The sequence below is a fragment of the Pseudomonas sp. SDO5215_S409 genome, from assembly GCF_054071325.1.
The window spans coordinates 1-54,858 of record NZ_JBSVWN010000029.1 but is presented as its reverse complement, the minus strand read 5'-3'; the positions used below and the strand labels follow the sequence as shown (position 1 = coordinate 54,858).

Annotated in this window: 60 protein-coding genes and 2 tRNA genes (1 of these 62 only partly in view); 39 read left to right on the top strand and 23 right to left on the bottom strand. The window is 63.0% G+C overall.

The window, feature by feature from the left end; translation table 11 throughout:
• On the top strand, positions 1 to 305 hold the final stretch of the coding sequence (locus ACW9H9_RS16370) for an acyltransferase (RefSeq protein WP_457344263.1). Its footprint begins 592 nt before the window's first position; the window shows 305 of its 897 coding nt (coding positions 593–897); its start codon lies beyond the left edge, outside the window; it ends in the stop codon at positions 303 to 305.
• Positions 306 to 382: 77 nt separating this feature from the next.
• Here the strand turns inward: ACW9H9_RS16370 and cysN are convergent, their stop codons facing one another.
• From cysN to ACW9H9_RS16355, 3 genes are all read right to left on the bottom strand, one after another.
• The gene (gene cysN / locus ACW9H9_RS16365) at positions 383 to 2,281 is read right to left on the bottom strand and encodes a sulfate adenylyltransferase subunit CysN (protein WP_457344262.1); all 1,899 of its coding nucleotides are present in this window, start codon (positions 2,279 to 2,281) and stop codon (positions 383 to 385) included.
• A gap of 9 nt (positions 2,282 to 2,290) precedes the next feature.
• Positions 2,291 to 3,208 (bottom strand): sulfate adenylyltransferase subunit CysD, encoded by a 918-nt coding sequence (gene cysD, locus ACW9H9_RS16360; RefSeq protein ID WP_457344261.1) that lies wholly within the window; start codon positions 3,206 to 3,208, stop codon positions 2,291 to 2,293.
• Between the two features lie 148 nt (positions 3,209 to 3,356).
• Positions 3,357 to 4,115, bottom strand: a complete 759-nt coding sequence (locus ACW9H9_RS16355; RefSeq protein ID WP_457344260.1) for a Nif3-like dinuclear metal center hexameric protein — start codon at positions 4,113 to 4,115, stop codon at positions 3,357 to 3,359.
• Positions 4,116 to 4,219: 104 nt separating this feature from the next.
• Here ACW9H9_RS16355 and algW point away from each other — a divergent pair, with 104 nt between their 5' ends.
• The 3 genes from algW (at position 4,220) to ACW9H9_RS16340 (ending at position 8,329) form a co-directional block, all read left to right on the top strand.
• Complete coding sequence (gene algW / locus ACW9H9_RS16350) at positions 4,220 to 5,374, top strand: Do family serine endopeptidase AlgW (RefSeq protein ID WP_457344259.1); 1,155 nt, start codon at positions 4,220 to 4,222, stop codon at positions 5,372 to 5,374.
• A 111-nt stretch (positions 5,375 to 5,485) separates the two neighbouring features.
• On the top strand, positions 5,486 to 7,597 hold the full coding sequence (locus ACW9H9_RS16345) for a TonB-dependent siderophore receptor (RefSeq protein WP_457344258.1): 2,112 nt from the start codon (positions 5,486 to 5,488) through the stop codon (positions 7,595 to 7,597).
• Positions 7,598 to 7,609: 12 nt separating this feature from the next.
• Positions 7,610 to 8,329: a DUF4198 domain-containing protein gene (locus tag ACW9H9_RS16340; protein ID WP_457344257.1), complete on the top strand. Its 720-nt coding sequence runs from the start codon at positions 7,610 to 7,612 to the stop codon at positions 8,327 to 8,329.
• Between the two features lie 21 nt (positions 8,330 to 8,350).
• On the opposite strand, the gene hemH is transcribed toward ACW9H9_RS16340, so the two are convergent.
• Positions 8,351 to 9,376, bottom strand: a complete 1,026-nt coding sequence (gene hemH, locus ACW9H9_RS16335) for a ferrochelatase (RefSeq protein WP_457344256.1) — start codon at positions 9,374 to 9,376, stop codon at positions 8,351 to 8,353.
• Positions 9,377 to 9,390: 14 nt separating this feature from the next.
• A complete protein-coding gene (locus tag ACW9H9_RS16330) occupies positions 9,391 to 10,290 on the bottom strand; it encodes a TIGR01777 family oxidoreductase (protein ID WP_457344255.1) in 900 nt (299 codons plus the stop codon).
• 211 nt (positions 10,291 to 10,501) lie between these two features.
• On the opposite strand from ACW9H9_RS16330, the gene ACW9H9_RS16325 reads away from it, so the two are divergent.
• From ACW9H9_RS16325 to ACW9H9_RS16270, 12 genes are all read left to right on the top strand, one after another.
• Positions 10,502 to 11,488 carry an NAD(P)/FAD-dependent oxidoreductase gene (locus ACW9H9_RS16325; RefSeq protein ID WP_457344254.1) on the top strand — a complete coding sequence of 329 codons (987 nt, stop codon included), beginning with the start codon at positions 10,502 to 10,504 and terminating at the stop codon, positions 11,486 to 11,488.
• A complete protein-coding gene (locus ACW9H9_RS16320) occupies positions 11,485 to 11,700 on the top strand; it encodes a TIGR02450 family Trp-rich protein (protein ID WP_457344252.1) in 216 nt (71 codons plus the stop codon). Before ACW9H9_RS16325 ends, ACW9H9_RS16320 begins: the two co-directional genes overlap by 4 nt.
• Positions 11,701 to 11,811: 111 nt before the next feature.
• Positions 11,812 to 12,783, top strand: a complete 972-nt coding sequence (locus tag ACW9H9_RS16315; RefSeq protein ID WP_457344251.1) for a YbgA family protein — start codon at positions 11,812 to 11,814, stop codon at positions 12,781 to 12,783.
• A gap of 3 nt (positions 12,784 to 12,786) precedes the next feature.
• Positions 12,787 to 13,722, top strand: coding sequence for a MerR family transcriptional regulator (locus tag ACW9H9_RS16310; RefSeq protein ID WP_457344250.1), 936 nt, complete (start codon positions 12,787 to 12,789; stop codon positions 13,720 to 13,722).
• Positions 13,723 to 15,168, top strand: coding sequence for a deoxyribodipyrimidine photo-lyase (phrB, locus tag ACW9H9_RS16305; protein ID WP_457344249.1), 1,446 nt, complete (start codon positions 13,723 to 13,725; stop codon positions 15,166 to 15,168).
• Positions 15,161 to 15,583, top strand: a complete 423-nt coding sequence (locus ACW9H9_RS16300) for a nuclear transport factor 2 family protein (RefSeq protein ID WP_457344248.1) — start codon at positions 15,161 to 15,163, stop codon at positions 15,581 to 15,583. The genes phrB and ACW9H9_RS16300 overlap by 8 nt, the downstream gene beginning before the upstream one ends.
• A complete protein-coding gene (locus tag ACW9H9_RS16295; RefSeq protein WP_457344247.1) occupies positions 15,580 to 16,362 on the top strand; it encodes an SDR family NAD(P)-dependent oxidoreductase in 783 nt (260 codons plus the stop codon). The genes ACW9H9_RS16300 and ACW9H9_RS16295 overlap by 4 nt, the downstream gene beginning before the upstream one ends.
• On the top strand, positions 16,359 to 17,606 hold the full coding sequence (locus tag ACW9H9_RS16290) for an NAD(P)/FAD-dependent oxidoreductase (protein WP_457344246.1): 1,248 nt from the start codon (positions 16,359 to 16,361) through the stop codon (positions 17,604 to 17,606). Before ACW9H9_RS16295 ends, ACW9H9_RS16290 begins: the two co-directional genes overlap by 4 nt.
• Entirely contained in the window at positions 17,603 to 18,406 is an 804-nt protein-coding gene (locus ACW9H9_RS16285) for a DUF1365 domain-containing protein (RefSeq protein ID WP_457344245.1), read from the top strand. Before ACW9H9_RS16290 ends, ACW9H9_RS16285 begins: the two co-directional genes overlap by 4 nt.
• The gene (locus tag ACW9H9_RS16280) at positions 18,393 to 19,664 is read left to right on the top strand and encodes a class I SAM-dependent methyltransferase (protein WP_457344244.1); all 1,272 of its coding nucleotides are present in this window, start codon (positions 18,393 to 18,395) and stop codon (positions 19,662 to 19,664) included. Before ACW9H9_RS16285 ends, ACW9H9_RS16280 begins: the two co-directional genes overlap by 14 nt.
• Positions 19,657 to 20,145, top strand: a complete 489-nt coding sequence (locus ACW9H9_RS16275; protein ID WP_457344243.1) for a DUF2878 domain-containing protein — start codon at positions 19,657 to 19,659, stop codon at positions 20,143 to 20,145. The genes ACW9H9_RS16280 and ACW9H9_RS16275 overlap by 8 nt, the downstream gene beginning before the upstream one ends.
• A gap of 54 nt (positions 20,146 to 20,199) precedes the next feature.
• Positions 20,200 to 20,505: a YkgJ family cysteine cluster protein gene (locus tag ACW9H9_RS16270; RefSeq protein WP_457344242.1), complete on the top strand. Its 306-nt coding sequence runs from the start codon at positions 20,200 to 20,202 to the stop codon at positions 20,503 to 20,505.
• Between the two features lie 44 nt (positions 20,506 to 20,549).
• Here the strand turns inward: ACW9H9_RS16270 and ACW9H9_RS16265 are convergent, their stop codons facing one another.
• The 6 genes from ACW9H9_RS16265 to hemA form a co-directional block, all read right to left on the bottom strand.
• On the bottom strand, positions 20,550 to 21,068 hold the full coding sequence (locus ACW9H9_RS16265) for an acyloxyacyl hydrolase (protein ID WP_457344241.1): 519 nt from the start codon (positions 21,066 to 21,068) through the stop codon (positions 20,550 to 20,552).
• 101 nt (positions 21,069 to 21,169) lie between these two features.
• Positions 21,170 to 21,964 (bottom strand): glutamate racemase, encoded by a 795-nt coding sequence (gene murI / locus ACW9H9_RS16260; protein WP_457344240.1) that lies wholly within the window; start codon positions 21,962 to 21,964, stop codon positions 21,170 to 21,172.
• A complete protein-coding gene (locus ACW9H9_RS16255; protein ID WP_457344239.1) occupies positions 21,957 to 22,712 on the bottom strand; it encodes a molybdopterin-synthase adenylyltransferase MoeB in 756 nt (251 codons plus the stop codon). Before ACW9H9_RS16255 ends, murI begins: the two co-directional genes overlap by 8 nt.
• The gene (gene prmC / locus ACW9H9_RS16250) at positions 22,706 to 23,536 is read right to left on the bottom strand and encodes a peptide chain release factor N(5)-glutamine methyltransferase (RefSeq protein ID WP_457344238.1); all 831 of its coding nucleotides are present in this window, start codon (positions 23,534 to 23,536) and stop codon (positions 22,706 to 22,708) included. The genes ACW9H9_RS16255 and prmC overlap by 7 nt, the downstream gene beginning before the upstream one ends.
• Positions 23,537 to 24,619 (bottom strand): peptide chain release factor 1, encoded by a 1,083-nt coding sequence (prfA, locus tag ACW9H9_RS16245; protein ID WP_457344237.1) that lies wholly within the window; start codon positions 24,617 to 24,619, stop codon positions 23,537 to 23,539.
• Positions 24,616 to 25,902, bottom strand: coding sequence for a glutamyl-tRNA reductase (gene hemA, locus ACW9H9_RS16240; protein ID WP_457344236.1), 1,287 nt, complete (start codon positions 25,900 to 25,902; stop codon positions 24,616 to 24,618). The genes prfA and hemA overlap by 4 nt, the downstream gene beginning before the upstream one ends.
• A 183-nt stretch (positions 25,903 to 26,085) precedes the next feature.
• Between hemA and ACW9H9_RS16235 the strand changes: the two genes are divergently transcribed.
• The 19 genes from ACW9H9_RS16235 to ACW9H9_RS16145 all read left to right on the top strand — a co-directional run bounded on the left by ACW9H9_RS16235 (position 26,086) and on the right by ACW9H9_RS16145 (position 40,234).
• Positions 26,086 to 27,810 (top strand): tetratricopeptide repeat protein, encoded by a 1,725-nt coding sequence (locus ACW9H9_RS16235; RefSeq protein ID WP_457344235.1) that lies wholly within the window; start codon positions 26,086 to 26,088, stop codon positions 27,808 to 27,810.
• Between the two features lie 4 nt (positions 27,811 to 27,814).
• Positions 27,815 to 28,432, top strand: a complete 618-nt coding sequence (gene lolB, locus ACW9H9_RS16230; RefSeq protein WP_457344234.1) for a lipoprotein insertase outer membrane protein LolB — start codon at positions 27,815 to 27,817, stop codon at positions 28,430 to 28,432.
• Between the two features lies 1 nt (position 28,433).
• Positions 28,434 to 29,285: a 4-(cytidine 5'-diphospho)-2-C-methyl-D-erythritol kinase gene (gene ispE, locus ACW9H9_RS16225; RefSeq protein WP_457344233.1), complete on the top strand. Its 852-nt coding sequence runs from the start codon at positions 28,434 to 28,436 to the stop codon at positions 29,283 to 29,285.
• Positions 29,286 to 29,321: 36 nt separating this feature from the next.
• Positions 29,322 to 29,396: transfer RNA gene (locus ACW9H9_RS16220), tRNA-Gln, on the top strand.
• Between the two features lie 46 nt (positions 29,397 to 29,442).
• Positions 29,443 to 30,384 carry a ribose-phosphate pyrophosphokinase gene (locus tag ACW9H9_RS16215; protein ID WP_457344232.1) on the top strand — a complete coding sequence of 314 codons (942 nt, stop codon included), beginning with the start codon at positions 29,443 to 29,445 and terminating at the stop codon, positions 30,382 to 30,384.
• 137 nt (positions 30,385 to 30,521) lie between these two features.
• The gene (locus ACW9H9_RS16210; RefSeq protein ID WP_457344231.1) at positions 30,522 to 31,115 is read left to right on the top strand and encodes a 50S ribosomal protein L25/general stress protein Ctc; all 594 of its coding nucleotides are present in this window, start codon (positions 30,522 to 30,524) and stop codon (positions 31,113 to 31,115) included.
• 165 nt (positions 31,116 to 31,280) lie between these two features.
• Positions 31,281 to 31,865, top strand: a complete 585-nt coding sequence (gene pth / locus ACW9H9_RS16205) for an aminoacyl-tRNA hydrolase (protein WP_457344230.1) — start codon at positions 31,281 to 31,283, stop codon at positions 31,863 to 31,865.
• Positions 31,866 to 31,887: 22 nt separating this feature from the next.
• Entirely contained in the window at positions 31,888 to 32,988 is a 1,101-nt protein-coding gene (gene ychF / locus ACW9H9_RS16200) for a redox-regulated ATPase YchF (protein ID WP_457344229.1), read from the top strand.
• Positions 32,989 to 33,320: 332 nt separating this feature from the next.
• Positions 33,321 to 34,244: a sigma 54-interacting transcriptional regulator gene (locus tag ACW9H9_RS16195; protein ID WP_457344228.1), complete on the top strand. Its 924-nt coding sequence runs from the start codon at positions 33,321 to 33,323 to the stop codon at positions 34,242 to 34,244.
• Between the two features lie 155 nt (positions 34,245 to 34,399).
• A complete protein-coding gene (locus ACW9H9_RS16190; RefSeq protein WP_457344227.1) occupies positions 34,400 to 34,573 on the top strand; it encodes a hypothetical protein in 174 nt (57 codons plus the stop codon).
• Positions 34,574 to 34,645: 72 nt separating this feature from the next.
• Complete coding sequence (locus ACW9H9_RS16185) at positions 34,646 to 34,996, top strand: hypothetical protein (protein ID WP_457344225.1); 351 nt, start codon at positions 34,646 to 34,648, stop codon at positions 34,994 to 34,996.
• 7 nt (positions 34,997 to 35,003) lie between these two features.
• On the top strand, positions 35,004 to 35,759 hold the full coding sequence (gene sctJ, locus ACW9H9_RS16180; protein WP_457344224.1) for a type III secretion system inner membrane ring lipoprotein SctJ: 756 nt from the start codon (positions 35,004 to 35,006) through the stop codon (positions 35,757 to 35,759).
• On the top strand, positions 35,756 to 36,301 hold the full coding sequence (locus tag ACW9H9_RS16175; RefSeq protein ID WP_457344223.1) for a type III secretion protein: 546 nt from the start codon (positions 35,756 to 35,758) through the stop codon (positions 36,299 to 36,301). Before sctJ ends, ACW9H9_RS16175 begins: the two co-directional genes overlap by 4 nt.
• Entirely contained in the window at positions 36,279 to 36,869 is a 591-nt protein-coding gene (sctL, locus tag ACW9H9_RS16170) for a type III secretion system stator protein SctL (protein ID WP_457344222.1), read from the top strand. The genes ACW9H9_RS16175 and sctL overlap by 23 nt, the downstream gene beginning before the upstream one ends.
• A gap of 70 nt (positions 36,870 to 36,939) precedes the next feature.
• Positions 36,940 to 37,158, top strand: coding sequence for a hypothetical protein (locus ACW9H9_RS16165; RefSeq protein ID WP_457344221.1), 219 nt, complete (start codon positions 36,940 to 36,942; stop codon positions 37,156 to 37,158).
• Positions 37,145 to 37,552 (top strand): type III secretion protein, encoded by a 408-nt coding sequence (locus ACW9H9_RS16160; RefSeq protein ID WP_457344220.1) that lies wholly within the window; start codon positions 37,145 to 37,147, stop codon positions 37,550 to 37,552. The genes ACW9H9_RS16165 and ACW9H9_RS16160 overlap by 14 nt, the downstream gene beginning before the upstream one ends.
• Before the next feature lie 14 nt (positions 37,553 to 37,566).
• Complete coding sequence (gene sctC / locus ACW9H9_RS16155) at positions 37,567 to 39,696, top strand: type III secretion system outer membrane ring subunit SctC (protein ID WP_457344219.1); 2,130 nt, start codon at positions 37,567 to 37,569, stop codon at positions 39,694 to 39,696.
• The gene (gene hrpT / locus ACW9H9_RS16150; protein ID WP_457344218.1) at positions 39,693 to 39,896 is read left to right on the top strand and encodes an HrpT family type III secretion system protein; all 204 of its coding nucleotides are present in this window, start codon (positions 39,693 to 39,695) and stop codon (positions 39,894 to 39,896) included. Before sctC ends, hrpT begins: the two co-directional genes overlap by 4 nt.
• Positions 39,893 to 40,234 (top strand): transcriptional regulator, encoded by a 342-nt coding sequence (locus ACW9H9_RS16145; protein WP_457344217.1) that lies wholly within the window; start codon positions 39,893 to 39,895, stop codon positions 40,232 to 40,234. The genes hrpT and ACW9H9_RS16145 overlap by 4 nt, the downstream gene beginning before the upstream one ends.
• Before the next feature lie 3 nt (positions 40,235 to 40,237).
• On the opposite strand, the gene sctU is transcribed toward ACW9H9_RS16145, so the two are convergent.
• The 11 genes from sctU to ACW9H9_RS16090 are packed head-to-tail and all read right to left on the bottom strand — an operon-like array spanning position 40,238 to position 50,318.
• Positions 40,238 to 41,335: a type III secretion system export apparatus subunit SctU gene (gene sctU, locus ACW9H9_RS16140; protein ID WP_457344216.1), complete on the bottom strand. Its 1,098-nt coding sequence runs from the start codon at positions 41,333 to 41,335 to the stop codon at positions 40,238 to 40,240.
• Entirely contained in the window at positions 41,332 to 42,123 is a 792-nt protein-coding gene (sctT, locus tag ACW9H9_RS16135; protein ID WP_457344215.1) for a type III secretion system export apparatus subunit SctT, read from the bottom strand. Before sctT ends, sctU begins: the two co-directional genes overlap by 4 nt.
• 9 nt (positions 42,124 to 42,132) lie before the next feature.
• Positions 42,133 to 42,393: a type III secretion system export apparatus subunit SctS gene (gene sctS / locus ACW9H9_RS16130; RefSeq protein ID WP_457344214.1), complete on the bottom strand. Its 261-nt coding sequence runs from the start codon at positions 42,391 to 42,393 to the stop codon at positions 42,133 to 42,135.
• 7 nt (positions 42,394 to 42,400) lie between these two features.
• Positions 42,401 to 43,054: a type III secretion system export apparatus subunit SctR gene (sctR, locus tag ACW9H9_RS16125; protein WP_457344213.1), complete on the bottom strand. Its 654-nt coding sequence runs from the start codon at positions 43,052 to 43,054 to the stop codon at positions 42,401 to 42,403.
• Positions 43,051 to 44,076, bottom strand: a complete 1,026-nt coding sequence (locus tag ACW9H9_RS16120) for a FliM/FliN family flagellar motor switch protein (RefSeq protein WP_457344212.1) — start codon at positions 44,074 to 44,076, stop codon at positions 43,051 to 43,053. Before ACW9H9_RS16120 ends, sctR begins: the two co-directional genes overlap by 4 nt.
• Complete coding sequence (locus ACW9H9_RS16115) at positions 44,073 to 44,501, bottom strand: type III secretion system HrpP C-terminal domain-containing protein (RefSeq protein WP_457344211.1); 429 nt, start codon at positions 44,499 to 44,501, stop codon at positions 44,073 to 44,075. Before ACW9H9_RS16115 ends, ACW9H9_RS16120 begins: the two co-directional genes overlap by 4 nt.
• Complete coding sequence (gene sctO / locus ACW9H9_RS16110) at positions 44,498 to 44,911, bottom strand: type III secretion system stalk subunit SctO (RefSeq protein WP_457344210.1); 414 nt, start codon at positions 44,909 to 44,911, stop codon at positions 44,498 to 44,500. Before sctO ends, ACW9H9_RS16115 begins: the two co-directional genes overlap by 4 nt.
• Entirely contained in the window at positions 44,898 to 46,256 is a 1,359-nt protein-coding gene (locus ACW9H9_RS16105; RefSeq protein ID WP_457344209.1) for a FliI/YscN family ATPase, read from the bottom strand. Before ACW9H9_RS16105 ends, sctO begins: the two co-directional genes overlap by 14 nt.
• A complete protein-coding gene (locus tag ACW9H9_RS16100; protein ID WP_457344208.1) occupies positions 46,253 to 47,128 on the bottom strand; it encodes an FHA domain-containing protein in 876 nt (291 codons plus the stop codon). The genes ACW9H9_RS16105 and ACW9H9_RS16100 overlap by 4 nt, the downstream gene beginning before the upstream one ends.
• Positions 47,128 to 49,215 (bottom strand): type III secretion system export apparatus subunit SctV, encoded by a 2,088-nt coding sequence (sctV, locus tag ACW9H9_RS16095; protein WP_457344207.1) that lies wholly within the window; start codon positions 49,213 to 49,215, stop codon positions 47,128 to 47,130. Before sctV ends, ACW9H9_RS16100 begins: the two co-directional genes overlap by 1 nt.
• Entirely contained in the window at positions 49,212 to 50,318 is a 1,107-nt protein-coding gene (locus ACW9H9_RS16090; protein WP_457344206.1) for a TyeA family type III secretion system gatekeeper subunit, read from the bottom strand. Before ACW9H9_RS16090 ends, sctV begins: the two co-directional genes overlap by 4 nt.
• A 266-nt stretch (positions 50,319 to 50,584) precedes the next feature.
• On the opposite strand from ACW9H9_RS16090, the gene ACW9H9_RS16085 reads away from it, so the two are divergent.
• Complete coding sequence (locus ACW9H9_RS16085) at positions 50,585 to 51,136, top strand: RNA polymerase sigma factor (RefSeq protein WP_457344205.1); 552 nt, start codon at positions 50,585 to 50,587, stop codon at positions 51,134 to 51,136.
• 36 nt (positions 51,137 to 51,172) lie between these two features.
• Here ACW9H9_RS16085 and ACW9H9_RS16080 read toward each other — a convergent pair whose 3' ends face one another.
• A complete protein-coding gene (locus ACW9H9_RS16080) occupies positions 51,173 to 52,360 on the bottom strand; it encodes an MFS transporter (RefSeq protein ID WP_457344203.1) in 1,188 nt (395 codons plus the stop codon).
• A 400-nt stretch (positions 52,361 to 52,760) separates the two neighbouring features.
• Between ACW9H9_RS16080 and ACW9H9_RS16075 the strand changes: the two genes are divergently transcribed.
• The 3 genes from ACW9H9_RS16075 (at position 52,761) to ACW9H9_RS16065 (ending at position 54,606) form a co-directional block, all read left to right on the top strand.
• Positions 52,761 to 52,997, top strand: a complete 237-nt coding sequence (locus ACW9H9_RS16075) for a DUF6124 family protein (protein WP_457344202.1) — start codon at positions 52,761 to 52,763, stop codon at positions 52,995 to 52,997.
• Between the two features lie 132 nt (positions 52,998 to 53,129).
• Positions 53,130 to 53,206 (top strand) — tRNA-Met (locus ACW9H9_RS16070).
• Between the two features lie 158 nt (positions 53,207 to 53,364).
• Positions 53,365 to 54,606 carry a tyrosine-type recombinase/integrase gene (locus ACW9H9_RS16065; protein ID WP_457344284.1) on the top strand — a complete coding sequence of 414 codons (1,242 nt, stop codon included), beginning with the start codon at positions 53,365 to 53,367 and terminating at the stop codon, positions 54,604 to 54,606.
• The last annotated feature ends 252 nt before the right edge of the window (positions 54,607 to 54,858 follow it).

Below are 54,858 nucleotides of genomic sequence, written 5' to 3'. Positions count from 1 at the left end.
TGCTCAAACCCAAGGCCGGCGGGATCGCATTTGTGCTCGATGCCATGGGCGAACAGCTCAAGTCCCTGGTGAATGTGACCCTTCACTACCCCGCCGGGCGCCCCGGGTATTGGGATTTGCTTTGCGGGAACATGAAGGAAGTAGTGGTGCACTGCGAAGAGGTGCAGATCCCGCCGCAGTTTATCGGCAAGAACTATGAACAGGACGGGGAATACCGGCTGGCGTTTCAAGGCTGGATCAACCGGCTGTGGGAACAGAAGGATGAGCGGCTGAACACGCTGCACACCCGCTACCCGAAAGCGTGACGCAGAGCAGGGGAACGCTCAACAAAAAGCCCGCCACCGAGTGATCGGTGGCGGGCTTTTAGCAGACGGCTTGCCGCTTAGAGCTTGCCGCGGTTCCTGAGCAATTCCAGCACCTGCTTGACGCTCTCGTCCACCGACAACGCCTGGGTGTCGATGACCAGGTCAGCGTTCAACGGCACGTCATACGGGAACGACTCGCCGGGGATGTTATCCCCACCCGCCGCGTACAGGCCCTGCGGGTCGCGCTCGGCACACACCAGCGGCGATGCCTGCACGTACACGGTCAGCAGGCGGTCATTACCGATCAACGCCTTGGCCTGTTCACGGCCTTCGGCGTCCGGCGCCACAAACGCCGCCAGCGTCAACAGGCCCGCTTCGTTGAACTGACGCGCCACGTGGGCGGCACGCCGCCAGTTTTCGGTGCGCCCGGCACGGTCCTGCGGCAAGCCCTTGTTCAGGTCATGACGCAGGTTCTGGCCATCGAGTACAAACACCGCACGGCCCATGTCGAACAGCTTGCGCTCCACCGCGTAAGCCAACGTGCTCTTGCCCGCGCCCGACAGGCCGCTGAACAACACGGTGGCCGGTTGCTGGCCGAAACGCTGGGCGCGCTCGTCGGTGGCCACGTGGGCCAGCTTGCCGTGCTGCGCGGCGCTGCCCTGGCCAACCGGCGGCGCGATGATCATGCCCGCCGCCACGGTGCCGTTGGTCAGGCGGTCGATGACGATAAATGCGCCGGTGGTGCGGTTGCTCTCATAACCGTCCAGCGCAATCGCCGCATCGAGGCTGACCTTGACCCGACCGATCTCGTTCAGTTGCAAGGCACTCGCGGCGCCCTGCTCCAGGGTGTTCACGTCCACCCGGTGCACGATGCTGGTGATGGACCCCGGCACATAGCTGGTGGCGCGCTTGATGTCGTATTTCTTGCCCGGCAGCATCGGCTCTTCGGCCATCCACACCAGCATGGCGTCAAAGGCGTCGGTCACTTGCGGCACGTTGTCGGCATGCACCAACAAGTCGCCACGGGAGATATCGATCTCGTCTTCCATGGTCAGGGTCACGGCCTGGCCGGGGCCTGCGTGTTCCAGCTCACCTTCAAAGGTCACGATGGACTTCACGCGGCTGCTCTTGCCCGACGGCAGCACCACGACTTCATCGCCCTTGTGCACCACACCGCTGGCCAGGGTGCCCGCAAACCCACGGAAGTTCAGGTTCGGGCGGTTGACGTACTGCACCGGGAAACGCAGATCGGTGTAGTTGCGGTCGTTGGCGATCTCGACGGTTTCGAGGATTTCCATCAGCGACTGCCCGGTGTACCAAGGCGAACGCTCGCTCTTGTTCACCACGTTGTCACCCTTGAGCGCCGACATCGGCACAAAGGCCAAGGTGCTCGGCTTGAACGCGATGCCGTCGGCAAACTTCAGGTAATCGGCCTTGATCGACTCGAACACGCTTTGGTCAAAGCCATTGATGTCCATCTTGTTGATGGCCACCACGATGTGCTTGATGCCCAGCAAGGACGCGATGTAGCTGTGGCGACGGGTCTGGGTCTGCACGCCGTAGCGGGCGTCGATCAGGATGATCGCCAGGTCACAGGTAGACGCACCGGTGGCCATGTTGCGGGTGTACTGCTCATGGCCCGGGGTGTCGGCGATGATGAATTTGCGCTTGGCGGTGGAGAAATAGCGGTAGGCCACATCGATAGTGATGCCCTGCTCCCGCTCGGCCTGCAGGCCGTCGACCAGCAACGCCAGGTCGATGTCGTCACCGGTGGTGCCGACTTTTTTCGAGTCACGGGTGATGGCTTCCAGGTGATCTTCGTAGATCATCTTGGAGTCGTGCAGCAGGCGCCCGATCAGGGTGCTTTTGCCGTCGTCGACGTTGCCGCAGGTCAGGAAGCGCAACATTTCCTTGCGCTCGTGCTGGCCCAGGTAGGCGAGGATGTCCTCGCTGATCAAATCAGATACGTGCGACATGACAACCCCTTAGAAATAACCCTGACGTTTTTTATCTTCCATCGAGCCTGCGCCATCGTGGTCGATGACACGGCCCTGGCGCTCGGAAGTTCGCGTCAGGAGCATTTCCTGAATGATGTCCGTCAGCGTCTCGGCTTCGGACTCCACCGCGCCCGTCAACGGGTAGCAGCCAAGGGTACGGAAACGGACTTTCTTTTTGACGATTCGGGCTTTGTCTTCGTCAGACAAATGCTCAAGGATGCGCTCGTCGTCGATCATGATCAGCGTGCCGTTCTTCTCGATCACTTCACGCTCGGCGGCGAAGTACAACGGTACGATCGGGATGCCTTCCAGGTAGATGTACTGCCAGATATCCAGCTCGGTCCAGTTGGACAGCGGGAACACGCGGATCGACTCGCCTTTGTTCACGTTGCCGTTGTAGACGTTCCACAGCTCCGGGCGCTGGTTTTTCGGGTCCCAGCGGTGCTTGCTGTCGCGGAACGAGTACACGCGCTCCTTGGCGCGGGATTTCTCTTCATCGCGACGGGCGCCACCAAAGGCTGCGTCGAAACCATGTTTGTCCAGGGCCTGCTTGAGGCCTTCGGTCTTCATGATGTCGGTGTGCTTGGCACTGCCGTGGGTGAAGGGGTTGATACCTTGCGCCACGCCGTCAGGGTTGACGTGAGTGATGAGATCCAGGCCCAGTTCTTCGACCATTTTGTCGCGGAACCGGTACATCTCCTGGAATTTCCAGCGGGTGTCGACGTGCATCACCGGGAACGGCAGCTTGCCGGGAAAAAAGGCCTTGCGTGCCAGGTGCAGCATCACGGCGGAGTCTTTACCGATCGAGTAAAGCATCACCGGGTTATCGAACTCGGCGGCGACCTCGCGGATGATGTGGATGCTTTCCGCCTCCAGCTGTTTGAGATGCGTCAGTTTGTCGACCATGGTTACTCACGGAAAAACGATCTTATGGACGGCCAGCGGGCCGTGTTCGAGCGGGGCATGCTAGCACAGCGCCTAATTCTATTAGAGGGCGCGGCCTAGATCGAAACGGTATATGAATATGCCCCCGGGTTTGGCTCCCCAGCCTTGCCTAGATGGGGTTGGGGCAGTCGATAAACAGGTGTTCCAGCGCAAAGCGCCGGGCCAGGTAGTCGCCCAGTGCCTGCACGCCGTAGCGCTCGGTGGCGTGGTGGCCGGCAGCGATAAAGCTGATGTCGTTTTCCCGGGCGCTGTGGAAGGTCTGTTCCGACGCTTCGCCGCTCAGATACAGGTCAACGCCCGCTGCAATCGCCTGGTCGATGTACCCCTGCCCGCCGCCGGTGCACCAGCCCACGCGGCGGATCATCTCGCTGCCTTCTATCAATAAGGGCTCGCGGCCCATGACGTCCTGCACGCGGCGGGCAAAATCGCGCGGCGACAGGGGCTCGGCCAGGGAGCCCACCAGGCCGACCACCTTGAGGTTGTCCGGGTCCAGCGGGCCTTCGACGGTGATGTCCAGTTGACGGGCCAGTTGCACGTTATTGCCGACCTCGGGGTGCAGGTCCAGCGGCAGGTGGTAGGCCAGCAGGCTGATGTCGTGCTTGAGCAGGGTTTTCAGACGGCGCTGCTTCATGCCGGTGATGCACGGGCTCTCGCCTTTCCAGAAATAACCGTGGTGCACCAGCACCAGGTCGGCGTCGGCTTCGATGGCCGCGTCCAGCAAGGCCTGGCTTGCGGTCACGCCGCTGATGATGCGTGACACCTGCGGCCGGCCCTCGACTTGCAGGCCATTGGGGCAAAAATCGGCGATTTTTGCGCTGCCAAGGTAACGGTCGGCTTCCTCGACCAGGGTGCTCAGGGCGACGGCCATAAAAGACTCCTAAATATCCCGTTCAGAGGCGCGCGTGGCCTCGTATAATGCGCGACATTATGGGCGCTCTCCCGTCCCCTGCAACCTGTCAGGACTTTTCTTACATGCTCAAGGCACTGCGTTTTTTTGGATGGCCATTGTTGGCGGGCGTGCTGGTCGCGATGCTGATTATTCAGCGTTATCCACAATGGGTCGGTTTGCCCACCCTCGATGTCAACCTGCAACAGGCCCCGCAAACCAACGGCATCGTGCAGGGCCCGGTCACGTATGCCGACGCCGTGGTGATCGCCGCGCCCGCGGTGGTCAACCTGTACACCACCAAAGTCATCAACAAACCGGCGCACCCGCTGTTTGAAGACCCGCAGTTCCAGCGCTTTTTTGGCGACAACTCGCCCAAGCAGCGGCGCATGGAGTCCAGCCTCGGGTCGGGCGTGATTATGAGCCCGGAAGGCTACATTCTCACCAACAACCACGTGACCACCGGCGCTGACCAAATCATCGTCGCCCTGCGCGATGGCCGTGAAACCCTGGCCCGCGTGGTGGGCAGCGACCCCGAAACCGACCTCGCGGTGCTCAAGATCGACCTCAAGAACCTGCCGTCCATCACCATCGGCCGCTCCGAAGGCCTGCGCGTCGGCGACGTGGCGCTGGCCATCGGCAACCCGTTCGGCGTCGGCCAGACGGTGACCATGGGCATCATCAGCGCCACCGGGCGCAACCAGCTGGGCCTTAACAGCTACGAAGACTTCATCCAGACCGACGCGGCCATCAACCCCGGCAACTCCGGGGGTGCGCTGGTGGACGCCAACGGCAACCTCACCGGCATCAACACGGCGATTTTCACCAAGACCGGCGGCTCCCAGGGCATCGGCTTTGCGATTCCGGTCAAGCTGGCCACCGAGGTGATGAAGTCGATCATCGAGCACGGCCAGGTGATTCGCGGCTGGCTGGGGCTGGAAGTGCAGCCGTTGACCAAGGAACTGGCCGAATCCTTCGGCCTCACCGGGCGCCCCGGCATCGTGGTGGCCGGGATCCTGCGTGACGGCCCGGCGCAAAAAGCCGGCCTGCAACCGGGCGACGTGATCCTGAGCATCGACGGCGAACCGGCGAACGATGGCCGCAAATCGATGAATCAGGTGGCGCGGATCAAACCTACCGACAAGGTAGCGATCCAGGTGATGCGCAATGGCAAAGAGATCAAGTTGATGGCAGAAGTCGGCCTTCGACCGCCGCCTGCGCCGGCCAAAGACGCCGACTGATCCGCGCGACAGGCGCCCGTCTCAGGGCGCCTGTAAGCAAACATTTCAAAAGAAATTCACTCTCATTTGGCATGTTATATTGTTTCAATATAGACATTGGAACGCTTTACCATGCCACCTCGAAAACTTGCGCCCCTGGCCACCCTTGCCCTGGGCCTGCTGATGGATCCGGCCTGCGCCGAAGACAACAGCATCGTTGAACTGGACACGCTGCGCGTCACTGCCGACGCCTATGAGTCCGCCACCGACCCGGTCAAGGGCTACCGAGCCACCCGCTCCACCAGCGCAACCAAGACTGACACCGCCCTTCGCGATATCCCACAGTCCATCAGCGTCATTCCTGCCTCAGTGCTCACGGACCTGGGCAGCACAAACGTGGAGCGGGCCTTGGAATATGCGGGCGGGGTGTCCAAGCAGAACAACTTCGGCGGGCTCACGCTATACGAATACAGCGTGCGCGGCTTCACCACCTCCGAGTTCTACCAGGACGGCTTCAGTGCCAACCGGGGCTACCCCAGCACGCCGGACACGGCCAATATCGAACGCATCGAAGTGCTCAAGGGCCCCGCCGCCAGCCTGTATGGCCGTGGCGACCCTGGCGGCACTGTCAATATCGTCACCAAAAAGCCCCAGCCCGAGGCCTTTGCCACCCTGCACACCCGCGCCGGCAGTTGGGACCGTTACAGCACCGCGCTGGACGTGAACACCCCGTTGGATGGCGAAGGCCGCGTGTTGACGCGGGTCAACCTGGCCGTGGCAGACAACCACAGTTTTCGTGACCACGTACAGAACAAGCGGGTGTTCGTCGCGCCCTCCCTCAGCTGGCAACTGAACCCGGCCACCCAACTGCGGGTGGAAAGCGAATTCGTGCGCCACAGCTCTACCTTCGACCGGGGCCTGGTAGCGCCCAATAACCGCTGGAGCGGCGTTTCTCGTTCCACCTTTCTGGGCGAGCCCAACGACGGCGATATTCGCAACCACAACAACCGCCTGCAAGCCAGCCTGGACCATCATCTGAACGACGCCTGGACACTGCGCCTGGCCAGCCACTACAAGCAGGGCAGCCTGTGGGGCGATGCTTCGGAGAACCGTGCGCTTAACGCTGATGGTCACACCCTCAACCGCCGCTACCGGGAACGCTCCACGGGCTGGCACGACAGCATCACCCAACTGGAATTGCGCGGCCTGTTCGACATCGGCAGCTGGCAGCACGAGCTGTTGGTCGGAACCGAATACGAGGACTACCGCAAAAAAGAACGTGTCACCGCCATCGCGGGCAGCCCCTACGCCATCGACCTGTACCACCCCGTCTACGGTCAGCCCAAGCCAGACCGCGCACGCTCCGGCACCCACGTGTTTGAACACGTCAAAAGCCATGCGTTGAACCTGCAAGACCAGATCATCTTCACTGACCGCCTGCGCGGCATGCTGGGCGCGCGCCTCGAACGCTTCGAGCAGCACACCGACGATTATGCCCGCGACCACGCCAAGAGCCGCCAAACCCACGACGCCTTCACCCAGCGCGCCGGCCTGCTCTACCAGCTCACACCGCAGGTGGGGGTATTCGCCAACGTCTCCACGTCATTTAAACCCAACAATGGCCTGGACGCGGGCGGCCAATCCTTCAAGCCCGAGGAAGGCGTGGGCTATGAGGCAGGGCTCAAGAGCGAACTGTTCGACGATCGCCTGAGCGCCACCCTCGCCGCTTTTCATATCGAAAAGGAAAACGTGCTGGCCCTCGACCCCGCCACCGACACCCATCGCGCCATGGGCAAAGCCCGCAGCCAGGGCCTGGACCTGCAACTGGCCGGGCAGGTGACGGACGCCCTGCGCGTGATTGGAGCCTTTGCCTACATCGACGCCGAAGTGACCAAGGGCGACAAAAATATTCCGACGGGCAGCCGCATTCTCGGCGTGGCCAAACGCAGCGCCAGCCTGCTGGGCGTCTACGCGTTCCAGGACGGCTTGCTACGTGGCTCCGACGTGGGCGCGGCGTTTACCTACGTCGGCGACCGTTCGGGCGAAGCCGGCCAATCGTTCGAGCTGCCGGCCTACCACACCCTAGACCTGTTGGCGCATTACAAAGCCAGCGACACCGTCACCGTGGGCCTGAACCTTAACAATCTGTTCGATGAAAAGTACTACGAGCGCTCCTACAGCAATTACTGGATCACCCCCGGCGAGCCCCGCAATTTCACCGTCAGCCTGACCCTCAACCTGTAACAGGACACCACCATGCAATTCCCCAAACCTCTGGCCCTGCTCGGCCTGCTGTTTGCCACCCACGCCTCGGCTCACGGCCTGTGGACCGAAGAACGACGCGGCAATATCGAAGTGATCTACGGCCATGGCGCGGAAGACGATGCTTTCAAGCCGGAAAAAATCAGCGGGGCCTGGGCCTACGACCTTCGCGGCAAGCTGATCCCGGTGACCGTGCAACGCCTGCCCGACCACGCCCGCCTGCAACCCCTCAAGCCACCGGCCTCCGTGGCCGTGGCACTGGACAATGGCATGTGGTCACAGACGCCGGATAAAAAATGGATCAACCAGGGGCGCAGCCAGGTGCCGGGCGCGATCGAGTCAACCCATACGTTCAAATACAGCCTGGCGATTTATCAGGCAGGGGCGAAGCTGCCAGCGCTGGGGAAAATCAAGCTGCTGATCCTGCCGGAAGTGGACCCGCTCACCGTCGGCCCGGGCAAGCCGCTGCCGGTACGGGTGCTGCTGGACGGCAAGCCCGCGGCGGGCGTCAAGTTGATCGGCGATTACCGCAATGCCCCCAACACCCTGAGCGCCGAAACCGACGCCCAGGGACGCGCGAAGGTGGTGGTCCGCAACGAAGGCTTGAACGTGATCGCGGCGCAGGTGGAAGTCCCCGTGGACAACAATGCCGACGTGGCGACGCGCGGCCTGTTCAGCTCGCTGACCTTCCTCGGCCAGCCGCATCACGAATAAACACCTGCACCACGACCAGGGTTACAGGGTGGCCGGCGCCTTTTCACACAACGCATTGAGCGCCGCCGCCCACTGCGGTTCGTCATTCAGGCACGGCACCAGCACCAATTCCTCGCCACCGGCCTCGCGGAACTGTTCGGCCCCACGGTCACCGATTTCCTCCAGCGTCTCGATGCAATCGGCGACAAACGCCGGGCACATCACCAGCAACTTCTTCACACCCTGCTTGGCCAAGGCATCCAGGCGGGCCTCGGTGTAGGGTTCGATCCATTTCGCCCGGCCCAGGCGCGACTGGAACGCCACCGACCACTTGCCGTCCGGCAGGCCCATGCGCTCGGCAAAGTTGCGAGCCACGCTGAAACATTGGGCCCGGTAGCAGGTGGCAAGCACCTGGGGCGAGGCGTTCTTGCAGCAGTCATCATCGCGCAAGCAGTGTTGCCCGGTGGGGTCGAGCTTGGTCAGGTGGCGCTCCGGCAGCCCGTGAAAACTGAGCAACAGGTGATCGAAATCCTGCGCGACATACGGCCTGGCGCTGGTCACCAGGGCGTCCAGGTATTCAGGCTGGTCGTAGAAGGGTTGCAGGGTGGCAAACTCAAGGGCGAGTTTTTTCTCGCGCACCACGCGCCGGGCCTCTTGCACCACGGTGGTCACCGTGCTGTCGGCGAACTGCGGATACAGCGGCGCCAGCGTGACCTTTTTGATGCCCTGGCCGGCCAGGCGCACCAACACACTTTCGATGGACGGCTGGCCGTACCGCATCGCCAGTTCCACCGGCCCTTGGGTCCATTGCGCAGTCATTTGCTGCTGCAAGCGCCGGCTCAGCACCACCAGTGGCGAGCCCTCGTCCCACCAGATCGAGGCGTAGGCGTGGGCGGACTGCTCGGGGCGCTTGATCAGAATCAGCGACACCAGCAACCGCCGCACCGGCCACGGCAGGTCGATCACGTAGGGGTCCATGAGAAATTGATTGAGGTAGCTGCGCACATCGGCCACCGAGGTAGACGCCGGTGAGCCCAGGTTGACCAGTAATAACGCGTGATCCGTCATGCAACGTCCTATCTCTAGAGGCGGCGGGACACATCGTCCAATGCCGCGTGCAACTCGGTGAACCGAAAAGTAAACCCGGCGGCCAACAGGCGCTCGGGCAGCGCTTTCTGGCCGCCCAGCAACAAGCCGGACAACTCGCCCAGCCCCACCTTCAAGGCAAAGGCTGGCATGGGCATGAACGCGGGGCGGTGCAGCACCTGGCCCAGCGTCTTGGCAAATTCTATGTTGCGCACCGGGTGCGGCGCGCACGCATTATAGGGACCGCGGGCGTCAGGCTCGTGCAGAAGAAAATCAATCAGGGCGATTTGATCCTCGATGTGCACCCACGGCATCCACTGCCGCCCCTTGCCGATCGGCCCACCCAGCGCCAGTTTGAACATCGGCAACAGGCGCGACAAAAAGCCGCCCTGCGCCGCCAGCACCAACCCTGTGCGCACCAGCACCACGCGCATCCCGAGGGCTTCGGCGCGCTGGGCGGTTTCTTCCCACGCAATGCACAATTGGCTGGGGAAATCGTCCTGCACCGGGCCGCAGGCTTCAGTCAACTCACGCTCGCCGCCGTCGCCATACCAGCCCACGGCGGAGCCCGAAATCAACACCGCAGGTCGGTGCTCAAGGCCTTCCAGCCAGGCCAGCAGGGTTTCGGTCAGGGTGATCCGGCTGCTCCACAACAGGGCCTTGCGCTTGTGGGTCCAGGGGCGGTCGGCAATCGGCGCACCGGCCAGGTTGACCACGGCGTCCACCGGCTCCTCAAGGTCCTGCAAGCGGGCGATGCCGCGCACCTGCGCGCCACACAACCTGGCCACCTGCTCGGGACGGCGGCTCCACACGCTCAAGCGATGCCCACGGGCGAGCCAGTATTGGCACAGCTGGCGACCGATGAGTCCTGTACCGCCTGTCAGCAAAATGTGCATCACTATTTCCTCCCGTGACGTTCGCCCGCGCTCACTGGTCTATTTTAAAGACAGGGACTTTTACAACCGGGCGCGACGATGATTTAAACCACTGGTTTAACCATAGGCCACGCTCTATAGATCAGGTACGCCAAAACTTATACCAAAAAACAACATTGTACAGCTATTGGTGTCGGCGTAGTCTGTACCCAACGGTAAAACGAGGCCTCCCATGACTGTTCCCATCGCGATCATTGGCACCGGCATCGCCGGTCTTTCCGCCGCCCGAGCGTTACAAGACGCCGGCCACGTTGTACAACTCTTCGATAAAAGCCGCGGCAGTGGCGGGCGCATGTCCAGCAAGCGCAGCGACGCCGGGGCCTTGGACATGGGCGCGCAGTACTTCACCGCGCGTGACCGACGCTTCGTCAATGAGGTGCAGCGCTGGCAAGCCAACGGCTGGGCCGCGCAGTGGGAACCGCAGCTGTACAACGCCAAATCCGGGCAATTGAGCCCCTCCCCCGATGAACAGACCCGCTGGGTCGGCACGCCCCGCATGAGCGCCATCACCCGCGCCCTGCTCGACGACTTGCCGGTGGAGTTCGGTTGCCGCATCACCGAAGTGTTCCAGGGCGAAAAACACTGGAACCTGCTGGACGCCGACGGCGGCAACCACGGCCCGTTCAGCCACGTGGTCATCGCCACCCCGGCGCCACAGGCCGCCGCCCTGCTGGCGGCCGCGCCCAAACTGGCCAACGTGGCCGCCGGGGTGAAGATGGACCCGACCTGGGCCGTCGCCCTGGCGTTCGACACCCCGCTGGACACGCCCATGCAAGGCTGCTTCGTGCAAGACAGCCCCCTCGACTGGCTGGCGCGCAACCGCAGCAAACCCGGGCGCGACACCCACCTCGACACCTGGGTGCTGCACGCCACCAGCGCCTGGAGCAAGCAGCACCTGGACCTGCCCAAGGAAGCCGTGATCGAACACCTGCACGGCGCCTTTGCCGAACTGCTGCACGCCAGCATGCCGCCGCCCTCGTTCAGCCTGGCGCACCGCTGGCTGTATGCGCGCCCGTCCGCCAGCCACGAGTTCGGCGTGCTCGCCGACGCCGACCTGGGCCTGTATGTGTGCGGGGACTGGTGCTTGTCCGGCCGTGTCGAAGGGGCCTGGCTCAGCGGCCAGGAAGCGGCGCGACGACTGATCGAACACGCGCGATGAACCGTATCAATCCGGCCAAGTTGCTGCTGTCGAAGTGGACGGCAGCCCGCCCGCAGAACAAAGAAAAACACTTCCTGGTCACCGAATTGTTTCGCGACGAAGAGGGCACCGTGCTGGACATCGAACTGCAAGCGGTGATGACCCACCGCTCCGAGCGGCTGGCCTGGCAAACCCTGCAAAACGCCGATGCCTGGAAAATCGGCTGGAAATAGCCCCGCGCAAAAAGCTGTACAAACTATTTGACTTGTACAGCTTCAAACCTATGATGAGATTAAGTTGTACAGAATTTTAAGTCTGTACAGGAATCTTGCAGAGGTTTAGCCATGCTTCACACCCCGTCCGCCTCCGGCAAACCCAAAATCGCCATCAGTGCCTGCCTGCTCGGTGAAAACGTGCGCTTCAATGGCGGGCACAAGCACTCCCACCTGTGCGCCGACACCCTCGCCGAGTATTTCGACTTTGTGCCGCTGTGCCCGGAAGTGGCGATCGGCCTGGGCATCCCCCGCGAACCGATCCGCCTGGTGGGCGACCCGGCGCACCCTGAAGCGGTGGGTACGGTGAACCGCGAACTGAACGTTACCCGCCCGCTGGACGACTACGGCCAACAAATGGCCGCCGAACACACCGACCTGTGCGGTTACATCTTCATGCAAAAGTCGCCGTCCTGCGGCCTGGAGCGGGTCAAGGTCTACCGCGCCAACGGCACCCCGGTGGACGGCGGCGGGCGCGGCATCTACGCCCAGGCGTTCTGCGCCCGCCACCCCGACTTGCCGGTGGAAGAAGACGGCAGGCTGAACGACCCGGTACTGCGGGAAAACTTCCTGACCCGGGTGTTTGTGTACGCCCACTGGCAACAGGTGCTCGCCGAGGGCCTGACCCGCCACCGCCTGCTGGAGTTTCACGCTCGCTACAAATACCTGCTGATGGCCCACAGCCCGGTGCACTACAAACGCCTGGGCGCCCTGCTGGGCAGCATGACCAAGGCCGACGACCTCCAGGCATTGGCCGCGCGCTACTTCAGCGACCTCATGCGCGGCCTGACCAAATGCGCCACGCGTGGCACCCACACCAACGTGTTGCAGCACATCAGCGGCTACCTCAAGCAAGCCATCAGCGCCGACGACAAACAGGAAATGCAGACGATCATCGGCCAATACCACCAGGGCGTCGTGCCGCTGGTGGTGCCGCTGACCCTGCTCAAGCACCATTTCCGCCAACACCCGGACCGCTACATCGCGCAGCAGGCCTACCTGCAACCGCACCCGGAAAACCTCAGCCTGCGTAATGCGATTTAACCCATGACTCTTTCAGAACCCGACGACACCGCCCCCGGCGAAGACTTCGCCCAAGCCCTGGAACAGGGCTGGTTGCCGATCCGCGAAGTGGCGCGCCAAACCGGGGTGAACGCAGTGACCCTGCGCGCCTGGGAGCGCCGCTACGGTTTGATCGTGCCGCAGCGCACGCCCAAGGGGCACCGCCTGTTTTCAGCCGACCACGTGCAACGCATCCACACCATCTTGACGTGGCTCAACCGCGGCGTGCCGGTCAGCCAGGTGAAAAACCTGATCGACTCGGCCCAGCCCAATGAGCACCCCGTGGAGAACGAATGGCACAGCCGCCGTCAGACATTGCTGCACGCGATCAGCGAATTGGCCGAGCGCCGTGTAGACGATGCCTTCAACCAAGCCATGGCCCTCTACCCGCCGCGCACCTTGTGCGAGCAACTGTTGCTGCCGTTGCTGCATGAATTGGAACTGCGCTGGCAGGGCCAGTTTGGCGCGCAGATGGAGCGGGTGTTTTTCCACTCCTGGCTGCGCAGCAAGTTCGGTGCGCGTATCTATCACAACAATCGCCAGCTCAATGGCCCGCCGTTGTTGCTGATCAACCAGTCGGACCTGCCGCTGGAGCCGCACCTGTGGCTCACCGCGTGGCTGACCAGCAGCGCCGACTGCCCGGTGGAAGTCTTCGACTGGCCGCTGCCGCCAGGCGAACTGGCGCTGGCGGTCGAACACCTGCAACCGCGTGGCGTGCTGTTGTATTCGAGCAAGTCGCTGCACGTGTCGACACTGGGCAAGCTGCTGAGTGGCGTCAGCGGCCCCAAGCTGATTGCCGGACCAACGGTATGCATCCACCAGGCCGAGTTGGCCGTATCTATCACTGAAATCCCTGAACTGTTCCTGGCCGAAGACCCGTTGTCGGCCCATCAGGCACTGCTCCAGCGTGGACTTATCTAAATGCACTTGATCTGGCTGCGCACCGACCTGCGCCTGCATGACAACACCGCCCTGACCGCTGCCACGCAGCGCGGCCCGACGGTGGCGGTCTACCTGATCAGCCCCGAACAATGGCGGGCCCATGATGACGCGCCGTGCAAGGTGGACTTCTGGCTGCGCAACTTGCAGCCCCTGAGCCAGGCACTGGGCGCGCTGAACATCCCGCTGCTGGTGCGGCATGCTGCACGGTGGAACGACGCGCCGCAGGTCCTGGCCCAACTGTGCCAAGAACTTTCGATCGAGTCGGTGCACGTCAACGACGAATATGGCATCCACGAATCCCGCCGCGATGTGGCCGTGGCGCAGGCGCTGAAAGCCGCGGGCGTGACGTTTCACAATTACCTGGACCAACTGTTCTTTCAGCCCGGCAGCGTGCTGACCAAGACCGGCACGTATTTTCAGGTGTACAGCCAGTTCCGCAAGGTGTGCTACGAGCGCTTGCACAGTGCATTGCCGCGCCTGGTGGCCAGCCCCAACGCCCAGGCGCCGCTGGCGGTAAAAAGCGACCCGGTGCCCACGCACGTCAACGGCTTTGCCGCGCCCAGCGAGAGCCTGCGCGCACTCTGGCCGGCTGGCGAAGACGAAGCCCGCAGACGCCTGGAGCAGTTTGCCGACGCGCAAATCAGCTACTACAAGAATGAGCGCGACTTCCCGGCCAAACCCGGCACCAGCCAGTTGTCGGCCTACCTCGCCGCCGGAGTGATCTCGCCGCGCCAATGCCTGCACGCCGCGCTGCAAAGCAACCGGGGCGAATTCGACAGCGGCGACGAGGGCGCCGTCACCTGGGTCAACGAGTTGCTGTGGCGCGAGTTCTACAAACACATCCTGGTGGGCTACCCACGCGTGTCCCGCCACCGCGCCTTCCGCCCAGAAACCGAAGCGGTGGCCTGGCGCAACGCCCCCGCCGACCTCGCCGCCTGGCAAGAAGCGCGCACGGGCCTGCCGATCATCGACGCGGCCATGCGCCAGTTGCTGGAAACCGGCTGGATGCACAACCGCCTGCGCATGGTGGTGGCCATGTTCCTGACCAAGAACCTGCTGATCGACTGGCGCGAAGGCGAGCGCTTTTTCATGCGCCACCTGATCGACGGCGATTTGGCGGCCAACAACGGCGGCTGGCAATGGAGTTCCTCCACCGGCACCGACTCGGCGCCGTACTTTCGGATCTTCAGCCCGCTGAGCCAGTCAGAAAAATTCGACGGCGACGGCCGCTTCATCAAGCAGTGGCTGCCACAGCTGGCGGCGCTGAACAAAAAAGAAGTGCACAACCCCGACGCCCTGGGGGGCCTGTTCGGCGTGGCGGACTACCCGCGCTCGATCGTCGACCTGAAAAAATCCCGCGAACGCGCGCTCGCCGCGTTTCGCAGCTTGCCCTCCAGACAACCTGCCGGGGGTGACGATGAGTGACTTCCTGCGCCGCTTCGCCCATACCTTCGCCAGCCTGGACAAGCACAACCTGCACCTGCTCGACAGCCTGTACAGCAAGGACATCGCCTTTGCCGACCCGCTGCACGAGGTGCAGGGGCTCACGGCGCTGAACCGCTATTTTGCCGAGCTGTATGACAACGTCAGCCACCTGCGCTTTGACTTCCACAGCTTCGACCAGGTGGCCGACGGCGAAGGCTACCTGCGCTGGAAGATGAGCTTTTGCCACCCGCGCCTGGCCAACGGCGAAGTGATCCGCCTTGAAGGCTGCTCGCACCTGCTGTGGCGCGACAAGGTGTACCGCCACCGCGACTATTTCGACGCCGGCGCCCTGCTGTACGAGCACTTGCCGATCTTTGGCAGCGTGATCCGCTGGCTGAAAAGGAGAATGGGATGAACGCAAGACCGCCCCGTCGTTATTGGCTGACCGGCGCCAGCAGTGGCATCGGCGAGGCCCTGGCGCAAGCGTTGCTGCAGAGCGGTGCTCACGTGGCGGTCAGCTCCCGGTCAAAAGGGCCGCTGGAGCAACTGGCCCAGCGCTTTCCAGGCCAGGTGCTGGTGGTGGCGGGCGACCTGACCAACAGCCAGACCGTGCGCGAGATCGGTGAACACATCGGGCAGGCCTGGGGCGCGCTGGACACGGTGATTCTCAATGCCGGCACCTGCGAATACGTGGACGTCCGGCAGTTCGACGCCTCGATCATCGAGCATGTGGTGCGCACCAACCTGCTCGCCAGCAGCTACTGCATCGAGGCCGCCCTGCCGCTGTTGCGCGCAGGTGTCACGCCGCACCTGGTCGGGGTCACCAGCGCGGTGACGTACCTGCCGATGCCGCGTGCCGAAGCCTATGGTGCGTCCAAGGCGGGGCTGCGCTACCTGTTTGAAGCGCTGCGCATCAGCCTTACGCCGGAAAACATCGACGTGACCGTCATCAGCCCAGGCTTCGTCGACACGCCCCTGACCCAGCGCAACGACTTTCCCATGCCCGTGAGCTGGCCGGCCGATAAGGCAGCGCGGCATATTTTCACCCGGCTTGAGGGCCGTCCGCTGGAGATCGCCTTTCCGGCCCTGCTGATGGCGGCCTTGTGGCCGCTGTCCAAGCTGCCGAACCGCGCCCAACTGATCATCGGTAAGCGCATGTTGCGCAGCCCGCCGCCGAAAAAGGACGACCTGTGAAGATCGCGATTATCGGCAGCGGCATCGCCGGGCTGACCAGCGCCTACCTGCTCAGCCGTCGCCACGAGATTTGCGTGTTTGAGGCCGGTGACCGTATCGGCGGGCACACCCACACGGCGGCGGTGACTGTCGACGGCCAACCCTACGCGGTGGACACCGGCTTCATTGTGTTCAACGACTGGACCTACCCCAACTTCATCCGCTTGCTGGGCCAGATCGGCGTGCCGTTCAAGCCCACCGAGATGAGCTTTTCGGTGTGCGACCAAAGCGCCGGGTTCGAGTACAACGGCAACAACCTCAACAGCCTGTTCGCCCAGCGCCGCAACCTGCTGTCGCCGGGTTTCTGGGGCATGCTGCGCGACATCCTGCGCTTTAATCGCCAGGCGCCGGCCGACCTGCACGCCCAGCGCATCAGCGCCGACATGACCTTGGGCGACTACTTGAAGCACGGCGGTTACGGGGAGCGATTCATCCGGCATTACATCGTGCCGATGGGCGCGGCGATCTGGTCGATGTCGCTTGCGGACATGCTCGGGTTCCCGTTGCAGTTCTTTGTGCGGTTCTTCAAGAACCATGGTTTGTTGTCGGTGAATAACCGGCCGCAATGGTGCGTGATCGAGGGCGGCTCCAGCGCCTATATCGAACCGCTGACCCGCACGTTTCGCGAGCGCATCCACTTAAACACCGCGGTGACGCGCATCGAGCGCACCGCCATTGGCGTGGTGGTGCACAGCGCGCGGGGCAGCGAGTCGTTCGACAAGGTGGTGCTGGCCTGTCACAGCGACCAGGCCCTGGCCCTGCTGGGCGACCCCAGCGAAGACGAGCAGCAGATCCTCGGCGCCCTGCCCTATGCCGATAACGACGTGGTGCTGCACACCGACACCCGCCTGCTGCCCGACCGCCCGCTCGCCTGGGCCAGCTGGAATTACCGCCTGGATGACACGGCGCAGCAACAGGCCGCCGTGACCTACAACATGAACATCTTGCAGGGCTTGCACAGCGACACCACGTTTTGCGTGAGCCTCAACCAGACGGCGATGATCAACCCGCTCAAAGTGCTCGCCCGCTACACCTACGCCCACCCGCAATACAGCCTGGCGGCCGTGGCCGCGCAAGCGCGCTGGGAGCAACTGCACGGCGCACGCCACACCTACTATTGCGGCGCCTATTGGGCCAACGGCTTTCATGAAGACGGCGTGGTCAGCGCGCTGCGCGTGGCGAAGGCCTTCGGGGAAACCCTGTGAACAGCGCCCTGTACAGCGGCTGGATCGCCCATCGCCGGTTTACGCCCCGGGCTCACGCCTTTCGCTACCGGATCGGCCTTGTGTACCTGGACCTCAGCGAACAGGACGCCGTGCTCGCCCTGTCGCCCATGGCGGGCGCGGGGCGGTTTGCGCCCTTCGCGTTTCGCCAGCAGGACTACCTGCGTGAATGGACGCGCACCGGCATGAGCCTCACCGATGCCGTGCGCCAAGAAGTCGGCAAGGCGCTGGGGCACACGCCCCAGGGCGTAATCTGCCTGCTAACCCAGGCCCGCAGTTGGGGCCTGGCCTTTAACCCGGTGAGTTTCTTCTATTGTTTTGAGGCGTCCGGCGAACTCGCCGCGATCCTCTGTGAAGTGACCAACACCCCGTGGCGCGAGCGCTACCACTACGTGCTGCCCGCCCAGGCGACGGACGCGCACCAGCACTTTGCCGTCGCCAAGGCGTTTCATGTGTCGCCGTTTTTGCCCCGCGACCTTGAGTACCGCATGAGCTTCAGCCCGCCCGCTGAAAAGCTCGGCGTGCACATGGCCGACTGGCAGGGCCAGCACAAAGTCTTCGACGCCACCCTCAACCTGCAACGTGAGCCCCTGAACCGCGCCAGCCTGCACCGCTACCTCTGGCGCTTTCCGTGGATGACGGCCAAGACCTGCCTGGCCATTTACTGGCAGGCCCTGCGCCTTTTGCTTAAACGCACGCCGATTTTTTCCCATCAGGCCGCCGATGGCGCCTCTCGAACCGCTGTCGGGTCTACCAAGGATCGCCGCCATGAAATCCCCTAGCTTATCGGTCAAATCCAACCGCTTGAACGTCAACGGCATGACCGCGACCCTGCTGCGCAGGGCCGTGCTGCACCAGCTCGGCCAACTGCGCCATGGCCAGTTGGTGGTGATTGAAGACGGCGAGCGGCAGGTGTTTGGCGCACGGGAAGCGCACCTGCTGGGGGAAATCCACATCCTCGATTCGGCGGCCTGGGGCCTGGTGGCGGCCAACGGCTCGATCGGCGCGGGGGAGGCGTTTATTCATGGCTACTGGACCAGCCCGGACCTGACCGCCGTGGTGCGCGTGATGGTCAGCAACCTAGAGGTGCTCGATGCCCTGGAAGGCGGCCTGGCCCGGCTGGCGCGCCCGCTCACCCAAGGCTTGCACTGGCTCAACCGCAACACGCGCAAGGGCTCGCAAAAAAACATCGCCGCCCACTACGACCTGGGCAACGACCTGTTCGAGCAGTTCCTGGACCCGACCATGATGTACTCGGCCGCGCAGTTTCTGTCGCCCGACGACACCCTGGAGCAGGCGCAACTGAACAAGCTGTCGCGCATCTGCCAGAAACTGGCGCTCAAGCCCACCGACCATCTGCTGGAAATCGGCACGGGCTGGGGCAGCATGGCGCTGTATGCCGCGCAGCACTATGGCTGCCAGGTCACCACCACGACCTTGTCCAAAGAGCAGTTTGCCTACACCCAAAAACGCATTGAGGCGCTGGGTTTACAGAATCAGGTGACCTTGCTGTTGCGCGACTACCGCGACCTCACCGGCCAGTACGACAAGCTGGTGTCCATCGAAATGATCGAAGCGGTGGGCCACCAGTTCCTGCCCGCCTACTTCAAGCAATGCGCGCACTTGCTCAAGCCCGACGGCCTGATGTTGCTGCAAGCCATCACCATTCGCGAGCAACGTTATGAGCAGGCCAGGCGCAGCGTGGACTTTATCCAGCGTTACATTTTCCCCGGCGGCGCCCTGCCCTGCGTGCAGAAAATGCTGCAGATCGTCAGCCGCGACACCGACATGAACCTGCTGCACATGGAAGACTTCGGCCTGCACTACGCCCGCACGCTGCGCCTGTGGCACGAGAACTTTCGCCGCGCCCACGGCCGCCTGACCGAGCTTGGCTACGACGACCATTTCCTGCGCCTGTGGGAGTTCTACCTGTGCTACTGCGAGGGCGGTTTTATGGAGCGCACCATCGGCACCGCACAATTGCTGCTGGCCAAACCGGCGGCCGTGCCCCAGCCGTTGCTCGGGCGTTTTGATGCTTAAACAGTTGGCCAATGCCGCACTGTTCCAGTGCGGCTGGTTTGCCTGCGTACTGGGCGGTGACAGCGCGTGGCTGGGGGTGGGCGTGGTGATCCTCATCATTCACCTGCGCGGGCTCGGGACATGGGCCGAAGCCCCGCTGATCCTCGCGGTCACGCTGGTGGGCACGGTCATCGACACCTCGCTGCGCACCCTTGGCGTGTTTCATTTTGAGGGGCATGGGCCGCTGATTCCGTTCTGGCTGGTGCTGCTCTGGGCCTTGCTGGCCACCACGCTGCGCCACTGCCTGGCCTGGAGCGCCCGCCCCTGGTGGCGTGCCAGCCTGCTGGGCGCCGTGGGCGGACCGTTGTCGTATTACGCTGGCAGCCAATTGGCAGGTGTGAGTTTTGGCTACGCCACCTTGCCCACATTGGCCGGGCTGGCGGTGCTGTGGGCGGGGGTGTTTGTGCTGCTGCATGGGTTGGCGAGGCAGCTGGCGCCCTGACGTCCGTCCGCCCTTTCACACGCGCACCGCTCGCTTGCCTTACACTGCGCGCCTATGACCCACATCCCCCACACCCAAATCAACGACCCGGCCGTGACCTGCGCCAGTTGCGCCGCGTGCTGCTGCCAACTGGAAGTCATGCTGATCACCGACACCGGCGTGCCCGAACGGTTTATTGACACCGATGACTGGGGCGGCGAAGTCATGCTGCGCTTGGACGACGGCTGGTGCGCGGCACTGGATCGCGACACCATGCGCTGCACGATCTATGAGCGGCGTCCGCTGATCTGCCGCGAATTCGAGATGGGGTCACCGGAGTGCCTTGAGGAGCGCCAGGGGATTGCGACGGCGTATCGCTGATCACCCGTGGGAGCCGGCTTAACGGCGCACACGGGCGAGCGTGATCAGAGCGGCAAGGTGTAATGCAACGAGTAACTCTCGACACCGTCGTTATGGCTGCTGATGCCCGCGTTGGAGTAATGGATCGCGCGAATGCCCACCTCATGCCCACCGGCGAAACGCAGGCCAAAGCCCAGGCGGTCTTCAAACTGGAAGGCCTGGCCAATGTTGTTGTCTTCCAGGCGCGTGCGGGAAAACGCGGCCACGCCGATACCGGCTTCGAGGTAAGGCTTGACCGACTGGCCGGCAAATTCGTACACAAACACGGGCGCGAATGACAGGCTGCTGGCACCGGCGCGCTGGTCGCCCGCCCAGTAGGTATAGGCCCCGTTCCAGTAACCGGTCAGGCGACCGACATCGGTCTCAAACCAGCTTTTATCCCACTGCGACGTCAACCCCAGCCGGTAGGTCAGCGTTGAGTCGCTCGTGCTCCCCAGCCCAAACTCCAGGCCTGCGGCCTGCGCCGAAACAGAGTGCCCCACCACCACAGCCGCCATCGCGGCTAAACAGAACAAGCGCTTCATCAGAAACATCCCTTGCGAATGAACACTATCGGGTTTGAGCCAAACCATCCTTGTGCAGAACACGCCCATCCGAACGGAGTGCGGCGTGTTTCGCGACGTTTTCAGGCGCCAAACCTACGCACAATGCCGGGGGATTTCCACAATATGGGTAGGATATTTCTTAGATGGTTGGCATCACCGCTGGTCCAAAATCGTGCCGTTTCGCGATTATCGACAGCCAGCAGGTCGCGCTCGCCCAGCAAACGTTGCAGTTGCCGGGCCACGGCGGCACCGGTGTCGATCAAAATGATCGAGGGCGCCAGCATCGTTGCCAGCAGGGGCTTGAGGAAGGGGTAGTGGGTGCAGCCCAGAATGATGGTGTCGCAGCCCGCCTCCACCAGCGGCGCCACGTAGCCGCGCAACAGCCGACGCAGCACCGGGCTGTCGAGGTCCCCGGTTTCGATCAGTTCCACCAGGCCCGGGCAGGGTTGCGTCACCACCCGAACATCGGTGGCGAAGCGGTCGAGCAAGGCGGCGAACTTGGCGCTTTGCAGGGTGCCGGTGGTGGCGAGCACGCCGACTACACCGCTGTGGGTGGCGGCGGCGGCGGGTTTGACGGCAGGCTCCATGCCCACCAGCGGCCAGTCGGGGTAGTCACGGCGCAGCTCGGCGACGGCGGCCACGGTGGCCGTGTTGCAGGCGATCACCAGGGCTTTGGCGCCGCGCTCATGGAAAAACCTGGCGATAATGCGCGAACGTGCGCGGATGAACTCGGGGGTTTTCTCACCGTAGGGGACGTTGCCGCAATCGGCCACATACCACAATGACTCGTCAGGCAGCAGGCGCTGGATTTCACCCAGCACCGACAGCCCGCCGACGCCGGAGTCAAACACACCGATCGGCGCGTCCTTAAGCATGGTGGCCGCCACACACGCTGCAACCCGGGTCGCGCTTGACCCGCAGTTCGCGGAAACGGCTGGTGAGGGCGTCGATCAACACCAGGCGCCCCACCAGCGGCTGGCCAAAGCCGGCCAACAGTTTCAGCGCCTCCAGGGCTTGCAGGCTGCCGACCAGGCCCACCAGCGGGCCGATCACGCCCGCTTCGCTGCAGGTCAGTTCAGCGTCGCTGCCGTGCCCATATAAACAGTGGTAACAAGGGCTTTCGGCGCGGCGCGGGTCGAACACCGACAACTGGCCCTCCAGACGAATCGCAGCCCCGCTGACCAGCGGTTTGCCCGCAGCCACACATGCGGCGTTGACCGCTTCGCGGGTGGTGAAATTGTCGGAGCAGTCGAGCACCACGTCCACGGCCGCCACGGCGGCGGCCAGGGTATCGGCGTCTAATGCGGTGCGATGCGCCACCAGGGCGATATCGGGGTTGAGCGCGCTTAGGCGGCGAAGGGCTGAATCGACTTTGCTCAGGCCCACGCTGTCGGTGTCGTGAATGATCTGGCGTTGCAGGTTGGTCAGGTCGACGCTGTCGAAGTCCGCCAGGTGCAACGCACCCACGCCCGCCGCCGCCAGGTAGAGCGCCACCGGAGCGCCAAGGCCACCGAGGCCAACAATCAATGCACGGCTGTTTTTCAGGCGCAGTTGGCCGTCGATGTCGACATGTTGCAACAAGATCTGTCGGCTATAGCGCAACAGCTCCTGGTCGGTCAGCACGGCCGGCGTCCCAATGTGATGCGCTCATGGCCGCCCAGGTCGATGCGGCTGTGCACGGCTTCAAAGCCCGCGCCGTGCAACAGGTCGCGCACGGCCGGGGCCTGGTCGTAGCCGTGCTCGAGCAGCAGCCAGCCTGCGGGCGCCAGGTGAGCCGGGGCCTGATGGATGATCAGGCGCAAGTCGTCCAGGCCATCCGGCCCGGCCACCAATGCGCTGGCCGGTTCAAACCGCACATCGCCCGCCGCCAGGTGGGGGTCGGTGTCGGCAATGTAGGGCGGGTTGCTGATGATCAGGTCAAAGGTGTGGCCGTGGAGGGCGCTGAACCAGTGGCTGCTCAGCACCGTGGCGTTGGCCAGGTGCAGGCGCTGGCGATTGCGTTCGGCCAGGGCCACGGCCTCCAGCACGCGGTCCACGGCGGTCACGTGCCACTGCGCCCGCTCGCTGGCCAGGGCCAGGGCGATGGCGCCGCTGCCGGTGCCCAGGTCGAGCACCTTGGCGGGGCTGACGGGCAGCAACTCCAGGGCCGCTTCCACCAGCATCTCGGTTTCCGGACGCGGGATCAGCGTGTGCGGGGCCACTTCCAGGTCGAGCTTCCAGAAGCCTTGCTGGCCCAGAATATAGGCCACCGGCTCGCCGCTGCGGCGACGTTGCAGGTAGTGGGCGAAGGTCAGCGCGTGTTCACTGCTGACGATTTTTTCGGGCCAGGTGTGCAGGTAGCTGCGGGACTTGCCCAAGGCAGCGGCCAGCAGCAATTCCACATCCAGGCGCGCGGTGGGCGAGTCGGGCAGTTCGGCAGCGCGCAGTAGGCTGGCAATAATGGTCATTTATTCCCCTATCGCCGCCAGTTGGTCGGCCTGGTATTCAGCCAGCAAGGGCTCGATCACCGCCTCGACACCGCCCGCGAGGATTTCGTCCAGCGAGTACAGGGTGAGGTTCACGCGGTGGTCGGTAACCCGGCCCTGGGCGTAATTGTAGGTGCGAATACGCTCGGAGCGGTCGCCCGACCCCACCAGCAACTTGCGCTCGCTGGCGATCGCGCTGGCGGCGGCGGCGGTCTGCTGGTCGTTGAGTTTGGCCGACAGCCAGGCCATGGCCCGGGCCCGGTTCTTGTGCTGGGAACGCTCTTCCTGGCACTCCACCACAATGCCGGTGGGCAAGTGGGTGATGCGGATCGCCGAATCGGTCTTGTTGACGTGCTGACCACCGGCCCCCGATGAACGGTAGGTGTCGACGCGCAAATCGGCCGGGTTGATCTCGATGGCTTCTTGCTCGTCGGGCTCTGGCAGTACCGCCACGGTGCACGCCGAGGTGTGGATACGGCCTTGGGACTCGGTGGCGGGCACGCGTTGCACGCGGTGCGCGCCGGACTCGAACTTGAGCTTGCCGTAGACGCTGTCGCCCTCGACGCGGGCGATGATCTCTTTATAGCCGCCGTGTTCGCCTTCGTTCTCGGACAGGATCTCCACACGCCAGCCGCGACGCTCGGCGTACCGCGAGTACATGCGAAACAGGTCGCCGGAGAAAATCGCCGCTTCGTCGCCCCCGGTGCCGGCGCGGATTTCGAGGAACACGTTGCGCCCATCGTTGGGGTCCTTGGGCAGCAACATGCGTTGCAGGTCGCCTTCCAGCGTGACCAGGGCGTCCTTGGCTTCGCGCACTTCCTCAACGGCCATTTCGCGCAGGTCGGGGTCGCTGTCCTTGAGCAGCGCCTGGGCGCCCTCCAGGTCGGCCTGCACTTTAAGCAGGTTTTTGTACGCGCCCACCACGGGCTCGACTTCGGCGTATTCCTTGGAATAGGCGCGGAACTTGGTCTGATCGGAAATGACCTCGCCATCACCAAGCAAGGCGGTCAGTTCTTCGAAACGGTCCTGGAGGATGTCCAGTTTATTGAGCAGTGACGCTTTCATTGCGGTTTTTTATCCGAAGAGCTGGGCGCGCCCTCACCGAGGGCAAAGAGTTCCTGGGCCATGGCCAGCGCATCGAGGCGGCCTTCGGCGGTCAGTTTTTTCAGCTGTACGCTGGGCGCGTGCAGCAATTTGTTGGTGAGCCCACGGGCCAGTTGCATCAGCACGTCTTCGGCGCTGCTGCCATTGGCGAGCATGCGCTGGGCCTTGATCAATTCTTCGTCGCGCAGACGCTCGCCTTGCTGGCGGTAGGCCTTGAGCACATCCACGGCCGCCAGTTCGCGCAGGCGCACCATGAATTCGTCGGCGCCGGTGCTGACCATTTCCTCGGCGACCTGGGCGGCACCCTGGCGGCTCTTGAGGTTTTCGGCGACCACTTCGTGCAGGTCGTCGACGCTGTAGAGGTAAACGTCGTCCAACTCGCCGACTTCGGGCTCGATGTCGCGGGGAACGGCAATGTCCACCATGAAAATCGGCTTGTGCTTGCGCAGCTTCAGCGCGCTTTCCACCGCGCCTTTGCCCAGGATCGGCAACTGGCTGGCGGTGGAGCTGATCACGATGTCACTGCGCACCAGTTCGGCCGGGATGTCGGCGAGCAGCACGGCATGCGCGCCGAATTCCTCGGCCAGGATGCTGGCGCGCTCCAGGGTGCGGTTGGCGACCACGATGCGCTTGACCCCCAGGTCATGCAGGTGGCGGGCGACCAGGGTGATGGTTTCGCCCGCGCCGATCAGCAGCGCCTGGCTGCGTTGCAGGTCGCTGAAGATCTGTTTGGCCAGGCTGACGGCGGCAAACGCCACCGACACCGGGTTTTCGCCGATGGCCGTGTCGGTGCGTACCTGCTTGGCCGAGTTGAAGGTGGCCTGGAACAGGCGCCCGAGCAGCGGGCCCACGGTGCCAGCTTCACGCGCGACGGCGTAGGCCGACTTCATCTGGCCGAGGATCTGCGGCTCGCCGAGCACCAGCGAGTCGAGCCCCGATGCCACGCGCATCATGTGACGAACGGCCGCATCTTCTTCATGCACATAGGCACTGGCGCGCAGGTCGTCGAGGTTCAACTGGTGAAAATCCGCCAACCAGCGCAGCACCACATCGGCAGACAGATGCTCGTGCTCTATATAAAGCTCGCTGCGGTTGCAGGTTGAAAGGATCGCCGCTTCGCGGCTGTCGGTGAGCCGGCAGAGCTGCTGCAAGGCCTCAACCAACTGCTCCGGGCTGAACGCCACGCGCTCGCGCACGTCGACGGTAGCCGTCTTGTGGTTAATACCGAGTGCGAGAAAGGCCATTCAATATCGCTGATGATGTCGGGAAGCCGACAATTGTCCTACTTCGAAAGATTCAGAACAACCACCGTCGTCTATTGTCCTAATGCCTTGTGTCTATAAAAGGCATCCACTGAGACTCGGTTATGTTTGGCCGAAGGCTTGTGTCATGATGATCCGACCGCAGGTTAGTCGTCCTCTTCCTATATGAATAGATCCTCCGCGTTGCTCCTCGCTTTTGTCTTCCTCAGCGGCTGCCAGGCCATGGCCCCCGTGTCGCCGGACGGTACGCCGCCGGTCGAAGACAGCACGCCCGCCCCTGAAAAGCCCAAAGTCTACGCCTCGTTCAGCGAAGAGACGGTGTTCAGCCTGCTCAGCGCCGAGCTGGCCGGCCAGCGCAATCGTTTCGACATTGCCCTGGACAACTACGTGACCCAGGCCATCAATACGCAGGACCCGGGAATTTCGGAGCGTGCATTTCGCATCGCCGAATACCTGGGCGCCGACCAGGCCGCGCTGGATACTTCGCTGATCTGGGCCAGAAACGCCCCCGAAGACCTCGAGGCACAACGTGCGGCCGCTATTCAACTGGCACGGGCCGGGCGGTATGACGATGCCATGGTGTACATGGAGCGCGTCCTGCAGGGCAAGGGCGACACACATTTCGACTTTCTCGCGCTGTCGGCCGCCGACACCGACCAGGACACTCGCAATGGCCTGATGAAAAGTTTCGACCGCCTGCTGCAAAAACACCCCAACAACAGCCAGCTGATTTTCGGCAAGGCATTGCTGCTGCAACAGGATGAAGAGCCTGACGCCGCGCTCAAGCTGCTGGAACAACACCCGCCGGAAGATGGCGAAATCGCGCCGATCCTGCTGCGTGCGCGCCTGCTGCAAAGCCTCAATCGCGGCAAGGAAGCGATTCCGCTGCTGGAAAAAAACATTAAGAAATACCCCGAGGACAAGCGTCTGCGCCTGACCTACGCGCGCATGCTGGTGGAACAGGACCGCATGGAAGACGCCAAAGTGCAGTTCGCAGGCCTGGTGCAGCAGTACCCCGAAGACGACGAACTGCGTTACTCCCTGGCACTGGTCTGCCTGGAAGCCAAGGCCTGGGACGAGGCCAAGGGCTACCTGGAAGACTTGATCGCCCGCGAAAGCCATGAAGACTCGGCGCACCTGAACCTGGGCCGCATCGCCGAAGAGCGTAACGACCCACAGGCGGCCCTGGTGGAATACGCCAAAGTGGGCGCGGGCAATGACTACCTGCCAGCACAACTGCGCCAGGCGGACATCCTGATGAGCAATGGGCGCACCGATGAAGCGGAAAAACGCCTGGCCGCCGCTCGGGATGCCGAGCCCGATTACGCGATCCAGCTGTATTTGATCCAGGCCGAGACGCTGTCGGCCAACAAGCAGGGCGATCGCGCTTGGAAGGTGTTGCAACAAGCCTTGCAACAATACCCTGACGATTTGAACCTGCTGTACACCCGTGCCATGCAGGCCGAAAAACGCGACGACCTGCCCCAGCTGGAAAAAGACCTGCGGCTGATCATCAAGCGTGACCCGGACAACGCCATGGCGCTGAACGCCTTGGGCTACACCTTGTCCGACCGTACAACACGCTACGCCGAAGCCCGGGAGCTGATCGAAAAAGCCCACCAGTTGAACCCCGAAGACCCGGCGGTCCTCGACAGCCTGGGCTGGGTGAATTACCGCCTGGGCAACCTGGACGAAGCCGAACGCCTGCTGCGCCAGGCCCTGGAGCGCTTTCCCGACCAGGAAGTGGCCGCGCACCTGGGCGAAGTGCTCTGGGCCAACGGCAAGCAACGCGAAGCACGGCAGGTCTGGGCCAAGTTCCTCAAGGACCAGCCCGACAGCCCTATCCTGCGCAGCACCATCAAGCGCCTGACCGGATCCGAGACTCTTTAAGCTTATGTTTTTGCGCCACGCTATCGTTTTCAGCCTTATCGCCTTGCTCGCCGGTTGCGCGGGCTTTGGTGCCCGTGAATCTGTCCAGGGCCAGGGCGACCCGGCGCAGTGGCAGCAACACAAAACGCAGCTGAGCAGCCTCGATGGCTGGCAGATCGAAGGCAAGGTCGGCATTCGCGCGCCCAAGGACTCGGGCAGCGGCACCTTGTATTGGCTGCAACGCCAGGACTACTACGACATTCGCCTGTCGGGCCCCCTGGGCCGTGGTGCCGCGCGCCTGACCGGCCGGCCCGGGCAAGTCAGCCTGGAGGTGGCCAACCAGGGCCGCTATGAGGCGCCCACGCCCGAGCAACTGCTGGAAGAACAGATGGGCTGGAAACTGCCCGTCTCCCACCTGGTGTGGTGGGTGCGCGGCTTGCCCGCCCCCGACAGCAAAAGTCGTCTGAGCCTCAACGGCGACAGCCGCCTGGCCACGCTGGAGCAGGATGGCTGGCAGGTCGAATACCTGAGTTACGTGCAACAGAACGGCTACTGGCTGCCCGAGCGCATCAAACTGCATGGCACCGACCTGGACGTGACGCTGGTGGTCAAGGACTGGCAACCGCGCAAGCTGGGGCAATGACATGACCGGCGAACGCCTGAGCCTGCCCTCCCCGGCCAAACTCAATTTGATGCTGCACATTCTTGGCCGCCGTGAAGACGGCTATCACGAGTTGCAGACGCTGTTTCAGTTTCTCGACTACGGCGATGAACTGACCTTTGCCGTGCGCGATGACGGCGTGATCCGCCTGCATACCGAATTTGACGGCGTGCCCCACGACAGCAACCTGATCGTGAAGGCGGCCCGACAACTTCAGGCGAACTCCGCCTGCCCGCTGGGCATTGATATCTGGATCGATAAAATCCTGCCCATGGGCGGCGGCATCGGCGGCGGTAGCTCGAACGCGGCCACCACCCTGCTCGGTTTGAATCACCTGTGGCAGCTGGGTTGGGACGAGGATCGCCTGGCCACGCTGGGCCTGACACTGGGCGCCGACGTCCCGGTTTTCGTGCGTGGCCACGCCGCTTTTGCCGAGGGCGTCGGGGAGAAACTCACCCCTGTAGACCCCGAAGAGCCGTGGTATGTCGTGCTTTTCCCGCAAGTCTCTGTAAGTACAGCAGAAATTTTTTCAGATCCACTGTTGACACGTAACTCTCCTCCCATTAAAGTGCGCCCCGTTCCCAAGGGAAACAGTCGAAATGACTGCTTACCGGTTGTAGCAAGGCGTTATCCAGATGTACGTAACGCTTTGAATTTGTTAGGTAAATTTACCGAAGCAAAATTAACCGGAACTGGAAGTTGTGTGTTTGGGGGCTTCCCAAGCAAAGCTGAAGCTGATAAAGTCTCGGCCCTTCTTACAGAGACCCTTACAGGGTTTGTAGCAAAGGGAAGCAACGTTTCGATGTTGCATCGCAAGCTGCAAAGTCTGTTCTAAAGGAACCGAGTACTGGGTACTCGTTGCAACAGATACAGGGGCGTCGCCAAGCGGTAAGGCAGCAGGTTTTGATCCTGCCATGCGTTGGTTCGAATCCAGCCGCCCCTGCCATTTTCTAATACTCATCCAGGTTACCCTCAGCCTCTAGGTACTGCGCGTGTCCAAGATGATGGTCTTTACGGGGAACGCTAACCCCGATCTGGCTCGGCGTGTCGTACGTCAGCTGCATATCCCTCTCGGTGACATCTCTGTCGGTAAGTTCTCCGACGGCGAAATTACTGCAGAGATCAATGAAAACGTCCGCGGTAAAGATGTCTTCATTATTCAGCCGACCTGCGCTCCGACCAACGATAACCTGATGGAACTCGTCGTGATGGCTGATGCCTTCCGCCGCTCCTCAGCGACTCGAATCACAGCTGTAATCCCTTACTTTGGTTATGCCCGTCAGGATCGCCGTCCGCGTTCTGCGCGCGTTGCAATCAGCGCGAAAGTCGTCGCTGACATGCTGACCGTGGTAGGCATCGACCGTGTACTCACGGTTGACCTGCACGCCGACCAAATCCAGGGGTTCTTCGATATTCCGGTAGATAACATCTACGGCTCGCCTGTATTGGTCGATGACATCGAAGACCAGCGCTTTGAAAACCTGATGATCGTGTCCCCGGACATTGGTGGCGTCGTGCGTGCACGGGCTGTCGCCAAATCCCTGGGCGTGGACCTCGGGATCATCGACAAACGCCGCGAGAAAGCCAATCACTCTGAAGTGATGCATATCATCGGTGATGTCGAAGGGCGTACCTGTATTCTGGTCGATGACATGGTCGACACCGCCGGCACCCTGTGCCACGCGGCCAAGGCCCTGAAAGAGCACGGTGCAGCCAAGGTCATCGCCTACTGCACACACCCTGTGCTGTCGGGTCGTGCGATCGAGAACATCGAAAACTCCGTGCTGGACGAACTGGTGGTGACCAACACCATCCCGTTGTCTGCCGCTGCTCAAGCCTGTACGCGTATCCGTCAACTGGATATCGCACCGGTCGTTGCCGAAGCGGTCCGCCGCATCAGCAATGAAGAATCGATCAGCGCGATGTTCCGTTAAGGCTCACGCCTTCGAAGCACCGCACTGACGAAAAGCGCCCCGCCCCAACCGACTGTTGGGGCGGGGCTTTTTTGCCCATATCGAGTTTGGCGCTGGTCGCAAACGCCGCTCGATGATGGCTATTTTGGAGATACAAAATGACTGACTTTACTCTGAACGCCCAAGCGCGTACTGACCTGGGGAAAGGTGCGAGCCGCCGCCTGCGTCACGCCGCCAACATCCCTGCCGTTGTATACGGTGGCAACAAGCCTGCTGAATCCGTGACCATCCTGGCCAAGGAAATCGCCAAGCTGTTCGAAAACGAAGCGGCCTACAGCCACGTGATCGAACTGAACGTTGATGGCACCAAGCAAAACGTCATCGTTAAAGCCATGCAGCGTCACCCAGCCAAGCAGTTCATCCTGCACGCTGACTTCGTACGCGTTGTTGCTGGCCAGAAACTGACTGCCCAAGTGCCTGTTCACTTCATCAACGAAGAAGCAGCTGTCAAGAAAGGCGGCGAGATCTCCCACGTTGTGAACCAGATCGAAGTTTCTTGCGAAGCCAAAGACCTGCCTGAGTTCATCGAAGTTGACCTGGCTAACGCCGAAGTCGGCGCCATCATCCACCTGTCGGACCTCAAAGCGCCAAAAGGCGTTGAATTCGTGGCCCTGGCTCACGGTGATGACAAAGCGGTTGCCAACGTTCACGCGCCACGCGTTGCTCCAGAAGCAGAAGGCGCTGCAGAGTAATTCACTCTGTAGAGCCGGAGCTTGAGGAAACATCGCGGACCGGAACGTAGCGAAAAAGCGGGCGAGAACGCGACGTTTACTGTTAAGTAAATGAGCTTTTATTGTTCGCTTATGCCGCCTGTGCCGAGCGATGTTATCCACAACTCCAAAGGAAGGGCCCCTGTCGTGACTGCCATCAAACTGATCGTTGGCCTGGGAAATCCAGGCGCCGAATACGAACAGACCCGGCATAACGCGGGGGCCCTTTTTGTTGAGCGCGTCGCCCACGCGCAAGGTGTGAACCTGGTGGCCGATCGCAAATATTTCGGCCTGACCGGACGCTTCTCGCATCAGGGTCAGGATGTTCGCCTGCTGATTCCCACCACCTACATGAACCGCAGCGGCCAGGCCGTGGCGGCACTCGCAGGGTTCTTCCGGTTCAAGCCCGAAGAAATCCTGGTGGCCCATGACGAACTGGACCTGCCACCCGGCGTTGCCAAGCTTAAACAAGGCGGCGGCCATGGCGGCCACAATGGCCTGCGCGACATCATCGCGCAGTTGGGCAATCAGAATACGTTCCACCGCCTGCGGCTTGGCATTGGCCACCCGGGCGTTGCCAGTATGGTTTCAAATTTCGTCCTGGGTCGTGCGCCACGCGCCGAACAGGAAAAACTCGATGCCAGCATCGACTTTGCCCTCGGCGTGCTGCCGGATATCTTCGCCGGTGAATGGAACCGCGCGATGAAAAACCTGCACAGCCAGAAGGCCTGACTCTTACCCGAGGGGAAACACCATGGGATTCAATTGCGGCATCGTCGGCCTGCCCAACGTCGGCAAGTCCACCCTGTTCAACGCGCTGACCAAATCCGGTATCGCCGCCGAGAACTTCCCCTTCTGCACCATCGAACCGAACAGCGGCATCGTGCCCATGCCGGATTCGCGCCTGGACGCCCTGGCGGCCATCGTGAACCCCAAGCGCATCCTGCCGACCACCATGGAATTCGTCGACATCGCAGGCCTGGTTGCCGGTGCCTCCAAGGGTGAAGGCCTGGGCAACAAGTTTTTGGCCAACATCCGCGAAACCGACGCCATCGCCCACGTGGTCCGCTGCTTTGAAGACGAGAACGTGATTCACGTCTCCAACAGCGTCGACCCCAAGCGCGACATCGAGATCATCGACCTGGAACTGATCTTCGCCGACCTCGACAGCTGCGAAAAACAGCTGCAGAAAGTTGCGCGCAACGCCAAGGGCGGCGACAAAGACGCCGTGGTCCAGAAAGGCCTGCTGGAACAACTGATCGCGCACTTCACCGAAGCCAAGCCCGCCCGCAGCCTGATGAAAAACATGGGCGCCGACGAAAAGGCCGTGATCAAGGGCTTCCACCTGCTCACCACCAAGCCCGTGATGTACATCGCCAACGTGGCCGAAGACGGTTTCGAGAACAACCCGCTGCTGGACGTGGTCAAGGCGATTGCCGAAGAAGAAGGCGCGATCGTGGTGCCGGTGTGCAACAAGATCGAAGCGGAAATCGCCGAACTCGATGACGGCGAAGAAAAAGACATGTTCCTCGAGGCCCTGGGCCTGGAAGAGCCGGGCCTGAACCGCGTGATCCGCGCAGGCTACGAGATGCTCAACCTGCAGACCTACTTCACCGCCGGTGTCGAAGAAGTCCGCGCCTGGACCGTCAAAGTCGGCGCCACCGCGCCACAAGCGGCCGGCGTCATCCACACTGACTTCGAAAAAGGCTTTATCCGCGCCGAAGTGATCGCCTACAACGACTTCATCCAGTACAAGGGCGAAGCCGGTACGAAGGAAGCCGGTAAATGGCGCCTCGAAGGCAAGGACTACATCGTTAAAGACGGCGACGTGATGCATTTCCGTTTCAACGTCTAAGCGCTGCACGCTCCCCCCCTAAAAAGCCGATGCCCTGCATCGGCTTTTTTTATGGGCGCACCTAATAGCCGAGCCTTAACTTTCTAGTTATTTAGGATATTCCCTACTTTGCCGGGGAACACTTCGCTCTACAAATAACTTAATAATTGCCCACTATGACCCTTCACTGTTTTCAGACACAAAAGTCATCTCTTTCCCCTAATTAACCACGATGACAACCATGATGAATTGCGCTTTACTGGCCGCTCTTTCCAACGCCCACCGTCTATGACCGCCCGCTTGATGTTGTTTCGCATCAGCTTGCAAACCCACACTATTGGAGCAGTAGCAATATGTCGGTCCCCTGTCAGAACGAGGACGTTTGCGATCACCCGTTCGCTGAATGCCCCAGCATAGAAACGACGGTGCAAAATACCGCCCGGCGCAATATCGATATCCTGTTGCTCGGCGAAACCGGCACCGGTAAAGACACACTCGCACAGCGTATTCATCGCCTCTCCGAACGGCGTGGGGGCTTTGTGGCGGTCAACTGCGCCGCCATCCCAGAAAGCCTCGCCGAGAGCCAGCTGTTCGGCGTCAACAGCGGAGCCTTCACCGGCGCGATGCAATCGCGGGCCGGGTTCGTGGAAGCGGCGCACCTGGGCACCCTGTACCTGGATGAAATCGACAGCATGCCCCTGACCCTGCAAGCCAAGCTCTTGCGGGTGCTGGAGGCCCGCGGCGTAGAGCGCCTGGGCTCGACCAAGTTCATCACCGTGGACATGCGTGTGATCGCCTCCGCCCAGCACTCCCTGCACGAGATGGTCGAAGCGGGCACCTTTCGGCGCGACCTGTATTTTCGCCTCAACGTGGTCAGCATCAAGCTGCCGCCCCTGCGCGAGCGCCGCGAGCAGATCATTCCACTGTTTTTGAACATGGTCCGGTGCGAAGCCGACAACTTTAAATGCGCCGTGCCCCTGCCGCCCAGCGGCCTGCTGCAACAGCTGCTGTTTCATCACTGGCTGGGCAACGTGCGCGAACTGCGCTCCAGCGCCAAACGCTTCGTGCTGGGCCTGCCACCGCTGCCATCGCCCCTGCCCGAGCCTGACGAGGGCGAGCCGAGCCTGCGCGAGCGCCTGCAACAGATCGAGAAACTGCTGATCGAAGAAGCCCTGCGCCGTCACGATCACAACGTGGACGTGGTCGCCCTTAACTTGGGCATGCCTAAACGCACGCTGTATCACCGAATGAAACAGTTGGATATCGCCCTGAGTTAAGCCCTTTTAAAAAACAAGAAACAAGCAGAAACATTGGCGATTAAAGTTAAAGGAACTGTGTCCCGCGCACGCGCCACCTATTGCCGAGCCAGTGACTCATTCGCACTAAGCGATGGCTCGACAATAAACCCCACACCGTAATAGAGGCTTATGTTATGGAAACTAATTCACTGACCCCCGCTGCGGGAAATTTCTCCCCCGCCACTGAAGAAGCACTTGAACGTGTTCGCGTAAAACGCGAGGCCGCCACCGTCAAGTCGGCAGAAGCCGGTCTTCATTCGGAAATACTCGCCGCCACAAAAGTGAACATGGAAAAACTGAGGTTCTGACCCGCCGGTTTCCTCTATTGCGTAATAGAGGAAACCTTTTACCGCGCCCTTTACACAATGTCGGAGTTCCAGATGCTCATCAAAACAGAGCCCCTTGCTCAAGCCAGCCGTTCCGCAGCCCAGCCCCCACTGCCCGAACTGGATCAGCAGGCCGACGTGAGCTTCTTCAATGCCCAACTCGCCGCACCTGGGGCCGCCCACTCGGCCGTCGGCGCCAATGCACTGGTCGATCGCTCGAACCAGTTGCAGACCTTGTCCAAACGCGTCACCCGGGGGCTGCGCGACCTGAGTGCCAACAAGATCACCAAAGATACCCGCGAGATCAGCAAGACCCTGTCCAATGCCCACCAGCAACTAGCGGTCACCGTGAAAGTGGTCAACAAGTCCGTACAAATGGTCGAGAAACTCACCAACCTGCAATAGGTCGCCTATGCTCCGCTGGCTCACCACCGCCCTGCTCCTCTCCCTGACCTTGCAGCTTGCCGGCTGCGGCGAATCCGTGGAGCTGCACCGTCAGCTCTCGGAACAGGAAGCCAACGAAGTCATCGCCGAACTGGCAGACAAGCAGATCCGCGCCCAAAAGGTGCCCGCCAAAGACGGCGTGGTCGTGCGCGTCAAGGCCCAGGACATTGGCCGCGCCGTCCGCACGCTGGAAGCCGCCGGGCTGCCGAAGGTTGCGCGCTCCACCCTTGGCGAGATCTTTCGCAAGGAAGGCGTGATTTCCACGCCGCTGGAGGAACGCGCCCGCTACATCTACGCCTTGTCCCAGGAGCTGGAAGCCACCCTGTCGAAAATCGACGGTGTGATCGTCGCCCGGGTGCACGTGGTGCTGCCCGAACGCATCGCGCCGGGCGAGCCCGTGCAGCCCGCGTCAGCCTCGGTGTTCATCAAGCACGACCCGCGACTGGAGCCCGACAATATCCGCCCCCGTGTGCGCCGAATGGTTGCCAGCAGCATCCCAGGGATGGCCTCGGCGGTGGACAACGCGCAAAAACTCACCGTGGTGTTCGTGCCCGCCGTGGCCTATCAGGAACAACAGCAGATGGGCTACTTCGGCCCGTTCCTGGTGCCCGCGGACGACCTCGCCTTTTGGCGCAGCAGCCTGGGCGCGCTCGTGCTCAGCACGCTGCTGGCGGGCGCCGCGCTGGTCGTCTGGCGCCGCCGCGTCGCGCACACCGCCCCATGACCCCACAACAGGCCTGGGCCCATTGGTGGGCCAGGCCCTGGACCCATTCCCCACAGGCCTGGCCGGGCCTGCCGCCTACGCTGTGCCGCAGCCGCCATGCCCTGGCCAGCCGCACCCTGGGTATCGCGCCGTGCCTGCCGGTGGAACCTTCACCGGTCCTGCTGCAACTGATCCTCGCCAGCGCGCCACAACGCGACCTGATGCTGATGCTGGTCGACTGCGTGTTTCGTCCCACCCACTTGAGCCAGCTGGACGAAGAGCAACAGATGTGGTGCCTGCGCCTGGCCAAGGCCATGCCGCCCGACCCGGTGCTGACCGGCATCGACGACCCGCTGCACTCCTTACGCGCCTGGGTTGAACCCGCCGTGTGGGAGCGCCTGCGGCTGCTGTTTGCCCGGCCCCGGGTGCGGGCGCTGGAACAACATCCCCGGTTCGCCGACAGCCATGGCCGCCTCGGCACGCTGTGGCAGGCGGTCATCTGGCGCGTGAGCCCGGCGCCTTCACCCAGGAGCGATTGCGATGTTATGCCGACGCACGATTGAGCTGCCCCCCCATACCCCCAGGCTCCCCTCGCCGCTGATCAACCGCGAACTGCTCGCCGACGCAGCCCAAGCCGCGCAGTTGCTTGAACGCGCCCGGGCGCAGGCCGACGCGCTACTCGTCGAGGCGCAGGCCCGGCAGGCGGCGCTGCTGGAGAGCGCCTGGCTGGACTTCTGGAGACAGGCCAACGCCCAGCTCCTGCGCTGGGAAAACCAACGCCAGGCCATGTGCGACCAGCTTGAACAGATCGCCACCACCGTGACCCACCAGGCCATCCGCAACCTGCTGGACGAGTTGCCCCCGCCCCACCGCGTCAGCGCCCTGCTCAAGCACCTGCTGGCCACGCACATCCCCGCCACCCAGGCCACCCTGCTCTGCAACCCCCACGACCGCGAAACCGTGGAGCAGTGGCTGGGCATCCACAACGATGTGCCCTGGAACCTGCGCCCCGAAGACAGCCTGCCCCCGCACACCCTGATGCTGGAAACCGACGAGGGCGGGATCCGGGTCGACTGGACCTCGGCCCTGGACAGCCTGCTGATGGCCGAAGCCGAGCACCCAAGGCGTTGATCGACGTGCGATGGAACTGGTTACAAACAGGGCGCCACACAGTCAGCACATACCCCCTGGAGGCAGATCGATGAGCTTTGACTACCGCATACAAGCCGGGCTCTACCGGCAATTGGACAACGCCACCAAGCGCCTGGAGCACATTACCCAAAGCGGCCTGGCGCCCCAGGAAAAACTCGAGGCCATGGCCGACGAGCGATTTTTCATGGTAGCCAGCATGTCCGCCAGCTCCACCTACACCCACTACCTGAACGAAAAAGCCAAAGTCATCATCGATGGCATCCAGTGAAGGCCGCGGCCTGTTCGCCGGTGTATTGAGCGGCCACGTACAACAGCACTCGCTGTTTGAGGACGACCACGAAATACACCTGCAACGCGTCCAGGACAGCCTTTTGCTCAAGGTGCAACTGACGCGCGACGGGCTCGACAACCTCCCCCTGCAAACCTGGATGCGCCCGGGCCAGGCCAGCCTTGCGCACTTCGCCGGTGCCCTGGCACTTGCGCCCACCCGCGACCAGCTCTGGCTGTTGCAGCGCTTGCCCGGGCGCTGCCCCGAAGACCACGTGCTGACCTGCCTGCAAGCCTTGCTCAACCAACGCGATGCCTGGCGCGCCACCGTGACACGCCTGGCCAGGCCCGCCCCCAAACCAGGCTTCACCTCGTTGCGCCCGTCGCCGTACTAACCCGAGAACCCTTGATGAATAACAAGACCTACAAACGCAACCGTTTGGGCCCTGATGCGCCCGCCACCACTCCCTGGCGCTGGCTCGCCGTGCTGCCGTGGCTGCTGGCACCGCTGCCCGGCGCCCACGCGGCGGTGCCACCGGAATGGAAAAACACCTCGTATGCCTACGAGGCCGAGCACAAGCCCATCCGCGACATGCTCGAGGACTTCGCCCAGACCTTTGGCACCCAGGTGCAGATCGACGGGCTGCTGGAGGGCAACGTCAACGGCAAGATCCGCGCAAAGACGCCTCAAGCCCTGCTCGACCGGCTGGGCGTGGAACACCGCTTCCAGTGGTTCATGTACAACAACACCCTCTACATCAGCGCCCTCGACCAGCAAGAATCGGCGCGCCTTGAGGTGTCCACCGAAACCGTGGCCGACCTCAAGCAGGCGCTCACCGACATCGGCCTGCTCGACAGCCGCTTCGGCTGGGGCGAGTTGCCAGACGACGGCGTGGTCCTGGTGTCTGGCCCCAAGCGCTACATCGAACACATCAAGCACTTCAGCAGCCAGCGCAAGGCCCCCGACGAAAAGCAAAGCGTATTGAGCTACCCGCTGCGGTTCGCCAATGCCGTCGACCGGCTGGTTGACTACCGGGGTGAAAAAATCACCATCCCAGGCGTCGCCAGCATGCTGCGCAACCTGCTGGAACCGCGCAGCGCCAGCCACATGGGCGCGCCATCGGCCCAGCGGCCTGCGCCGGTGGTGTCGCCGCTGGCCCAGGACCTGCCGCGCCTGGCCAACCCGCTGCTGGGGCAGATGCTCGCGCCGCCCGGCAGCCTCGACACCTTCACCCCGGGCGTGAGCGTTTCCCCGCGCGCCAGCGTGCCGGCGGGGCGTATCCGCGTGGAGGCCGATGTGCGCAACAACGCCGTGCTGATCTACGACCTGCCGGAACGCCAGGCCATGTACCGCGACCTGATCGCCCAACTGGACGTGGCGCGCAAACTGGTGGAAATCGACGCCATCATCCTCGACATCGAGCGCACGCAACTGCGCGAGTTCGGCGTGAACTGGGGCTTCCAGAATAGCCGCTTTCGCACCTGGGCCAACAACCTGGCACCCGGTACTTCCACGCAGTTGAGCATCGATAACCGCGAACGGTTCTATGCCGATGTGCGCGCCCTCGAGGCCCGCGGGCTGGCGAGCATGGTGTCCAACCCGTCGGTGCTGACCCTGGAAAACCAGCCCGCCGTGATCGACTTCAACCGCACCCAATACCTCACGGCCGGCAGCGAAAACGCGACCATCCTGCCCATCACCGTCGGCACCAGCTTTCAGGTGGTGCCCCGGGTGATCACCAGCCGTGGCAACCACCAGATCCACTTGGCCGTCGACATCGAAGACGGCAACTTCGACGAGTCCAACCCCCAGCGCCTGGGCCCTGATGTGCGGCGCGGCAAGGTCAGCACCCAAGCGGTCATGGCCGAAAAGCGCTCACTGGTGGTGGGCGGTTTTCATGTGACGCAAAACAGCGACAGGCTCAACAAAGTACCGCTGCTGGGGGACATCCCGCTGCTGGGCAAGGCGCTGTTTTCATCCACCGAGCGCCAGAACAATCGGCGCGAGCGCCTGTTCATCCTTACCCCCCGGGTGATCGGCGATCAGGCTGACCCGTCGCGCTATTTGCCCCCGGACGACCAGGTCGAACTGCAAGCCGCACTCAAACCACTGGCCCGGCGCGTGGCGCCGCACGCGCCGGTGGTCAAGCGGGCCGACATCACCTTTACCCTCGCCAACCTGGTCAGCGGCAACGTGCCCACCGGCTTCAAACTGGCGCCGATGCCGCTGGGCATCGAAACGCTGTGCAACACCCGCGACCTGCTGGCCCTCAACACCGAGCGCAGCCAGTGGTATGCCGGGCCGCAGTTCAACGTGGCGGTGGTGGTGCTGCGCAACCAGTACCCGCGCAACGTGCGCATCGACGAGCGCGAATGCAGCAACGCCCAAACCCTGGCCGTGAGCGTCTGGCCCCGCGCCTGGCTACGCCCGGGTGAAGAAGCCGAGGTGTTCATCGCCATGCGTCCCGTGGTCAAGGACGAACACATCAGCGTGCCCCGCCCCTCCCTCATCACCCCTGCCCGGAACCGTGCGCCATGAATAAAACCCTCCCCGCTGTGACCCTCATTGGCCTGGCTGCGCTCATGGCCGGTTGCACCCCCACGTGCAAGGGCGACTCGTGCTCCCGCCCACAATCGAGCGCCGACACGCTGGTGGTCTGGTGGCCGCCACAGATGCGGGTCGACCCCGGCCCGTCGGGGGAACGCGCCGACTACCAGACCGTCTCGCTGGAACGATGACACCTGCACTGCCACCGGCCGCCGATGCCCGCGCGGCCTTTGTCGACGGGCGCGACGCACACCTGGCGCTGTCGCCGGGTCTGTGCGTGCGCCGCCTGAACGCGGGCCTGGCGTTGCAGATCACCCCCCAGGCGCTCATGCCGGGCCAGGTGCGCCGCATCATGGCACGACGCTTCGAACAGCCGCTGGCCTTCGACGGCTGCTTTGTCTACCTGGACGCCGACGGCGCGCTGGTGATGTGGCAGGCGTTACCCGCGCCTGCCCGTGTGGAGGACGGCATCAGCCGCCTGCTCTCGCTGGCCGGCCTGGCGGCACTGGACGCCGGCACGCCGTACTGACACTCAGCGCTGTTCGAGTTCGGGCAGCTCCAGGGTGTGCCGCTTGGCCTCGTCATCCAGCTCGCGCAGGGTGCGGTAGATCAGCGCCACGGCCTGCAAAGTGTCGCGGCTGATCGCCTCGCCAAGCGCTTGCCGGTGCAACGTGCGCGCCAGCCACACGCATTGGATCACCGGCACCTCGGCCGCCTTGGCGCGCTCGATCAACTGGCGGGCCACGGCGTCGGTGCCTTTGTCCACCAGCAACGGCAGCGGCGTCTCGCCCGGGCGGTAATACAGGGCCACGGCAAAGTGCGTGGGGTTGACCACCAGCATGTCCGACTCCTCAAGCTTGGGCAGCTTGACCTTGGGCTCTTCCTGGGCCAGCTCATAGGCCAGGGAACGCCGTTGGTTCTTCACATGGGGGTCGCCTTCCATGTCCTTGTATTCCTTGATCAGCTCCACCTGCGTCATGCGCATCTGCTTGGCGAAAAAATACTTTTGCAAGGCCAGGTCAACCAGCGCCAACACCAGCAACAGCCCCAGGCACACATGCAGGACATGCCGAAACAACGCGATCAGCGCGGCGATGTAGCCGGGCAGGTCGCCGCTGGTCAAACCGATGAGCGCGCCCAGCGACGGGCCCACGGTCACGTACAAAATCAACGACAAAAACAGCGCCTTGACCACGCCCATCAGCAGGTTCATCAAGGACTTGGCCGAGAACATCTGCTTGAGCTGGCTCAGTGGGTTGAGCCGGTTGAAATCGAGCTTCAATGCCTGGGGCGCAAACAGGAAACCGAACTGCATCCAACTGCTGATCAACTTGGACACGATCGCCACGGCGGCCATCAGCAAGGCGAACCCCAGAAACACCACGGCGGCGTCCACCACCACTTCCTGCAAGGCCCGCACGAACGGCTGGCCGAACCGCTCCATGGGAAACATCATCAGTTGCTGCAGGCGCAACAGGCTGGTGTCGGCGGTGAACAGCGCGATCTCGCTGATCACCGTGAGGGCCAGTAACTTGCCCATATCCTGGCTTTGCGCAACCTGGCCTTTTTTGCGTTGGTCGCGCAGTTTCTTGGCGCTGGCAGGGTGTTTTTTCTCGCCCGAATCGCTCACGGCAGCACCGCCCGGAACATCAGGCCCAGGGCATGCCGCAGGTCGCCCAACTGGCTCATGCGCCCCACGATCAAGTCCTGCAAGGTGGGCAGGTACACCAGCAAAAACGCCAACCCCGCCAGGCTCTTGGCTGGCATCGACAGCACCATCACTTGCAGCTGCGGGCTGTACAGGCTGAGCAGGGCAATCGCAAATTCGATCAACAGCAACAGCGCAATGAACGGCGCGGCGTAGAGGGTCATGTGGGTGAAAGTGTCGCTGAGCACTTGCAAGAACGTGCTGAACCCGTTGGCCGCCAGCACCGGCAACCACGCGGTCGGCGGCCAGATCAGATAGCTGTCCCAGATCACCTGAGTCATTGCGCCCAGGCCCAGGGTGACGATCAGCAAAAAGATGCTCAACTGCTTGAACAGGTGCCCGATAGGCGTCGCATCTGGGCCCAGCGAGGGGTTGAGTTGCCCGCCAATCAAGGCGCCGCGCTGGTTGTCCAGCAACGCCCCCACGCCTTCAAACAACCAGAACGGCATCGACAGCAACACCCCCAGTAAAAACCCCAGCGCGACCTCTTTGAGCGCCAGCCCGACCACCAGCAGCACGCTCAATTCCTGGCCCATCAACACCGCATGAATGCCCGGCATCGGCAGTAACGCCAACACCACAACGATCACGTGCCGCGGCATGCCCCGCAGGTGGTTGAAACAGAACGCGGGCACCAGAAACGCACAGGGATAAATACGCGCCATGCCCAGCACCAGGCTCGGCAGGTATTCAATAAAGGGCACATTCACGGGCACCTCTCAAAGCGCCGAACGCGCCACGATGTCAAAGGTCAGGTGGATCAGTTTCATCAGTTCCACGCCGATCCAGCGCCCGGTCAGCGCCAGGGTGATGCCCACCGCCACCAGCTTGATGCCAAAGGGCAGCGTCTGGTCTTGCACCTGCATCAAGGCCTGCACCAGCGAGGTCAGCACGCCCACAATCACGGCCACGATCAACGGCGGCGCCGACAGCACCACCACCAGCAACATGCCTTGCTTGAACAGCTGAATCGGGTCCATGGGCTACTCAAAGAAAGGAGAGAAAAAGGCTGTCGAGCAAGCGCGACCACCCCGACACCAACACAAACAACAACAGCTTGAGCGGCAGTGAAATGGTCATCGGCGACACCATCTGCATGCCCAGCGCCAACAGCAGGTTGGACACGATCAGGTCGATGACGATGAACGGGATGTAAATCAGAAACCCCACCTCGAACCCCGCCTGCAATTGCGACAGCACGAACGCCGGGATCAGCAGGATCAGGTCTTCGCGCTCGGTGGCCCGGGCCATTTCCGGCGGCCACAGGCGGGCGGTGTTTTCATGCAGATGAATAAGCAGGTCCGGGTCGATGTTGCGCAGCATGAACGCGCGCAGCGGTTGGATCGCGACCAGGCCGGTGTCCTGGAATGCCTGCACGCTGCTGGTATCCACCGGCGAAACCTTGATGATCTGCGCGATCTCGTACCCCACCGGCGCCATCACAAACAGCGTGGCCGCCAGCGCAATGCCGTTGAGCGCCATGCTCGGCGGCACTTGCTGCACGCCGATGGCGTTGCGGGTAATCATCAGCACGATGACGATTTTCAGAAACGCCGTGCACACGATCAACAACATCGGCATCAGTGACAACGCGCCCAGAAACAGCGCCAGCAATAGGGGGTCGACCCCCTGGAAACTCATCGGGAAAAAATCACGTGGGACAACTGCAAGCCAAGGCGACCCTCCACCTCCACCAATTGCCCGCGACCAATGGGCCGGTCGCCGTAATACAACCCGGCCATGCCCGGCGCGTAGCCCGATAACCCCAGCACCGCGCCCGGCACCAGTTGGCGCAGTTCGCCCAAGGTCAGTTGCAAGGTGCCGCAGCGCACCGTCAGGGCCATCGCCAATTCGTCGAACGGCTCGTGCCCAAACGCATCGACCGGCGCTTGATCATGCCCCTGCCCGTCCCAGGCGTGCCCGTGGGCGCCCATTTCCAGTTCGTCATCCATAGCCGTGTCCTCTAGAGCCAAAAGCGTCAGGCGCAGGGCGCCGGTTTCATCGTCGATACGCCCGCGCAAGCGCCGCCGGCCCAGGCGTACCTGGCCGTCACCGTGGGCGTTGAACAACACCGATTCGAGCAGCACCACATCACCGGGCCGCAGGCCGCTCAATTGGGTGAGCGACAGACGCAGGCCGCCGACCGACACCGGCAGGCCCAACGCAAACCCGGCAGGCAAGGCGCGCGCCAGCGGCGCCCATGCGGCGGCGCCGATCAGCGCGGCCAGGCTGGCAGGCGCCAGCATCAGCCGCGCAACGACCCGGGCGCCGTCCAGCGTCACCGTCAACCGGCAGCCAAACGCCTTGCTGTGCACCTGGCCGAGCGGGCGCAGGTAACCGAACAGCGCCACCAGTTGCGGGCTCAGCCCGTCCTGGAACAGCGCCCAGAACCAGGCATGCGGGTCGTTGCCCGCCTCGGCCAGCACCACCGGGTGCTCACCCCACAAACTGAGCACCGCGCCGGGCTCGCTGAACGTCAGCACACCGTGGGCCGTCTCCACCGACAGCAGACCCTGGCCCGCTGGCGCAGGCCCAGGTTCCAGGCACAGTTCACCGGCCTTGCCCGCCACCTCAAAGCACAGCCGCAGGCCACGGCCCAACTGGCGCCGCGCCGCGACCTTGGCGCCGTCCACCACGGGGACTTTCAGCGGCGTCAGCCTCATGTTTCGTCCACGTCAATCACCTGCATCCGCACCGGCTGGCCGAGCGCACGGGCGAGACGGTCTTCGCACCCCGCGCGCGCGCCCACCAGCCAGCGTGAGGTGGGCGCCTCTTCGGCGCGCAGGGCGATGTCCCACGTCGCCAGCTCGCGCCGGGCGCTGAGGTGGATGCGGCCCAGGCGCGGCAGGTACAGCACCGCCTGCAACGGCGATTGAGAGGGGTCGCACAGGCGCAGCGCCAGTTGGTCAGACAGGCTCACGAACAGCCCGTCGTCGGCGTGCCCGGCCTTGGGTCGCTCACCGCCGCCTGCCACGTAGCGGGCAAACAGGCGACCGTGCTCCCAGGTGATTGCGCCTTCGCCACGCGGTACGCGTTCGGCAGGCGGTTCACGCGGGCGTTCAGGCTGGGTCACAGGCGGTGAGTTCATGGGGACTCCTCGGCGAGCAGTGCACACAATTCCTTGAGTTTTTCGACGTCCCGCAGGCATTGGCTCACGTGCTTTTGCGCTTGCTCGATCTGCGGCAACTGGTCGGTCTGCTGCGTGCACAACACCTGAAGTTGGTCCTCTTCGCGAACCGTGCCCGCGAGCAACGTGCGCTCTTGCGTGCCCCAGGCCTTGAGCGCCTGCATCGACAGCACTTGCCCCTGATGCTGGCGGGCCAGCTCAGCGCTTTGCCGGGCCTCGTCCAGGCGGGTTTGCGCCAGTGCACCGCGCGCCTGCTCGACCTGCGCCAGCAACGCCGCCTGGGCTCTTTTGGCCTCGCCCAGCGCGCGCTCGGCCCGGTCGGCGCGGTGCCTGCGCAGGCGGCGCAGGGTGTCGAGTTCAGAAAGGGACATAGGCCGTCAGCTCGCTCAGTTGGTCCAGCGTCGACGCCAGCGGCGACGGCTCGCGCAGGTCCTGGCGCAAGAACGCCTCGACCGCTTGGCGGCTTTGCACGGCCTGGTCGGTGAGGGCGTCGGCACCGGCCTGGTATTCGCCCAACTTGAGCATCAGTTCGATCTGCTGATACGCCGACAACAGCCGTCGCAACGCGGTGCCGGCACGAAGGTGTTCGGCCTCGGCCACGTTGCTCAAGATGCGTGACAGGCTGGCCAGCACATCCACCGCCGGGTAGTGCCCGCGCTCAGCCAGTTTGCGCGAGAGCACGATGTGCCCGTCGAGCAGCGAGCGCACTTCATCGGCCACCGGGTCGCTCATGGAGTCCTGTTCGATCAGCACGGTGTAGATCGCGGTGATCACGCCCTGGCGCGTCAGCCCGGCGCGTTCCACCAGGCGCGGCAGCAAGCTGTAGACCGAAGGCGGCAGCCCGCCGCGCCCCAATGGCTCACCGGCGGCCAGGCCAATTTCGCGCTGGGCGCGGGCGAAACGGGTGAGCGAGTCGATCAGCAACAACACGCGCTTGCCCTGGCTGCGAAACCCTTCGGCCAACGCGGTGGCGGTAAAGGCGGCGCGAGCGCGCTCCATGCTGGAGCGGTCGGAGGTGGCGCACACCAGCACGGCTTTGGCGCGCAGTTGGTCGTCCAGTTCATGGTCGAGAAACTCGCGCAGCTCGCGCCCCCGCTCACCGATCAAGCCAAACACGATCACATCGCAGTCCACGTTGCGGGCGATCTCGGCCAGCAAGGTGGTCTTGCCGCACCCGGCCCCGGCGAACAGGCCCACGCGCTGCCCTTCGCCCAGGGTGAGCAAGCCATCGATCGAACGCACGCCCGTGGGCAAGGCGCGGTGAATGCGCGGGCGTTCGGTGGGCAGCGGCGCCTCGCACAACACCGGGGTGGCCCCTTGGGTGTCCAGGCGGGCAAACGCGCCGGGGCCGCTGCCCGTTATCGGGCGGCCAAAGCCATCGAGTACCGCCCCCAGCAAGTCTTCGCCCACACGCACCCGGTGCGGCATGCCCAGGCGCTGCACGCTGGCGCCGACGCGCACGCCTTCCAGGTTGCCCAGGGCGCTGAGCACGGCGTCTTGCTGATCAAAGCCGATGATCTCGGCGAGCATGCTGTCGCCCTCGGGTTTTTCTACCAGGCACAGGTCGCCGATGCGCGAGCCCGGCAGCCGGCATTCCAGCAACATGCCGTTGACCCGCTGGATGCGCCCGCGCATCGCCACGGGCGAATACTGCGCCAACGCCGCTTCCTGGCGCCGCTGCCAGGCGGCCAGGCGTTGTGCGATGTCGTCGCTCACCAGCCCACCTCATAGCGTTGCTGGCCGTCGAAGACCACCTTGTTGGGCTCGATGGAGATCAGCCGCACGCCGTCGACTTCGTCCCCCAAGAACACCCGGCGACCTTCGTCCAGGACCACGTGGCCGTTCGTGCCGCCCACGATCTGCACGATGCGAAACGGCAGCTGGCGGCTCTGTTCGCGCACCCGGCTGATCACCGGCACCGGCGTGTCGAACTGCTCGCGAAACCGATTGAGCATGCGCGACACCAGGCCCACCTCGTCGGCGTTGGCCACGCCGCTGATCACCACTTGGCCGTTGACGACCTCCAGCGCGAGGCGCTCGCCCAGCTCACGCTCACCGAGCATTTTGAGCAGTTGCTGGCGCACCTCGTAGGCACTGTCGAGCGCGGGTTTGTGCTCGGTGGCGCCCATCAGCGAGGCCTGTGGGTCGTCGGTGAGCGCCAGGCCCAGTGCGAGGGTCAGCAGCGCCCCCAGCCCCAACAGGCCCACCAGGCGTTTTTGCTGGAGCGCAGGTGCTCCAGGGGGTGGCGTGCGGATGAGCGCCGGGGCAGCCGGGGCCGGTTCCTGTGGCCAGGGCTGGTCGGCCAGGGCGACGTACAGACGCACGTTGCCCACGGCAAACGGCGTGTCGATGCCAAGGTCGGTGATGCGTGCCTGGGTCTGCCCGGCGCCATCGTGCAACAGGCCTTCCTGGGCCTGCACCGACCAGCAATCGGCCACGCAGCGCAACTGCGCATGCCGTACGGCAATGCCTGGGTCATACAGCGCCAGGTCTGCTTCGTCGGTGGCGCCGATCCACCACTGTTCACCGAACAGCGGCAAGGCCGCGCCCTGATGTTGGCCGTCGAGCACCCGCAATTCGTACAGCATCAGGCCACCGCCTCATGCAGCAGGCCGCTCTGGTTCAAGTCGAAACGCCCCAGCACCTTGACCTTGGCCGAACTGCCAAGCTCGGCGAACGACAACACCGGCACATGGTTGAAATCGTCGACCATCAGGGTGCGCAGCGGGCTGCGTAAATCCTGCGCTACCAGCAGCACGCTGCGGGTCTTGGCGCGCAACGAAAAGGCCTGCTCCAACAGGTCGACAAAGGCTGCGCTGTGCTCGTTGTCCAGGGCAAAGAACACCCCGGTCTGGGTCTGGCGCAGGGCCTCGCGAAAGACGTTTTCGGTGTGCGGGGAAAACAGCCAGGCGTGCAGGCCGTCGGCCTCGCTGTACTGGTGGTAGATCTGCGCCTTGAGGGCGATGCGGGCGTAGTCGGTGAGCGCTTCGGGCTCACGTTCGTGCTGGCCGTATTCGATCAACGCCTCGACGATCAAGCGCACGGCCCGCAGGGGCACGCCTTCGCTGGCCAGGCGTTGCAGCACCGCCGAAAAGCGCGACAGCGGCATGATCCGTTGCAGCTCCTGCACCAGTTCCGGCTGGGCGAACTCCAGCCAACTGAGCACCGCCTTGCTCTCCTGAATGCCGAGAAACTGCGGCCCGCTGAGCATCATCGCGCGGCGCATACGCTCCACGATCAGGGCATGGCTGGTGAGGCGTTCCAACTGTTCATCGGCCAGAAGCGGGTCATCGGGCAGCAGCCAGCACCAGTCCTGTTCGTCGCGTTCGGCAAGGCCGACCTGGCCTTGGGCGCCTGGCGTCTGGCGGTCCACGGCGACACGCTCACCCATCGTGGCCATGAGCATGGGCACTTCGTGCACGCAGAAGCGAAATTCATCGTCGGCCAGCAGCGGCGAGTAGTCGATGTCGAACGGTGGCAGCGTCAACCCAACGCTGGCGACCAGGCCGTTGCGGGTCTGCCGGATGGCCTGCAACAGCGCCAGTGTGACCGCCGCGTTTTTTTGCGTCAGGGGAAACTGCAAAACGTAGGGGCGCGACGGGTCGAAGCCGCGCAGGTCTTCGTCGCCATTTTGCTCGGCGGGAATTTCGGCGGCTTTACCTGCGTCCGGTTGCTCGCCCTTTTGCCGTTGGCGCGCCAGGTAGTAGCCCAGGCAGCCGGTGGCCAGCGAGATGAGGATGAACACCACGGTGGGCATGCCCGGCAGCGTGGCAAACGCGAGCATGCCCACCGACGCGATCATCCAGCTCTTGGGCTCGCTGGTCATTTGCCGGGCGATTTCGGCGCCCATGTTGTTGACGCCGCGGTTGCGCCCGTCCGGCGCCACGCGGGTGATGATCATGCCGGCCGTCAACGAGATCAGCAGCGCGGGGATCTGCGCGATCAGGCCGTCGCCGATGGTCAGCACCGAGTACAACGCCATGGAGTCGGCAGCGCTCATGTCGTGCTGGAACATGCCGGTGGAAAAGCCGCCGAGCAGGTTGATGACCACAATAATCAGGCCCGCGATGGCGTCGCCCTTGACGAACTTCATGGCGCCGTCCATGGCGCCGAACAGCTGGCTTTCCCGCGAGAGCTGGTCGCGTTTGTCACGCGCTTGCTGGCCGTCGATCAGCCCGGCGCGCAGGTCGCTGTCGATGGACATCTGCTTACCGGGCATCGCGTCGAGGCTGAAGCGCGCCGCCACTTCGGCGACCCGTTCCGAGCCCTTGGTGATCACCAGGAAGTTGACCAGGGTCAGGATCATGAAGATCACCAGGCCCACCGCCAGGTTGCCGCCCACCACAAAATTGCCGAAGGCCTCGACGATGTCACCGGCGTCTTGCTCCAACAGAATCAGGCGCGTGGTGGCGATCGACAGCGCCAGGCGAAACATGGTGGTCAGCAGCAGAATCGAGGGAAACGAAGAGAACGCCAACGGCCCCGGCAGGTACAGCGCCAGCACGATCAGCAGGCAGGAAATACAGATATTCAGCGCGATCAGAATGTCCACCAGCCAGGTGGGCAACGGCACGATAAAGATGAAGACGATGGCCAGCACCACCACCGCCCCCAGCACCTCGGCCCGGCGCGCCACTTTGAGCAGCAGGCCGTTGACCGATCGCAGCAACGTCATGAGAGAGAAGGCGCCAGGCTAAGGGCCAGGCGGCCTTCGGCCGTGGTGCGCTCGCCCATCAGCGTGAGGAAATTGTGCAACGCGTCCTGGCGCCCGCGACTGTCGCACCACAGCGCCAGCGGCAGGCTTTGCAGCAACGGGTACAACGCGTTGAGCATCACCAGTTGCCCCGACAGCCCCTCCCCACCCAACTCGCGGCCCAGGCGCTCAACCTCACTGGGCGCGATGCCGGTGCTGGCGTAGCCCAACAGGCGTTGCAGCAACGCCACGGCCTCGGCCTCGGTACGCGGCCACTCAGGCGGCAGGCGCAGCATCAATTCGCGGCAACCGCACAACACGCCGTTAAGCTGACCGCAGGCCTGCAACCCCAGCAGCAAGGTGCGCAGTTGCACCGTGGGGGAAGAAGGGCTGCGCGCCGCGACGTCATCGGCCAGCGCACGACGCATCAACTGCAGGCCGTTGTTGAAGCCTTCGCTGCCAAACAGGCCGAGCAACGATTGCATCATCAACGCCAGGGACTGGCGCACCACCACGCTGGCGTAATAGAGCTGGCGGACGGCCTGGCGCAGGTCCGGGTCCTGGCAGCCCTTGAGCAGAGAGTGCGCGGTGTTGAGCCCGGCCTGAATCTGCGGCGCGTATTGAGCGTGCACCTGCGCGAGCATTTCGTCGGCCTGCTGGGCTTCGTGGCTGCGCCCCTCCACCTGCGCCAAGAGGCCCGCATGCTGCAACACCACGTGGGTACGCACCGGGTCGTCGCCAGTGAGTTTGAGCACGTCCTCAACACTGGCCCGTTGCAGCAGACGGATACGCACCTGGCGCGCCATGTGCGCCAGGCTCGCTTGCGCAGGGTGGCCCAGTTGGTCGTAGAGCTGCGCCAGTTGTTCGATTTTTTCAACCTGGGACCCGGCACTCGACACGCTCAGTTGGCGCTGATCGAGGGCCTTGCTGCTCAGCTCGACCTGTTGGCTGAACAGCATGCCGATCTCTTCGGCGTTGCTGTGTTGAGGCACTTGGGGCGCCGTGGTGTTCGCCAGCGGCGTGACCGGCGGCGAGGCCAAGGGCGGGAGGTTCTGAACATCGCTCAGGGAGGTGTCGACTTTCATAAGGGGGTGCCGGGAGTGGGGTCTGGTGCCCCTTGTGTGGCAGGCCACTCCCGAACAGTTCCCATCGCTCTGACACATTTTCTTGCGCGCGCAACAACCGGCGCTGGGGTGCTGTTGGCGGCGCAAGTTCTTGCAAAGCAGGGGCAGTCATACAGAAAAATATCTATATATATCAACTGGATATAAATATTTTTTGCTTGGCACAAGCGGTGCTTAGGGGGCCTGTCGCACACCTTTCGACAGTAACTGCCCTGAGGAAAAAAACCATGGATCACTCAACCCATGTCATTGAAACCACCTGCTCCTTTGCGTCACAGACCTTGCTTGACCTGTCGAGCGAGCAACAGAAAAAGCTGCGCAGTTTCATTCACAAGCGCGTGCTCAACCCCGATGATGCCGAAGATATTGTGCAGTTGACCTACCTTGAGGCCTGGCGCAGCCGCGACCGTTTTGGCGGCCAGGCCACGCTCAGCACCTGGATGTGCGGGATCGCGCAGAACCTGATCCGCAATCACTTTCGCAGGCTCTACGCCAAGCCAGTGCATTGCGAATTCGACGAGACGCTGTGGCACGGCCAGGAAGAGGTCAGCGACCTGGGCTGGCAATTCGAGGTCAACCGCCGGTTGGAAACCACCCTGTGCGCCATCAACAACCTGCCCGCCGAAATGCGCAACACGCTCTACGCCTCACTGGAAACCGACGGCAGCTACCAGGACACCGCCGACGTCCTGGCCATCCCCATCGGCACTGTGCGCTCGCGGCTTTCGCGGGCCCGCGAGCAACTCAAGCGCGTCACCCAGCCCCACGCCTCCCGCTAGGAGCGGTACTGCCCAGGGACAGGGCATACCCACCCCTCAGGCTTTTTTGGTGCGCGGCAACAGAATCGCCAGCACGCCGAACAGCGGCAAGAACGAGCACAGCGTGTACACGTACTCGATGCCATGAATGTCCGCCAGGTGCCCCAGCAGCGCCGCACCGATCCCGCCAAACCCGAACATCAGCCCAAAGAACACACCGGCGATCATGCCCACATTGCCCGGCACCAACTCCTGCGCGTACACCACAATCGCCGAGAACGCCGAGGCCAGGATAAAGCCGATCACCACGCTCAACACGGTGGTCCAGAACAGGTCCACGTGGGGCAGGATCAACGTGAACGGCGCCACGCCCAGGATCGAAAACCAGATCACGGCCTTACGCCCGATTTTGTCGCCGATCGGCCCGCCAAAAAACGTCCCCGCCGCCACCGCGCCCAGAAACAGGAACAAGTGCAGTTGCGAGCTGGCCACCGACAGGTCGAACTTTTCGATCAAGTAGAAGGTGAAATAGCTGGTGAAACTGGACATGTAGAAGTACTTGGAAAACACCAACAGCCCCAGCACCACCAGCGCGCTGAGCACCCGGCCCTTGGACAGCCCGTGCGTGGCGGCCTGGCCTTGCTTGAGCTTGAACAGGTTGAGGTGGTTGGCGTACCAACGGCTGATGGCATACAGCAGCACCAACGCAAACACCGCGAACAGGCCGAACCAGGCCACATGGCCCTGCCCGTAAGGAATGATGATCGCCGCCGCCAGCAGCGGGCCAAACGCAGACCCTGCGTTACCCCCTACCTGGAAGGTGGACTGCGCCAACCCATAACGCCCGCCCGAGGCCAGGCGCGCCACGCGCGAGGCTTCGGGGTGAAAGGTGGACGAGCCCACACCAATCAACGCCGCCGCCAGCAAAATGAGCGGGAAACTGCCCACCTGGGACATCATCAAAATACCCACCAGCGTGCACACCGTGCCGCAGGGCAACAGGTAGGGCTTGGGGTGGCGGTCGGTGTAATAGCCGACCCAGGGTTGCAGCAGCGATGCGGTCACCTGAAACGTGAGGGTGATCAGGCCGACCTGGGTGAACGTCAGGCCGTAGTTGGCCTTGAGCATGGGGTAGATGGACGGCAGCACGGACTGGATCAAGTCATTGATCAAATGCGCCAGCGCCACCGCGCCGATGATGCGCATCACCAGCGGGCTGGCGGTTGGGGAATTGCTCTGAGCCATGGGGGTTATTTCCGTACAACGGGTGGGTGCACAGGGGCAGGTGCGACAATGTGCCACTTTTGGGTGCAGGAAGGCTATCCCGTTAGGGGGCTAACGAACGGGATGAAAGAGCCAGCAGGGTAAATCGCTTTAATTTGCGGGAGGTTTCCTAGAGAATCTTTCGGCCTTGTGCCTGGTGGGGGTGGGTGGCTAGTCTTCGGTTCGTCGCTGATTTTCGGCGACCGGGTTTAGCAGCCCGAACCAATAGACGCACGGTTTACATCCCCAGTTATGGTGGCTGTGCGTGGGGCATCTTCGGGTGCGCCGGTTTTCTATTGGCCGGTCTGCTAACCCGCGTACAGCCGCCACCTTTCGTTTAGCAGCGTCGGTAGCGGCTCCCCTGTCCAATAGGAGCTACACCATGACCCATGTACTGCCCGACCCACCCACTCAGTGCTACACCGCCAGCGAACACCTGAGTTTCGAAGACGCCCTGCTCTACACCGCCCACCTGCTCCACAGCGCCTCGGCCACCGCACTCGACTGCCGCGAAGGCCTGCAACCCCACGACCGCGCCAGAATCCAGGCCGTGTGGCACCTGGTGGAAATGGCCAAGACCCTGGTGGACCGCTCCCTCGAATGCATGGCCCCCCACTGACCCACCGAGGGCACACACTCCACCACTCGTCGCTTCGGCCCGGGGTTGTCGATAAACAATTGATAGCGTAGAAAAAATCTAGAAAAAAGCGCTTGACGCATCCGCGTTCTGCGCGAATAATGCGCGCCACTTGGCTACATAGCTCAGTTGGTTAGAGCATAGCATTCATAATGCTGGGGTCCGGGGTTCAAGTCCCTGTGTAGCCACCAAGTACCGATCCATAGATGTCTACAGCAGTCTGTGAATCACCTCAAGAAGCCCGCCTTGTGCGGGCTTTCTTGTTTCTGGCTATCTCTCCTTGTATCCCCCTATACCTTCCCCCTGTGTATCCTCGAAAAATAATTGAACCGAGGGGATACAAGCCAAAATAAAGCGATCCGAGATAAAACGCCGCCCCCTTTCCGATACCGCATTGGCCGGCCTGGAGCCTGATGCCAACGAGTATCGCGAGCTGGACGGGAGCGGCCTTTATTTCCGCGTGAAGCCTGATGGCCAAAAGTCCTGGCAGCTTCGCTACAAGAAGCCCGTCGGCAAATGGTCATGGCTTGGGCTTGGCGGTTACCCCGAGGTGAGCGGATCAGTCGCCAGGCAGAAAGCGGGCGAATTGCGCACCGACGCCGCCGACGGCAAAAACCCGATCGTTACCAAGCAAGCCCGCAAGAAAGCAGAAAGGGATGTCGCCGGCGAGACATTCGAGCCACTGGCGAGAGAGTGGTACGCATCACGTCTCACCAACTGGGACGCCGGCACCGCCAAGCGAATCATCGGCGCCCTGGAACGTCACGTCTTCCCAGTGTTCGGCAAGCGCCCCTACGCAGACATCACACCGCTTGAGTGGATGGAGTTTCTGCGCGGCATGGAGCAGCAGGGAATCCTCGAGCAAATGAGCCGGGTGCGCTCGTACTGCCGAGACGCCTACGACCTGGCACGGGTAACTGGCCGGGCAACCCATAACCCGCTTGATGGGCTGCAAAAATACCTCCAGTCCGGCAAAACCGAAAACTACGCCCACGTCTCACCCGATGAGCTTCCCGGCCTGATCCGCGCCATCGCTGCCTATCCGCACGCCCACGATGTGCGTCTCGGCCTTCGCCTGCTGAGCCTGTTCGCCGTGCGCCCTAGCGAGCTGCGCGAGGCGCAGTGGTCGGAGTTCGATTTCGCCAAGAAGATTTGGACGATCCCAGTCGAGCGCAAAGGCCGCAAAAAGGGCCTTGAACACCTGGTGCCGCTTTCGTCTCAGGCGATCGAGGCGCTGGAGGAACTGCGCCAGTACACCGGCAGCTATCCCCTTCTGTTCCCTGGCCGTAGCTACCACACCAAACCACGCAGTGATACCGTGTTTTTGATGGCGCTACGCCGTATGGGATATGAGGGCCGACAAACCGGTCACGGCTTTCGACATATCGCGTCGACAGTGCTCAACGAGAACGGGTTCGACGAGAACCACGTCGAGGCCCAGCTTTCACACAAAAAACCCGGCGTTGCCGGCATCTACAACAAGGCTCAGTACCTACCGCAGCGCACAAGCATGATGCAATGGTATGCGAACTACCTCGACGGCCTTGCCGGCGGCATCGTGGTAAAAGGCGAATTCAGCAAGAGGGCCTGATCCGGGCCTTCCTTTACTCCCGTAGACACATATAGACTGGCCGACATTACTGTTTAGATAGCCAGTACCTGCCTTTAGCAGTACAACGCCCATTCGCTGAAGTATGTGAAACTGGCGTAAACCTGGCTAGCCATCTATTGCTAAAGGGAACGCCTCGGGGGCGATTCCCTTGGCATTGACTAGCGATAGTATTGTCCCTAGTGTACTGTTTTCGAAATAATTTACTTATTGACTACGGCTTCAAGTGCCTCG

Coding starts and splice junctions, on each gene's coding strand:
- cysN (WP_457344262.1), bottom strand. CDS start 2,281: ATGTCGCACGTATCTGATTTGATCAGCGAGGACATCCTCGCCTACCTG.
- cysD (WP_457344261.1), bottom strand. CDS start 3,208: ATGGTCGACAAACTGACGCATCTCAAACAGCTGGAGGCGGAAAGCATC.
- ACW9H9_RS16355 (WP_457344260.1), bottom strand. CDS start 4,115: ATGGCCGTCGCCCTGAGCACCCTGGTCGAGGAAGCCGACCGTTACCTT.
- algW (WP_457344259.1), top strand. CDS start 4,220: ATGCTCAAGGCACTGCGTTTTTTTGGATGGCCATTGTTGGCGGGCGTG.
- ACW9H9_RS16345 (WP_457344258.1), top strand. CDS start 5,486: ATGCCACCTCGAAAACTTGCGCCCCTGGCCACCCTTGCCCTGGGCCTG.
- ACW9H9_RS16340 (WP_457344257.1), top strand. CDS start 7,610: ATGCAATTCCCCAAACCTCTGGCCCTGCTCGGCCTGCTGTTTGCCACC.
- hemH (WP_457344256.1), bottom strand. CDS start 9,376: ATGACGGATCACGCGTTATTACTGGTCAACCTGGGCTCACCGGCGTCT.
- ACW9H9_RS16330 (WP_457344255.1), bottom strand. CDS start 10,290: ATGCACATTTTGCTGACAGGCGGTACAGGACTCATCGGTCGCCAGCTG.
- ACW9H9_RS16325 (WP_457344254.1), top strand. CDS start 10,502: ATGACTGTTCCCATCGCGATCATTGGCACCGGCATCGCCGGTCTTTCC.
- ACW9H9_RS16320 (WP_457344252.1), top strand. CDS start 11,485: ATGAACCGTATCAATCCGGCCAAGTTGCTGCTGTCGAAGTGGACGGCA.
- ACW9H9_RS16315 (WP_457344251.1), top strand. CDS start 11,812: ATGCTTCACACCCCGTCCGCCTCCGGCAAACCCAAAATCGCCATCAGT.
- ACW9H9_RS16310 (WP_457344250.1), top strand. CDS start 12,787: ATGACTCTTTCAGAACCCGACGACACCGCCCCCGGCGAAGACTTCGCC.
- phrB (WP_457344249.1), top strand. CDS start 13,723: ATGCACTTGATCTGGCTGCGCACCGACCTGCGCCTGCATGACAACACC.
- ACW9H9_RS16300 (WP_457344248.1), top strand. CDS start 15,161: ATGAGTGACTTCCTGCGCCGCTTCGCCCATACCTTCGCCAGCCTGGAC.
- ACW9H9_RS16295 (WP_457344247.1), top strand. CDS start 15,580: ATGAACGCAAGACCGCCCCGTCGTTATTGGCTGACCGGCGCCAGCAGT.
- ACW9H9_RS16280 (WP_457344244.1), top strand. CDS start 18,393: ATGAAATCCCCTAGCTTATCGGTCAAATCCAACCGCTTGAACGTCAAC.
- ACW9H9_RS16275 (WP_457344243.1), top strand. CDS start 19,657: ATGCTTAAACAGTTGGCCAATGCCGCACTGTTCCAGTGCGGCTGGTTT.
- ACW9H9_RS16270 (WP_457344242.1), top strand. CDS start 20,200: ATGACCCACATCCCCCACACCCAAATCAACGACCCGGCCGTGACCTGC.
- ACW9H9_RS16265 (WP_457344241.1), bottom strand. CDS start 21,068: ATGAAGCGCTTGTTCTGTTTAGCCGCGATGGCGGCTGTGGTGGTGGGG.
- murI (WP_457344240.1), bottom strand. CDS start 21,964: ATGCTTAAGGACGCGCCGATCGGTGTGTTTGACTCCGGCGTCGGCGGG.
- prmC (WP_457344238.1), bottom strand. CDS start 23,536: ATGACCATTATTGCCAGCCTACTGCGCGCTGCCGAACTGCCCGACTCG.
- prfA (WP_457344237.1), bottom strand. CDS start 24,619: ATGAAAGCGTCACTGCTCAATAAACTGGACATCCTCCAGGACCGTTTC.
- hemA (WP_457344236.1), bottom strand. CDS start 25,902: ATGGCCTTTCTCGCACTCGGTATTAACCACAAGACGGCTACCGTCGAC.
- ACW9H9_RS16235 (WP_457344235.1), top strand. CDS start 26,086: ATGAATAGATCCTCCGCGTTGCTCCTCGCTTTTGTCTTCCTCAGCGGC.
- lolB (WP_457344234.1), top strand. CDS start 27,815: ATGTTTTTGCGCCACGCTATCGTTTTCAGCCTTATCGCCTTGCTCGCC.
- ispE (WP_457344233.1), top strand. CDS start 28,434: ATGACCGGCGAACGCCTGAGCCTGCCCTCCCCGGCCAAACTCAATTTG.
- ACW9H9_RS16210 (WP_457344231.1), top strand. CDS start 30,522: ATGACTGACTTTACTCTGAACGCCCAAGCGCGTACTGACCTGGGGAAA.
- ychF (WP_457344229.1), top strand. CDS start 31,888: ATGGGATTCAATTGCGGCATCGTCGGCCTGCCCAACGTCGGCAAGTCC.
- ACW9H9_RS16195 (WP_457344228.1), top strand. CDS start 33,321: ATGTCGGTCCCCTGTCAGAACGAGGACGTTTGCGATCACCCGTTCGCT.
- ACW9H9_RS16190 (WP_457344227.1), top strand. CDS start 34,400: ATGGAAACTAATTCACTGACCCCCGCTGCGGGAAATTTCTCCCCCGCC.
- ACW9H9_RS16185 (WP_457344225.1), top strand. CDS start 34,646: ATGCTCATCAAAACAGAGCCCCTTGCTCAAGCCAGCCGTTCCGCAGCC.
- sctJ (WP_457344224.1), top strand. CDS start 35,004: ATGCTCCGCTGGCTCACCACCGCCCTGCTCCTCTCCCTGACCTTGCAG.
- ACW9H9_RS16175 (WP_457344223.1), top strand. CDS start 35,756: ATGACCCCACAACAGGCCTGGGCCCATTGGTGGGCCAGGCCCTGGACC.
- sctL (WP_457344222.1), top strand. CDS start 36,279: ATGTTATGCCGACGCACGATTGAGCTGCCCCCCCATACCCCCAGGCTC.
- ACW9H9_RS16165 (WP_457344221.1), top strand. CDS start 36,940: ATGAGCTTTGACTACCGCATACAAGCCGGGCTCTACCGGCAATTGGAC.
- ACW9H9_RS16160 (WP_457344220.1), top strand. CDS start 37,145: ATGGCATCCAGTGAAGGCCGCGGCCTGTTCGCCGGTGTATTGAGCGGC.
- sctC (WP_457344219.1), top strand. CDS start 37,567: ATGAATAACAAGACCTACAAACGCAACCGTTTGGGCCCTGATGCGCCC.
- hrpT (WP_457344218.1), top strand. CDS start 39,693: ATGAATAAAACCCTCCCCGCTGTGACCCTCATTGGCCTGGCTGCGCTC.
- ACW9H9_RS16145 (WP_457344217.1), top strand. CDS start 39,893: ATGACACCTGCACTGCCACCGGCCGCCGATGCCCGCGCGGCCTTTGTC.
- sctS (WP_457344214.1), bottom strand. CDS start 42,393: ATGGACCCGATTCAGCTGTTCAAGCAAGGCATGTTGCTGGTGGTGGTG.
- sctR (WP_457344213.1), bottom strand. CDS start 43,054: ATGAGTTTCCAGGGGGTCGACCCCCTATTGCTGGCGCTGTTTCTGGGC.
- ACW9H9_RS16120 (WP_457344212.1), bottom strand. CDS start 44,076: ATGAGGCTGACGCCGCTGAAAGTCCCCGTGGTGGACGGCGCCAAGGTC.
- ACW9H9_RS16115 (WP_457344211.1), bottom strand. CDS start 44,501: ATGAACTCACCGCCTGTGACCCAGCCTGAACGCCCGCGTGAACCGCCT.
- sctO (WP_457344210.1), bottom strand. CDS start 44,911: ATGTCCCTTTCTGAACTCGACACCCTGCGCCGCCTGCGCAGGCACCGC.
- ACW9H9_RS16100 (WP_457344208.1), bottom strand. CDS start 47,128: ATGCTGTACGAATTGCGGGTGCTCGACGGCCAACATCAGGGCGCGGCC.
- sctV (WP_457344207.1), bottom strand. CDS start 49,215: ATGACGTTGCTGCGATCGGTCAACGGCCTGCTGCTCAAAGTGGCGCGC.
- ACW9H9_RS16090 (WP_457344206.1), bottom strand. CDS start 50,318: ATGAAAGTCGACACCTCCCTGAGCGATGTTCAGAACCTCCCGCCCTTG.
- ACW9H9_RS16085 (WP_457344205.1), top strand. CDS start 50,585: ATGGATCACTCAACCCATGTCATTGAAACCACCTGCTCCTTTGCGTCA.
- ACW9H9_RS16080 (WP_457344203.1), bottom strand. CDS start 52,360: ATGGCTCAGAGCAATTCCCCAACCGCCAGCCCGCTGGTGATGCGCATC.
- ACW9H9_RS16075 (WP_457344202.1), top strand. CDS start 52,761: ATGACCCATGTACTGCCCGACCCACCCACTCAGTGCTACACCGCCAGC.